Origin of the sequence: Limnobacter sp. SAORIC-690 (assembly GCF_002954425.1) — a bacterium.
Taxonomy (GTDB): Bacteria; Pseudomonadota; Gammaproteobacteria; order Burkholderiales; family Burkholderiaceae_B; genus Limnobacter; species Limnobacter profundi.
Map to the genome: position 1 here is coordinate 1654064 of NZ_MQVZ01000001.1, position 56686 is coordinate 1710749.

The window sequence follows — 56686 nt, forward strand, 5'->3', positions numbered from 1 at the left end:
AGCTCTCCAGTGCCGCGCTTCGCCATCTCCGAGCGACGCACGACTGTGTTCAAAGCCCTATCGACGCTGGCGAGTCTGCACCACTTCGTGGCTCACGTACGGATATGCAGCCCAATTGGCGGCGGTGTTTCGATCGCCTCGCCTTCAAGAAAACCTGCCCTTGCGTGCCGAGCAGGGCCGGTGTCGCCCAGAATGGAGCGACAGAGAACGAACCCGACCTGCTGTTTAGGAGGGTCGTTCTCAGGCATCGCAAGGCTCAGCAAGGGATCAACAGGTTTTCTGGCGAGAGATTGAAACCCAAGCCGAGTGGGCGGTTAAGAAGCGCCGAGAGATCGGAACTCAATCCGATCGGGCAGTTAACAGGCAGACAAGAGATCGGAACCCAAGCCGCGTGGGCTGATGAAGAATCTGATAAGCAAAGAAGTTTTTCTTCGTTCACAGCGCAAAGCCTGATCCCTAAGATGTGACCACATCAAGAACACTCTGAAGGATTACATCATGAATTTTGCCGCTCTGATCAAAAAAACCTTGGGGCTAACTGCGGCCCTGGCGATCTCCTCCACCGCATGGGCCAACGTTGAATTGCTTAACGTGTCCTATGACCCAACTCGCGAGTTGTACCAGGAGTTCAATCCGGCATTTGCCAAATACTGGAAAGAAAAAACTGGTGAAACCGTGACTATCAAGCAAAGTCACGGCGGTGCGGGTAAGCAGGCCCGCGCAGTGATTGATGGTTTGGAGGCGGATGTAGTCACGCTGGCCTTGGCCTACGACATTGATGCGATTGCTGAAAAAACAGGCAAGATTCCGGCGGACTGGCAAAAGAAGCTGTCCAACAACAGTTCGCCTTACACCTCAACCATTGTGTTCCTGGTTCGCAAAGGCAACCCAAAGAACATCAAGGATTGGGATGATTTGGTCAAGCCCGGCATTCAAGTGATTACGCCTAACCCGAAAACCTCGGGCGGTGCACGCTGGAACTACTTGGCTGCGTGGGGCTATGCCTTGAAAAAGCCGGGTGGTACTGAAGCCAAAGCCAAAGATTTCGTGACGACCCTGTACAAAAACGTGCCGGTGCTGGATTCCGGTGCGCGTGGGTCAACCAATACTTTCGTGCAAAGAAATATTGGTGATGTGTTTATTTCCTGGGAAAACGAAGCGTTCCTGGCCATCAATGAAGTGGGTAAGGAGAAGTTTGAAATCATTGTGCCCTCGGTCTCGATTTTGGCAGAGCCGCCTGTGGCCCTTGTAAAGGGAAATGCGGACAAGAAGGGAACTACCAAAGTGGCGCAGGCCTATTTGGATTACTTGTATTCCCCTGTTGGGCAACAAATAGCAGCTGCAAATTACTACCGCCCCAACAAGCCTGAACTGGTTAACAATAAGGCCGATTTGAATCGCTTCCCCAAAGTGAAACTATTCACCATCGACGAGGTGTTTGGTGATTGGCAGAAGGCCCAGAAAACCCACTTTGAAGACGGTGGGGTTTTCGATCAAATCTTCAAACGTTAATTCTCTACCTCGGATCGATCATAAGTTTTTCTTATATCGATCCAACTTTTTAATCGTTCAGTATCTAAAGCCACTCCAATAGACTGCTTGCTTCGCATTTAAATCGAACTTGTCAAGGTCTATTGTGGCTTCGTCTTCATCCACCAAACGCGTGCTGCCCGGGTTTCATCTCACCCTGGGCTATGCCATCGTCTATCTCTCTTTGCTCATCCTGATTCCGCTGTCCGCGGTGTTCATCAAAACATTCGAGATGAGCTTTGCCGATTTCTGGAGCACGGTGACTGATCCCCGAATCGTTGCAACTTACCGGGTTTCATTTGGAATCTCTTTATTGGCAGCCGGCATCAATGCGGTGTTTGGCCTGTTATTGGCCTGGATACTGGTTCGCTACACCTTCCCTGGTCGAAAAATCGTGGATGCTCTGGTTGACCTTCCATTTGCCCTCCCCACGGCGGTTGCTGGTATTGCACTGACTGCCTTGTATGCCGGCAACGGATGGGTGGGGCAATACCTGGAGCCATTGGGTATCAAAGTGGCTTTTGCACCCCCGGGTATTTTGGTGGCCCTGGTGTTTATTGGTTTGCCCTTTGTGGTGCGGACAGTTCAGCCCGTGCTGGAAGACATGGAAAGTGAATTGGAAGAGGCCGCAAGCAGCCTTGGGGCGAACCGCTGGCAAACATTCTTTCATGTCATTTTGCCCATCGTGTTTCCTGCCTTGCTCACCGGTTTCGCCTTGGCGTTTGCGAGGGCAGTGGGTGAATACGGTTCGGTTATTTTCATCGCCGGCAACATTCCGTATGTGTCTGAAATTACTCCGTTGATGATCATCACCAAGCTCGAGCAATACGACTACACCGGCGCGACTGCCATCGCATCGGTCATGTTGATCATTTCATTCATCTTGTTGCTGGCCATCAACGGCCTGCAAGCCTGGACTGCCAAACGCACAGGGAGAACTCAATAATGTCGGGCGCTGTTGCATTGCACATTCACACCTCGCGCGCCGAGAAACTTCAAAGCTCGTCAGCCACGCGGGAAACGCCATGGGTCAAGTGGGCCTTGATTGGCACGGGGGTAGCTTTCTTTGGTTTCTTTTTGTTGCTGCCGTTGTTCGCAGTATTCGTGGAAGCATTCCGCCAGGGCGTAGGCGTGTATTGGGAGTCTCTCAAAGAGCCTGATGCTGTATACGCCTTAAAGCTGACTTTGTTGGCCGCAGCGATTGCGGTGCCCTTGAACCTGGTGTTTGGTGTAGCCGCTGCCTGGGCCATTGCGAAGTTCGAGTTTCGAGGCAAGCAGGTGCTCATCACCTTGATTGATTTGCCTTTCTCGGTGAGCCCCGTGATTGCTGGCCTGGTATATGTGTTGTTGTTTGGCGCTCAGGGCTGGTTTGCACCCCTTTTGGCCGAGTACGAGATCCGCATTATCTTCGCGGTACCTGGCATTGTGCTGGCCACAGTGTTTGTCACCGTACCTTTTATCGCTCGCGAGCTGATTCCGCTGATGGAAGCACAGGGCAAAGAGGAAGAAGAAGCCGCCGTGGTGCTGGGTGCGCGGGGCTGGCAAACCTTCTGGCATGTCACCCTGCCCAACATCAAGTGGGGTTTGTTGTACGGCGTTATTTTGTGTAATGCCCGTGCCATGGGCGAGTTTGGTGCGGTGTCAGTCGTGTCGGGGCACATTCGCGGCGAAACCAACACGCTGCCCTTGCACGTCGAAATTCTCTACAACGAATACCAGTTTTCGGCTGCGTTCGCCGTGGCTTCGATTCTCGCGTTTCTAGCCTTGATCACCTTGGGTATTAAAACCTGGGTTGAGCATCAAGCCGCCAAACAGGGCGTGCACTAAGAAGGAATTATCATGAGCATTCAAGTTAAAAACATTCACAAGCAGTTTGGCGATTTCACCGCCCTGAACAATGTCAGCCTCGATTTCAACAGCGGCGAACTGGTTGCCCTGCTTGGGCCATCGGGCTGCGGTAAAACCACGTTGCTGCGCATCATTGCTGGCCTTGAACAGGCTGACAGTGGCACCGTGATTCTGGATGGAGAAGACACCTCCGACACGCATGTGCGAGACCGAAATGTAGGCTTTGTGTTCCAGCATTACGCGCTGTTCAAGCACATGACTGTGTTTGACAATGTGGCATTCGGCATGCGCATGAAGCCTCGCAGTGAAAGGCCCAGCAAGGCGGAAATCGCAGAAAAAGTGCACAGCCTTCTGAAATTGGTTCAACTGGATTGGCTGGCGGATCGGTTTCCTTCACAACTCAGTGGCGGGCAACGTCAGCGAATTGCATTGGCCCGCGCATTGGCCGTTGAGCCCAAGGTACTGCTGCTGGATGAACCGTTTGGCGCCCTTGATGCCAAGGTACGGAAAGAGCTGCGCCGCTGGTTGCGCCGCCTGCACGATGAATTGCACATCACCTCAATTTTTGTCACGCACGACCAGGAAGAAGCGTTGGAAGTGGCTGACCGGGTTGTATTGATGAACCAGGGCAATGTGGAGCAAATCGGTACACCTGAGGAAGTCTATCAACACCCGGCCACGCCTTTTGTGTACGGTTTTTTGGGCTCGGTCAATCTGTTCAAGGCACGTCACTTGGGCGATGGTATTCAGGTGGGCGAGTCGAACCTGGCACATTCCGGTACAGTGTTGAACAGATCGGGCGAAGCCGTACAGGGTGCCGATGTGCTGGCGTTTGCGCGTCCACATGAAATCGACATTCACACCGAGCCTGATTTTTCTTTGGGGGTACCTGCCAAAGTGATGCGTGTGTTGCGCTTTGGGTTGAACACCCGGGTTGAACTGGATTCCGTAGATTTGCAACCTGCACAGCATTTTGATGTAGAAATTAGCGCTGAGCGTGCACGAGAAATGAACTTGCAGGAAGGCCAATTGGTTAGACTTTCTGCAAAGGCTTTGAAAGTGTTTGATGTGGTGGGGGCCGCATGAATTTCCAGCAGTTGCGCATTATTCGCGAAACGGTTCGTCAGGGTTACAACCTGACTGAAGTGGCCAACAGTTTGTACACCTCGCAGCCCGGCGTCTCGAAACACATTCGTGACCTCGAAGAAGAGCTGGGTGTGGAATTGTTCATTCGCAAAGGCAAACGCCTGATGGGTTTGACAGACCCAGGCAAGGAGTTGCTGGTGCTGGTTGAACGCATGTTGCTGGATGCGAAAAACATCAAGAACCTGGCTGAGCAATACAGCAGTCGAGACGTGGGTCAGCTGACCGTGGTCACCACGCACACGCAGGCCCGTTATTCATTGCCCACGGTGGTCAATGAGTTCAAAAAGGTTTTCCCGAAAGTACACTTGCGCATGCACCAAGGCAGCCCCAAAGAAATTACTCAGATGTTGCTGGACGGTCAGGCCGATATTGGTATTGCCACTGAAGTGCTGGGCAATGTCGATGACCTTGTTTCGTTTCCTTATTACCAGTGGAAGCACCAGGTGGTGGTGCAGCAAGGCCACCCCTTGTTGAAACTGGCCAAGCCCACTTTGCAGGATGTGGCTGAATATCCGATCGTGACCTATCAAGAGGGTTTCACCGGACGAATCAAGATTGACGAAACTTTCCGCAAGCTGGGTTTGACACTGGATGTGGCCATTTCTGCACTGGATGCGGATGTGATTAAAACCTATGTGGAACTGGGCTTGGGGGTTGGCATTATTGCCAGCATGGCCTACAACCCGGTGAAGGACACAGGCCTGGCTGTGCTTGATATTGAATCGGATTTGCCGATGAACACCACCAGCATTGCGATTCGCAAAGGGCATTACCTGCGTTCATTTGCATACAAGTTCATCGAGCTGTGTAATGCTGATTTGACAGAGGCCAGGTTGCTGGCGGCGTTGAATGATTCATCGGTTTAGGGGACAAGGTAACTCGGCGTGGGTTACTTGTGTTGCACTGGACTAGTGGGCTTGGGAGCTAAACTTGAAGGGTCACCGTTGCGGTTTCTGGCCAACTTGGCATGGGTTACTTGTTCCGCACAGAAAACCGCTTGATCCCTTGTTGAATTGATTCTTGCTCACCGAGCTCGGCAAAAGTGCGGACCGAGTCTCGGTGTCGGCATGAAGCCGACCGCTGCGAATCAACTCAAACGGGGCGGTTTTCTTGAAGTGCGCCCCAAGCAATCCCACCGCCGAGTTGGCTCAAACCCGCAGAGTGCTCCCATCTGCAAGTTCAGCGCCCAGCTTCCCGTGCAGCGCTTAGCCATCACCGAGCGACTCACGGCGGTGTTCAATGGTCAATCGGCACTGGCGAATCTCCCTCACCACGCAACTCACGGCTGATTTCATCGCCCAATCGGCGGCGGTGTTTCGATCGCTTCGCCTTCAAGAAAACCTGCTTGCGTGCCGAGCAGGGCCGGTGTTGCCCAGCATGGGCGACAGAGAACGAACCCGACCCGCAGTTTAGGAGGGGCGTTCTCAGGCATCGCAAGGCTCAGCAAGGGATCAACAGGTTTTCTGGCGAGAGATCGAAACCCAAGCCGATCGGGCAGTTAACGCACCGCGAGAGATCGGAACCCACGCCGATCGGGCAGTTAACAGGCAGGCGAGAGATTGAAACCCTCGCCAATTCGGCAATGAATATTCACCGATCAGTTCCGGAAGTACTTCCTCGACCGATACACCAGTGCCTCACCTTCCCGGAAGTCGCAGCGCAACACCTCGCCCACCATGATGAAGTGATCTCCCTCATCGTAGCGACTGCGCACTTTGCACTCAAAATGCGCCAAAGCATGTGGAATCAAAGGCGCACCACCCAAACCCTCAATCACTTCGACACCCGCAAACCGATCGCCTTTGAAGGTCGAGAATGGTGTGACAAATCTTCCTGATCGGCCGACAACACACTCACGCCATAATGCGTGGCTGCTGCAAATGCATCGTGGCTGCTGGCTTTCTTCGACAAACTCCACAGCACCAAGGGGGGTGCAGTGAAACGGAGTTGAATGAATTGGCGGTCACCCCCACATATTTGCCCTCGGCATTCTTGGTGGTAATAATGGTGATGCCAGTGGCGAACTGGGCCAGCGCTTGCCGAAACATGTGCGCGTCCAGCTCGGCGTCACCTTCGCGTTTCTCGGCGCGAATGAATTCGGGTTTGGCGTGTTGTTGCATGGGGTACTTCTAATTTTGTGAATGGCTCCATTGTGCCAAACAAGTGCTTGAATTGCTGGAATGGCCACTCAAAACGTGGTTTTCAGGCCCATGTGCTTGAAATGATTTAAAATACGGCCAATTCTAAAAAGGCATTTTTCTTGAGCGCACTGTCCTTCAAACTCAAAACCACGTCAGGTCAGGCCCGTCGCGGTGAAATTACCACCGCACACGGCGTTATCCAAACCCCGATCTTCATGCCTGTGGGCACCTATGGCACCGTGAAGGGCATGACGCCGCGCGACCTCACCGAGATCCAGGCGCAAATTATTCTGGGCAACACCTTTCATTTGTGGATGCGCCCGGGCCTGGACATCATGGAAAAATTCGGTGGTCTACACCAGTTTATGGGCTGGAAAGGCCCAATTTTGACCGACTCAGGCGGCTTTCAGGTGTTCAGCCTGGGGGCCATGCGGAAAATCAAGGAAGAGGGTGTTCATTTTCGCAGCCCTGTGAATGGCGACAAGTTGTTCCTCACCCCGGAGGAAAGCATGCGCATTCAAACCGCGCTGAATTCTGACATCGTCATGATTTTCGACGAATGTACACCCTATCCGGCCACGCACACCGAGGCACGCCTGTCCATGGAAATGTCCATGCGTTGGGCGCGTCGTTCACGTGACTCCTTCGATGCGCTGGGTAACAACAATGGCTTGTTTGGCATTGTTCAGGGCGGCATGTATGAAGATCTGCGCGATATTTCACTACAGGGCCTGGAAGAAATCGGTTTTGACGGGTACGCCATTGGTGGCCTGTCAGTGGGTGAGCCCAAAGACGACATGCAGCGTATTTTGGCGCACACCGCGCCAAAGTTACCGCAACACAAGCCCCGCTATCTGATGGGTGTGGGTACTCCCGAAGACCTGGTGAATGCGGTGGGGCAGGGCATTGACATGTTTGACTGCGTGATGCCAACCCGCAATGCACGCAACGGCTGGCTGTTCACGCGCACGGGCGACATTCGCATTCGCAACGCGAAATTTCGTAACGATGAAAGCCCGCTTGATGCCACCTGCAGTTGCTACACCTGCAAAAATTTCTCACGCGCGTACCTACACCACCTGGACCGCAGCAAAGAAATTTTGGGTGCGCAGTTGAACACCATGCACAATCTGCATTACTACCTTGAATTGATGCGGGAAATGCGAGAAGCGATCGAGCAAGACCGCTTCGATGAATTCGTGAAAGAGTTCAATGCGCTGCGTGCTGAGAATGCCCTTGCGGGTCAACAACAGGTGCAGCAACAGCCTCAGTCGCAGTAGGTACAGCCAAACCAAACTGATCGAGAATCAACAGCACTTGCTGTTGCAAATCGATAACCTCCACCATGCGCTGGTGTTTGTCTTCTCCAATTTGGGCAAGCCTCTGCGTGGTTTTTAATCGGCCATGCAGCAGCTGCCTTTGTTCGCCCAATACGGGCACATGGGGTTCCCACTGGGCGTTTTCAATCGCTGTCAGCGAGGTTACTGCAAAGCCAATCGTGCTGCCATGCGCATTCACCACCAGAATGCTGGATTCATGACTCAGGCTTTGACGTTCGGCGCCCAACCATTGCGCCAAGTCAAACACTGGCATGGATTGGTTGCGGTGGGTCAGCATGCCCAGCATGGGATTACTGCGCTCAAAAATCTCAATGTCTGCACGGTAGGGAAGTACTTCCCGCACTTGTTCAATGGGCGTAGAAAATTCGGTGCCCAAACGGTAAACCATCAACCGATCCAGACCCAGCGCTGTTTTACCTTGCTGGTTCTCGAAATCCAGTTGCGCCGTCGCACTGGCCTTGGCCAAAATACTGGCCAGTTCAATCAATTCCTGGTCTTCGCTGATTCTGGGGCATGACAGCACAAAATATTGCGGGCCACGCTGCGAATGTGGGTCTTCTTTTGAAAACACATTGCAAGGCAAGGCACCTTCAAGTTGATTCGCTTTGGGTAGCCCAAAACAGGGCAGCGGAATGACTGAATTGTGCGGTACATGCACAATATCCAGCACCCGGTCGATCAGCAAGGCCAGCGGGTTGCCCTCGATTCGTATGACAAAGGCCTGTTGTGTGGCTCGTTGCAATTGCTTGTTGGTGCCCAGACCCAGGTAGCTTGCGAGGTCAATTGCCGGAATGGTTTGCTCTCTGTAATTCAGGTTGCCTTTGTAAAAACCACCGGCATACTCACCGGGCAACAGCACCGGGTTGACCACCGTGGTTTCAATGTCTTTTGGATTCACTGCAAACAGCGTGGACATGCTCTGCATCAACATCAGTGGTGTGCGAGTGTTCAGAGCTGTGTCTTCATTGGATGTTTGTAATTCAAGCGATTGGCGGTGTGGTTCCGGGTCTTCGGCTTTGGGCAGCCCGGGCAGGTCGAACAAAGCTTGCGTTGAAAGCACCTGAACCAGTTGGTTCAATTCGCTGTTCATGAGGCTGCCTGCAAAAATGCTGCCGATCGTGTCCTCTGAACTGACCGTGTGCATCGCTGCCGGGTTTGCAAAAAACAAAGCTTTGACCTGGTCGGCAATGAGCCCCAACAAGTGGTTCTCGTGGGCGATCAGTAAAATGCAGCCCGGGGTGTACTGGTGTCCGGGGCGGTTCAGCAAACATTCCAGGTCCAGTACCGGAATGGTCACGCCTCTCAGGTCCAGACCGCCTTTGATCCAGGGGTGTGGGCAGGGCAGTGCCATCAAGGGATGAAACGGCACCACTTCCCTGACCGATTTCATCGGCAGGGCCAGAGTCATTTCGCCAATTCGAAATGAACCAAAGCCCTGTTCGTATTGGCTCAGTTCACTCATGCGCTTTTACCGCCGAGGTGCTTTTCAAGGCCGCCTGTGAGCTCTTCAATCAGGCGGTTCACGGCAATGGCCAGGTCGCGCTGCTGTTCTGCCGAACTGGTAATTTGCTTCACGCTTTCACCTGTTTCAGTCACACTGCTCAAAATTCCTTCAAAGCTTTGGGCCGCGTTTTGGCTCACCTCAACACCTTCTTCAACCTGCGCAACCGATTCTTCAATCAGTGTCGCAATTTCGCGAGCTGCGCTTGAGCTGCTCTCGGCCAGCTTGCGCACTTCGGCCGCCACCACTGAAAACCCAACGCCGTGTTGCCCGGCACGTGCGGCTTCGATTGCCGCATTGAATGCCAGCAAGTTGGTCTGGTTGGCAATGTCGCCGATGACTCGCACAATTTCCGACACTTTGCTCGAGCTGTTCTGGATGGCATGAATTGCAGCGATGGATCGCTTTAGATCCCTGCTTCCCTGATGGGCAGCTTCCAGTCCTTTCTCGGCCAATTGCGTTGCAGTGGCTGAGTTGCCCGAAATGTCGGTGATACTTTCGACCAGCTTGGACACACGTTCCCGCATTTCGCCCGACTTCTTGTTGATACCCTGTTCCAGCATCACTTCTTTGGTTACATCGTAGGCATATTTCACCACTTTAACCACGTTGCCATTCAAGTCCAGAATGGGGTTGTAGGTGGCTTGAATCCATACATCGCGGTTGAACTTGCCCACGCGGTGAAAGCGGCCGCTCACAAATTTCCCTTCATTCAGTTTCAACCAGAAGTCGCGGTATTCTTCGCTTTGTGTGTATTCCAGCGTACAGAAAATGCTGTGGTGTTGCCCTTGAATTTCACGCGAGGTGTAACCCATGGCATTGAGGAAGTTGCGGTTGGCGTTCAACACATGGCCGTCCAGATCAAACTCAATCACGGCCTGCCCCAGGTTAATGGCTTCAACCTTGGCTTCAAACTCCGAATTTTTCAGCTTGCTTTGGGTCACGTCGCTGGCAAACTTCACGACCTTGACCAGGTTGCCGCGTGGATCATAAATGGGGTTGTAGGTGGCTTGAATCCACACTTCCCGCCCACCTTTGGCCACGCGTTTGTATTCACCCGATTCAAACTGACCACGGCCCAGGCTTTCCCAAAAGGCCTGGTATTGGGGTGTTGCTGCGTATGCGGCATCCACGAACATGCGGTGGTGGCGACCAATAATTTCTTCTGTTGAATACTCCATTAGTTTTAGAAAGTTGCCGTTGGCTGCAAGTACTTTGCCCTGCATGTCAAATTCAATTACTGCTTGCGAGCGGTCAATCGCGCCCAGTTTGCCTTCGGCATCCAGTCGGGAAAGTTTGGCGTCTGTAATGTCTTGCAGCATGAGTACTACTTTGGTCAATTGCCCCTCAAGGCCGATCACCGGGCTGCGTGTACCTGAAAGCCAAATTTCTTTGCCACCCACGCCCTTGTAGCGGAATTCACCTGCCAGGTTTTTGCCTTCACGCAAATCATTCCAGATCTTGAAGTGATTGCTGTCGTTGCGTTCTTCATCGAACATCAAAAAGCTTTCTGACTTGTCAGCCAGGTCCGCCTGGCTGTACCCCAGCGATTTTTGCATCAGTTCATTGCTGTTCAGAATTTTCCCTTCCGCATTGAACTCCAGAATGCAACTGGTGTTGGACACTGAATCCATGCGTGCCTGGGTTTCAATGGCGTGCAATTTGGACTGCGTGATATCGCTACAAAACTTGATGACCTTCACCGGGTTGCCTTCCAGGTCAAGAATCGGGTTGTAGCTGGCCTGTATCCAGATCCGCTTGCCATGGTTGCCCACGCGCAAGTATTCACCAGAGTCATACTCGCCTTGGCCCAGCTTTCGCCAGAAAGCCCGGTAAGCACCGCTGCTGGCCTCTTCCTTGTCCACAAACATGCTGTGGTGCTGACCCACAATGTCGCTTAATGAATAGCCTGTCAGGGAGAGGAAGTTCTCGTTGGCGTGCAAAATATGTCCACCCAGATCAAATTCGATAATGCCTTGCGAGCGGTTCATGGCGTTAACCTTGCCATCGTCTTCAATCGCCTTGGTTTTTGCAGCAGTAATGTCGCTGGCAAATTTAACCACTTTCACTGGCTTGCCATTTACACCCAAAATTGGCGTGTAAGTGGCCTGTAGCCACACGGGGCGGCCATGCCGGTTAAGGCGCATGAATTCGCCTGATTTGAACTCGCCAGCCGCAAGGTCTTTCCAGAAGTTGCTGTACTCCTCCGATTCCGCATAGTTTTTTTCACAAAACTGGCGGTGGTGTTGGCCCACAATTTCTTGCAGGCGATAGCCCATGGCGTTCAGGAAGTTGTCGTTGGCCGCCAAAATACGGCCGGCGGTGTCAAATTCAATCACGGCTTGGGTTTTGTCGATCGCAGCCACTTTGCCTTCATTTTCAAGTGACTTGCTTTTTGCCTCGGTGATGTTCGATGCAATCTTGATGACCGAGATCAAATTGCCGTCATCATCCCGAACCGGGTTGTAGCTCGCCTGGATATACACCTCTTGACCTTGCGAATCCAGTCGCAAAAACTCACCACTTTGAAACTCGCCTTCGCGCAATTTGCTCCAGAACAGCCGGTATTCGTCCGACTCCGCGGTACTTGCTGTGCAAAAAAGGCTGTGGTGCTTGCCCAGCACATCCTCCTCCGAGTAGCCGAAAACGTTCAAAAAGTTCTCGTTGGCATACAGCACATTGCCGTTCAAGTCGAATTCAATGCAGGCCTGGCTTTTCGCCAGCGCGTTGAACAAGTGGGTGCGGTGCTTGCCAGGTTGCTCGATATTGGGTGTCATGGGTCGCCTTGTTAATCAGAATGAGTTGGCTTGATTGGGGTAAATACCATTGTGTGTGGCCTTGTCCGGCTCAATCACTTGATAAAACAGGTAATCACCGGCCAGTTTGCGGTTTTTCCAGCTTTGGGAATCGCACGTTTGGGTAGGGGGGGTAATGCTGGGGGAGGGGTTTAATGGCCTATCTGACGGGCTTTCAGTTTGGCGTAAGTTTTCGCTTTGATACTCATCCGCAAGCCTAGGCTCGGGAGGGATGTGACCTCGTATTCCGTGTCTGCGGTTAACAACAACCTTAAAAAAGGAGACAAGCGATGAGCAACCCAAAGGGCGGTGAAGCCTACTGGAAAGCAACACTCGGCCTGTTGACCAAGATCATGATTGTGTGGTTTTTGGTTTCTTACGGCGCCGGTATTCTGTTTGTTGAGCAACTGAATCAATTCAGCATCGGTGGTTACCCACTGGGCTTCTGGTTTGCCCAACAAGGTTCTATTTACATGTTCATCATCCTCATTTTCTACTACGCGAAGAAAATGGGTCAGATCGACCGCGAACACGACGTCCACGAAAACTAAGGAGATTGCCAATGGATTTGCAAACAATCACCTACGTCATCGTGGGTTTGAGTTTTGCGCTGTACCTCGGTATTGCGTTTTGGGCTCGTGCTGGCAGCACGGGTGAATTTTATGTGGCTGGCGGTGGCGTTCACCCCGTGGCCAACGGCATGGCGACTGCGGCAGACTGGATGTCAGCCGCATCGTTTATTTCAATGGCGGGTCTGATTGCCAACATGGGCTACGGTGGTTCCGTATTCCTGATGGGTTGGACCGGTGGTTATGTGTTGCTGGCCATGTTGCTGGCTCCGTACCTGCGCAAGTTCGGCAAGTTCACGGTGCCCCAGTTTATCGGTGACCGTTACTACTCCAATACAGCACGTACAGTGGCTGTGATCTGTTTGCTGGTTGCTTCCATTACTTATGTAATCGGCCAGATGACAGGCGTGGGTGTGGCGTTCTCCCGATTCCTGGGCGTGTCTGCTGAAGTGGGTATTTATGTGGGTATGGGTATTGTGTTCATGTACGCGGTGTTTGGCGGCATGAAGGGCATTACCTACACGCAAATTGCACAGTACATCGTGTTGATTTTCGCTTACACCATCCCCGCAATCTTCATTTCCTTGAACCTGACAGGCAATCCTTTGCCGCAGTTGGGCTTGGGTTCCGACATGCTGGCCAATGGCCAACCCATGCTGGCCACCCTGGACAAGGTTGTGACTGACCTAGGCTTTAGCCAATACACCACAACACCTGCTGGTGGTAGCTACCTGAACACCTTCTTCTACACCGTTAGTTTGATGATTGGTACCGCGGGCCTGCCCCACGTTATTATTCGCTTCTTCACTGTACCCACAGTGGCTGATGCGCGTTCATCTGCCGGTTGGGCACTGGTGTTCATTGCAATTTTGTACACCACGGCACCTGCTGTTGGCGCAATGGCCCGTTACAACCTGCATGCCACGGTGAATTCCAATGTGGCCACTGGTGGCGACTTGTTCGCAGCTGACGCAGCTTTGGAAAACGACAAGAAGCCGGCCTGGATGGGTCGTTGGGAAACCACGGGCTTGTTGAAGTTTGAAGACAAGAACGGTGACGGTCGTGTTCAGTACTACAACGACAAGTCCAAAGACGAAGCATTCCTGGCCAAAGCAGAGGCTGCTGGCTGGAAAGGCAGTGAAATGACAGTAAACGCCGACATCATGGTGCTGGCCAATCCTGAAATTGCATTGTTGCCCAACTGGGTGATCGCCTTGGTGGCTGCCGGTGGTTTGGCTGCTGCGCTGTCGACTGCGGCTGGTTTGTTGCTGGCGATTTCGTCTGCGGTTTCGCATGACTTGATCAAGGGCGTGTTCAACCCAAGTATTTCTGAAAAGAACGAATTGCTGGCCGGTAAAATTTCCATGGCCTTCGCGATTGTTCTGGCCGGTTATCTGGGCTTGAACCCGCCAGGCTTCGCGGCGGGTACTGTGGCCTTGGCCTTCGGTATTGCAGCATCAAGCTTGTTCCCGGTAATCATGATGGGTATTTTCTCCAAGACCATGAACTCCACAGGCGCAATCGTGGGTATGTTGACAGGCTTGGCAGTAACCCTGTTCTACGTGTTTGCACACAAGGGTATTTTGTTTGTAAACGGTACGGAATACCTGCACTTGGTTGGCGGTGCCAACGGCTTCTTCGGCATCACGCCTGAAGCTTTCGGTACGGTAGGCGCGATTTGTAACTTCGTTGTGGCCTATCTGGTCAGCAAGGTAACAGCACCACCCCCAGAGCACATTCAGCACTTGGTTGAAGATGTACGTACCCCGCGTGGTGCTGGCATGGCAACTGGTCACTGATTGACTGTTCAACAATAACCACTGCCTTCACTGAAAGGCAGGGCTTGAGAAGCTTGAAAGCCCGGTGAGAAATCACCGGGCTTTTTGTTTTTCTAGAGTAAAACTGTTACTTCCACGCTCAAAAAAATGCTCCAATGCTTTGAAATTGGGTATGTATCCATGGGTGACTTGCCAAAGCAGCAATCAGCAACCCCACGAGCAAAACAATACCGAAAGGCTTGAGAGGGCTTGTTTTTGTGGGTGTAGCAGGCAATGCAGTGGGCGCTTTGACCGTGTTTTTTTGAACTTGCTGTGTGTTGTCTGTTGAGGTTGCTTGGCTGCCTGCCTGGTCCATGGGCAGACTGTTTTTGACCTTTTCCGGAACAACTTTGCCTAAAAACCACATGGCGGCGCTAATCACGACCAAATCGTCGGTAATGCCAAACAGCACGAGGAAGTCGGGGATCAGGTCGATGGGGCTAAACAGATAAACCACCACAGCCAACATGAAGCCCTTGATCCATTTGGGCGTGTCTGCATGCCGGAAAGCGTGCCACAGCATGCGACCATGAGTTTTCAGGGCTTTAAGTTTCGTAAGAATCGGAAAAAAACGTGTGATCATGCGCAGTACCCAACAACTAAAAGAGGACTCATTGTGACCCAAGCACCCTTGATGATCCAGCGTTCATGCCGAATCCCTGTGCCTCTGGCCGATTGCTTTGCCTTGTACACCCGTTTAAAGGCGGATGAATACATTCACAGTGACGCACTCATAGCGCCGATTACTCGTATAGAAATGATTCAGGGCAAATCGTTCAATGAAGTGGGCGATATTCAGCGAATTACATTCAAGGGCGGTGCTGTTATTGATGAAGAAGTGTTGGCCTTTGTGCCAAATCGCCAGTTTGTATACAAGGGTACGGGCTTTAGCCAACCCCTGTTGAATTGGCTTGATCATGCCAAAGGCTCATTTGAATTTGAGAAGGATGGCGACGGCACTTTGGTGACCTGGCGCTACCTGTTTTATTTAAAACCCGGCTTGGGCATTGGGCCCAAGCGACTCGTATTCAAGGCGGCGGTAGTTGATTTGATCTGGAACCGGATGATGACCAAAACTTTGGTTAATCTCACCCAAATCATCACCCTGCGCGCCTTGCAGGCAGGAAAAAGATGATGAATCCGTGTGTAAAAAACAGCCTGCGAATTGCGGCTGTTTTCAGTTTGATGATGTTGGTTTTTCTGGGTTTCCAGAGTACGGCGCGCGCTCAAACAGTGAGCGGAAAAGAGCCTGATATTTGTGTATTCGACTTGCTCGGTGCCAAAGGACCAATTTTTAATTTGGCTCAGGAATATGCCCTTGAAGGTCGAAAAAACGGCTACGGCTTTAAACCTGTGGTGTACACCAATGAATCGGTTGCTGCCAAAGACTTTGAAATTGGTGTGTGCGATGGCCTGGTGGCCACTGGCATTCGAACCCGAAAATACAACAGCTTTACCGGCAGCCTGGATGCGATTGGTGGCTTGCCCAACTACGATGCAGTGCTGCTGGCCCTGAAGTCGATGGGCAGCCCGCAATTGCAAAGTGTGATGCAGCAAAGTGACTTTGAGGTGGGTGGTGTATTGCCCTTCGGCACAGCTTATGTGTTTGTGCGCGATCGCGAAATCAATTCACTGGCCAAGGCTGCGGGCAAGCGGGTTGCGGCTTTGTCGCACGATGAATCGCAGCGCAGGCTGATTGAGCAGGTTGGCGCACAACCGATTGCTGCGGACGTATCCAATTACGGTTCCATGTTCAACAACGGCGCTGTGGATATTATCGTGGCCCCTTCGATTGCCTACTCACCTCTTGAGCTTTACAAGGGCCTGGGCAGGCGTGGTGCAATTATTCAGTTGCCTGTGGCCATGGTCACTTATCAAATCATTTTGCGAAAGTCGAAGTTTCAGCCGGGTTCAGGCCAGAAATTGCGGGCTTTTGTAGCGAAGGAAATGCCCAAGGCCTTGGAAGCAGTGAAAAAAATCGACCGACAAATTCCAGACAAAGCCTGGCTGAAAATGATGGATGCAGACAAGGTGGAATACACCACCATGATGCGTGAAGCCCGAATCAGCTTGAGTAAAGATGGCGTGTACGATGGTTGTGCCTTGCGTCTGCTGAAAAAGGTGCGTTGCTCAATCGATGGCAAAGCCTCTGAGTGCAGTTTGCCCGAGGGCTACACTGTGCCCAAGAGTTGCCCGATTCAGGCCATGTAAGCTGGCGCTTCTGGTTTAGCCAATCACCACCGGGGTGTTGGGAAGTTCATTCTTGCCGCCCCCACTGTGCGGAAAGTGCTCAATCAATTTTGTGCTGACCGCATCAATACTGTTCATCACCCCAGCCTCGAATTGTCCTTGGGCAAACGACTGCTCAATTTGGTGGCATAGCACTTCCCAGTAAGCGTTGCCAACCTTGGCGTGAATACCCCGGTCTGCCACAATTTCGATGGCATGGTCCGCCAGCAGCACATAAATGAGCACTCCGTTGTTGAGTTCGGTGTCCCACACATGCAATTCACTGAATACCTCAATGGCGCGTTGACGGGGAGTTTGCGCCTGCAACAGGGGGTGTAGTTCGAGCGCGCTTTCCACCGCGAATCGAATTTCACCGGAATGCTGGCTTTCGCTGGCGCTTATGGCCTGCGCGATGTGTTGCAGGTGTGCGGGCGAGAATGTTTTCCGCACATCGCGCTCGGTGGTTATCAGGTGTTTTACTACACGTTTGAAATTCATGGTTACCACCTACCGAAGCGCCACCGCCTCCAAAACCGCCGCCTCCACCACTGAAGCCGCCACCTCCGCCAAAACCGCCGCCACCGCGACCGAAGCCACCACGGCCGCCACCCATGCCACCCACCGAATTGCCAAACAGGGTGAGCAGCGCAGCCACCACAGCAGCAAGCACGGCAAAAACCACGGCGCCAGCGAACAACCAAGCCACCACGAACACCAAACCGCCAGTGGCCAATGCTGCGGGCAATTTGCCGATGGTTTTGCGCAGAAACCCGCCCACGAAAAGCGAGAGCATGAACAGCACAGGTGCAATGTCTTCAATCGTGCTTGAGTTGTTTACCGTTTGCTGCGCAACCGGCTCTGGCAGGGGTTCGCCTTCAATTACCTTGATCATTTGGTCCACACCGGCTGCCACCCCACCAGCAAAATCGCCCTGGCGAAACTGCGGCACAATAATCTCTTCAATAATTCGTTTGGAGGTAATGTCGGTAAGGGCACCTTCCAAGCCGTAGCCCACTTCAATGCGCAGTGTACGGTCCTGCAGGGCCACCACCAAAATTGCGCCATCGTCCACATTTTTGCGGCCAATTTTCCAATTCTCGGCCACACGCAATGCATATTGCTCAATGGTTTCTGGCTGGGTGCTTGGCACCAGCAACACTGCAATCTGGCTGCCTTTGGCCGCTTCAAATGTCTGTAATTTTTGAATCAGTGCAGCTTGCTGTTCCGGGCTTAGCGTGCCCGTAGTGTCGACCACTTGGGCATTCAAGGGGGGCACGGGTACTTCTTGAGCCGACAACACGCCAGGCACTGGAATCAGCAGCACCAGCGCCAGCAGCTTACTTAGCCAAAACCGGGCAATTGAATTGCACATGGTGTGCATCACTTGGTGCCAAAGTCCACGGTGGGTGGTTTGGAAATAGCGGCTTCGTTTTCAACCGTGAAGCTGGGCTTCACTTCGTAGCCCATCACCATCGCGGTCAGGTTGTTGGGAAATGAACGCACTGTCACGTTGTATTCCTGAACCGATTTAATGTAACGGTTGCGCGCCACGGTAATTCGGTTTTCTGTGCCCTCAAGCTGCGTTTGCAAATCACGAAAACCTTGATTGGCTTTCAGATTGGGGTAGTTCTCGGTAATCAACAACAGCCGCGACAAAGCACCACTCAGCTCACCTTGCGCCTGCTGAAATTTGTTGAAGGCTTCCGGGTCGTTGATCAGTTCCGGAGTGGCTTGAATCGACGTTGCTTTCGAACGCGCCTCAACCACCTGCGTCAGTGTCTCCTGCTCAAAATTGGCTTCGGCCTTCACCACATTTACCAAATTGGGCACCAGGTCGGCCCGCCGCTGGTACTGGTTTAACACCTCGGCCCATGCCGCTTTCACTTGTTCATCCGTGGTTTGAATGGTGTTATACCCGCAGCCGCTGAGAACCAGCGCAAACATCAGTGTGAGCAGGGAAAAAACGCGATTCATATGAATGCTCCTTGGTGGGGTGGTTGACTGACTGAGCAGCCATTGGAGTTTATCAGGCTAATTTTGATGTAATTCAATTACTTCTTTTGTTCTTTCATCGTTGTATAAAACACGTAAGCCAATATCTGGTTTTAAGGCATTTTTTCTCAAATCCAATAATCGTTGCACACGAGGGTCAGCGAGAACTATTTCCGGAATTTTTTCTTTTGTAGTGCTGGGTGCGATGTAAGCCCACCTGTCCCGCACTTCCTCTGAGCATTGGCTATCTAGTTCAATTCGAATGTTTTGATCGTTCACTATAGCTCTGTTGATCCAAAAGTAGGCATCACCACGCAGACAATTAATTTTCAAGGACTGACTCGATTGCCACTCAACGGTGGTGTCGACAATGCTGTTTGTTCTGAGAATTTCGCTTTTCTCATCGATTTGAGAAGTAGAGTTGTTCTGATGAATATGAAGTCGGTACACGAAATCGGTCGTAGCACCCGCACTGGTTTCGCTCCAACTGGCTGCAATATTACCGGCTGAGTTTGTTCTGCTGGAAAGTCGATCAAGTTCGAGAGGGGTTGGCTGGCAGGCGGTAAGCGCCATGCTGGTCAGGCACATTAAGTATTTCATGCTCAATATCCATTTCGTTTTGCGAAGTCGATTCCATTTCGAATTTGTATTTGGTCCTTTGGATCGTCACCATATGGCGCATCTTCGGTCCAATGACCAAAAGAATTGAGCGTGGTTCCCGCTCTACTTTGAGCCCAGCCAGCCGCTCTAAGCAGCACTTGCTCCGGTATTCCAATCGCATAGCCGACCGCACCGTAGTGGAAGTTCCCAAAATCGGCATAGGCTTGCCCTTTTTGTTTGAAATCCCAGGGGCCTTTGTTTCTGACCTGATTGTAAAACCACAACAAGTCGGAAGGAGAGAGAATCTCTCCAACACGATTTCTCGAGTGTTGGATATTCATTTCGATGAAAACGTTTGGAGGAGGGCAGGGGGTACCAACAGCAGCGTTGTTAGTCAGGCAGGTCAGATCATTGGACATTTGAGAGAATCCAAAATGCCAGATTTTATTGCGAGGTTCGGCAAGGTGACAATTTTCACCTCGCCTCACCTCAAAGCGATTTACTTCTTCATCATTTCGAAGAACTCTGCGTTGTTCTTGGTCTGGCGGATCTTGTCCATCAGGAATTCCATCGCAGCAATTTCGTCCATGTCGTGCAACAATCGGCGCAGCACCCAAATCTTTTGTAGCAAATCGGGCTTGATCAGCAGTTCTTCGCGACGTGTTGAAGAACGGTTGATGTTGATGGCAGGGTACACACGCTTTTCCGCCATGCGGCGTTCCATGTGAATTTCCATGTTGCCGGTGCCCTTGAATTCTTCGTAAATCACTTCATCCATGCGGCTGCCGGTGTCTACCAGTGCAGTTGCGATAATGGTGAGCGATCCACCTTCTTCAATGTTACGGGCGGCACCGAAGAATCGTTTGGGGCGATGCAGGGCATTGGCGTCTACACCACCGGTCAGCACTTTGCCAGAAGACGGCACAACCGTGTTGTACGCACGAGCCAAACGGGTAATGGAGTCGAGCAGAATGACCACGTCGCGTTTGTGCTCAACCAGGCGCTTGGCCTTTTCAATCACCATTTCTGCAACTTGCACGTGGCGGGTTGCGGGTTCATCGAATGTGGAGGCGATTACTTCGCCACGCACTGAGCGCATCATTTCCGTGACTTCTTCGGGGCGTTCATCGATCAGCAACACAATCAAGGTGATGTCGGGGTGATTGGCGGTAATCGCGTGTGCAATGTGTTGCAGCATCACGGTTTTACCCGATTTCGGTGGGGCCACCAGCAAACCACGCTGGCCTTTACCAATGGGTGCCACTAGGTCGATGATACGGCCAGTGTTGTTTTCTTCGCCGCGCATGTCGCGTTCCAGCTTCAAGGGCTGGTTAGGGTGCAGCGGTGTCAGGTTTTCAAACAGAATTTTGTGTTTGCTGGCTTCAGGCGCTTCGCCGTTCACCTTGTCTACTTTCACCAGCGCAAAATAACGTTCACCGTCTTTGGGGGTGCGTACTTCACCTTCGATGCTGTCACCTGTGTGCAGGTTAAAGCGGCGAATCTGGCTGGGAGAAATGTAAATGTCGTCCGGGCTGGCCAGGTACGAGGTTTCTGGTGAGCGCAGGAAGCCAAAGCCATCAGGCAGCACTTCGAGCACACCATCACCAAAAATTTGCTCACCGTTTTTGGCGCGTTTCTTCAGGATTGCGAACATCAATTCCTGTTTGCGCATGCGGTTGGCGTTTTCAATTTCAAGGCCACCAGCCACTTCAAGCAGGGCAGAGACGTGTTGCGTTTTTAGTTCAGATAGATACATGTTTGGCTATTTGTGTAGGTGGCGAACGCCGCGAGGTAAACAGGTTAACAAAGGGTGGGGGTTGTACTGCAGTGAGGGGGTTCGATGCCCGGCACGTGCCGGGCGACTCAATCAATATTGTATTACAGGTGGCTGTCGATAAAGGCGGCCAGCTGTGATTTGGACAACGCGCCCACTTTCGTGGCCACTACGGCACCGTTCTTGAACAACATCAAGGTTGGAATGCCGCGAATGCCATACTTGGCAGGCGTTTCAGAATTCTCGTCCACGTTCATCTTGGCGATTTGCAGCTTGCCGTTGTATTCAGAGGACAAGTCATCAAGAATCGGCGCAATCATTTTGCAAGGACCACACCATTCAGCCCAGTAGTCGACCAGCACAGGGCCGTCGGTTTTCAAAACATCGCTGTCGAAAGATGCGTCACTGACGTGTTTGATCAGGTCACTGCTCATTTAAATCCTCAAGTGGGTAATTGCTTTGGAGGGTATTCACAAAGCATGTCCGGGTGATTAAAGCACACGCGCAGACCATGAAAGTTCTTCATTTAAGAAAATGCTATTCTGAATGGTACAGCGAAATTGAACTGAAACACAAACCCGCGCACGTTTTAATCGACTTAACGACATACATTAGCCCATACACGTTTTGACCCAACACTCTGTTTCTGTCGATCCTTTTCTAGCCACCCCATTTGCGGCGGCATTTGACTGGCTAAGCCGATCGGGGCTGGATGCCCGCCAGGTGTTGTGGGTGATGCCCCGCATAGAAACCGTGGGTAGCTTTAAGCGGCATTGGGCGCAACACCACGCGGGCCTTGCCACGCTAGGGCCTTGGGTTCAAACAGCCGACCGTTTAAGCCAGCCAGCCGCAATGGGCCCCTGGTTGGCCCTGCAAGCCGATTTGGTGGGTGTATTGCGGCAATTGCCTTTGTTGGGCGGTGGTTCATCGCCCTCTCAATTGTGGGGTTTGGCCCAGGAATACCTGGAGTTGGCTTTGCGACAGGTTTTGGTGCAAAAACGCAACACAAGTGCGCTGGCCCAGTATTGTGAGAACAACACTTTTGCTGCTGAAGAGGCTCAAGTGGTGGCCACACTGGCCCAAACCTATGCGACCGAGCTCATGGACCTGTTGCCCAAGCCAGCCAAACCCGAGGGCAGTCCGCCCGTGCAGGTGGTGTGGTTTGATGATGGCGAAACTGTGCCAGGCCTTTGGCTGGATCTGTTCTACCCCGAGGTGCCAGTGCAGGTGTTCAGGCTTCCTGCCATTGAGGGGCCGCAACCCTGGCAACAATTGGGCGCGAAGCGTTTTAACACCCAGCCCGGCCCCGTAGTGTTGCAGGTGGCGCCCGACGAAACCACGCAGGCCCAGCAGGCCGCACACCAAATTCTGGAATGGTTGCGAGAAGACCCAGTCAGCGAAATTGCTGTGGCGGTACTTGATCGCTTGGCTGCGCGCCGTATGGTGGGGCTGCTGGCTGAAGTGGGTGTGTTGGTAGATGACCGCACCGGGTGGCGTTTGTCCACATCGAATGTGGCGGGCTGGTTTGACCATCTGTTGCAACAGTTTGTAGAGCAGGGCCAGCTTACTGCCATTGCTCAGCCCTTTACCGGCTTGCCGCTTGAACACCTAGAGCCTTGGGCTTTCGGTAAAACAGGGAACCGTTACACGCTGGCGCAGTGGGCAGGCGCTTTCATGGCCCTGTTTGAAAAATATGATCTGGACACGGCTTTGCAGCCTGACGAGGCGGGGCAGCAGTTGCTGACCGTGCTGGGTTTGATGCGGCAGGTGCCTGCGCAAACCGAATTTGATTCACACGAATTTTTGGCAGCCTGGCGCAGCTGGGCTGAGTCACAACGTTTTCGCCCTCTCGACATTGAAAGCCCCGTGCGAATGGTGCCCTTGTTGAGCACGCGCATGCGGCAATTCAAGCGTGTGTTGGTGTTGGGTTGTGCACAGTCCCATTTTCAGGAAAGCCCACCCGGTTTGTTGCCACCTGCCGTGGCGCAGGAATTGGGTTTCCCCGGCCCGCGTCTGGCTCGCATTCAAAAAATATCTGCGTTGTACGAGTTGCTGTTGCACAGCGACGAAGTAACCTTGGTGCACAGCGCACAGGTAGCGGGCAAACCCGACATGTTGTTGCCTGAATTGATGTGGCTGGACATTGTGTTGCGAGATTCCGAAAACCACACCCAACATTGGGCCAGCTTCTGGCACCGCACGCCTTCCAATCTTGAAATTGAAGTGCGTGAATCACCCGAGCAGGCCTTGCAACTGACCGCCTTGAGCGATTCGGGTTCAATGCCTGATTCTTTAAGAGTGACAGCGCTTGACGACTGGAAGGCCTGTCGCCTTCGCTTCGGCTTGAAACACGCTTTGCCCTGGCCACCTCAACGTGATGAGGGTGCCATGCGTTATGAGCAACTGCGCGGAGTGTTTGTGCACAAGGTGCTGGAAAAAACAGCACAGCACATGGCCTTGCCTGGCCAGCCCGTGAATCAGTTGCAAGCCTGGAAACAAACACTGCTGGACCAGGCCCAGCTTGTGTGGAACACGCTAGAGTTGGACGATCGCGCAACTGTTTACCCCTTCCTGAAGTTTTTTGATCAAATTGTGCCGCGGCTGGCCGGTAAATTAATGGAACGTCAAATTCAGGGTTGGCAGTTCAAGGGTGCAGAGCAGCAGGTTGAACACACACTTGTATTGCAACCCAGCGGTGCCTCGCTTGCATTGAAAGGCCGCGTGGACAGGTTGGATACCCGGGGTGGCGCACTGGCGATTTCAGACATTAAATTTACCAACCTGCCGTGTTGAAAAAAAGACTGGCCGATCCTTTGAGCCAACCTCAGCTGCCTGCTTACCAGGCCATGTTGAATAGTCCCAGTGCGCAACTTGATTTCCTGGGCTTGCACAAAGACAAAGTGGATTGGGTCAGTTTTCCTCCATTAAATGATGAGTACAGCGAACAGGGTTTCAAGTCGTGGGGCGAGGTGTTGCTCCGTGAACTGGCCACTGAACTGAATTCGTTTTTTGATGGCAAAGCCGTTTGGCAAGCCAACCCTGGCGATGCCTGTGAGTACTGCGCCGTACGTGGCGTTTGCAGGCCCGAAACGCACCCCGCATTCAATGAAGTCATCAATGGTGAGGAGGGTGAAGATGACTGATTTGCGTACCAACTTCACCTCGATTGCCTGCAACCCGGCCAACAGCGTTGTTGTGGAGGCTTGCGCAGGCAGTGGCAAAACCTGGTTGCTCACCGCACGCCTGTTTCGTTTGCTGTTAAGTGGGGCAAGGCCTGATCAAATTTTGGCGATTACCTTCACACGCAAAGCCGCGCAAGAAATGCAGGAACGCCTGTTTGGTTTGTTGCGTGAATGTGCCTTGTTGAGTGACGACAAGCTGAGCGCTTTGTTGACCGAACGCGGAGCCGTGGCCAATGAGACCAACCTGAGCAAGGCGCGTGCGCTTGCGGGCGAGGTGCTGACCAATTCACGTGGGGTGACCATCGACACGTTCCATGGCTGGTTCGCGTCTTTGTGCCAAATGGCACCCTTGGCCAGTGGCTTTTCAAGGCAAAGCGAACCCACCGATCAAACCGGGTTCTGGATGGACATGGCCATTGATGTGTTCACAGCCAATTTGCTGAACGATCAATCGGAATTGCTGCCAGCCTTTGACACGCTGGCCTCACAAATGGACCGTGCCGTGGTGCGCCAGGTGTTGCAGCATGCGTTGACCAATCGCGTGGCTTGCAGCCTGTGGTTGCACAACAGCGAAGCACCACCGTTGAACATGGTGTTTGGCATTGATGAAGGCGAACAATGGCCTGTCGAAGTGTTGAACAACAAGCATTATCTGGAGCAATGGCAACAAGCTGCACGCTGGCTGGCCTTGGGCACGGCGAAGCAACAGGGCCATGCTGTGGAAATTGAAAAGGCACTGACTGCATTGCGGGAAGGTGGCGATGTAGGGGATGTTTTTGAGCAGCTGAAAGCGGTTTGTTTGACCGCAAAAAATGAACCGAGCAAAAACTTTTTCAAGATCACTGCGGGCCAGAAAACAGCGGTGGATGAAACAGACTATGTTCAAACCTTGGAGGGCTTGGCCCTGCAAACAGCACAGGCCTTGCAACTTGAAAAAGACCAGCTCGACATGCAGGCCACAGCTGCTTTGGCGCAATTGATTGAGCCGCTGTTTGACACGTATAAATCAATCAAGCTTGAGCAGGGTTTGTGCGATTTCGATGACCTTGAAGCCACCGCATTGCGCATGTTGATGAATGATGAACAGCGCGCTTACATGCAGCAAAAACTGGACACGCGCGTGCGTCATTTGTTGGTGGATGAATTTCAAGACACCAACCCGGTGCAATGGAATATCTTGAAACTTTGGTTGCAAGACTACAGTGGTGATGACAAGCCCAGCGTATTTTTGGTGGGCGATCCGAAACAATCAATTTACCGTTTTCGACGGGCCGAGGCGCGCTTGTTCAACCACGCGCGCACCTGGCTTGTGGAAAACTTCGCAGCCAAAACTTTGGAATCGGATTCAACACGGCGTTGTGCGCAGTCTGTGGTTGATGTGGTCAACACCGTGTTCGAGCCGGGGCAAACGCGGGGGCAAACTGCCTTTCGCACACACACCAGTTTGGCTGGAAAAAGTGAATCAACGCTGAGCGGCTTGAATGTTTATCCCAAACTGCTCAAAGAAGAGGAAGGCCCCGATGAAGCGCAGCGTGTGGTGCACACCCTGCAACAGTGGCTGGCCAATGGCAGCATCCAGAATTTGAGTGAAGTGATGGTGCTGGTGCGCGCCCACAAAAGTGGTGTGCCCCTCATGGCTGCTCTGCGTGAAGCCGGTTTGGCTTACACCATCAAAGACAAAGGCGAGCGTTACACCTCGCAGGTATGGGGTGACACCATTGCACTACTGGGTTTTCTGAATGACCCACATGCCAATTTGCACCTGCTGCAATTGTTGCGTTGCCCCCTCATTGGGCTTTCTTCACCGCAATTTCAGGCGCTGATTCAAGCGGGTAAAACAACCCAGAACACCACTGGGGCCAACACCGTGTGGAGTACGCTGGAGGCCTTGGCCGGGCAACATGAGAGACCATGGGCGAACTTGCATGCGCAATTGTCGGAATGGCTGCGCATGGCGCGCGCCTTGCCGCTGTTTGAAACCCTGTCCAAAGTTGTTACCGATACCAAGGCCTCTGAAAAATATTTGAATTCAGCCTCGCCGCGTCAGCGGGTCATGATGGCTGAGCACTGGGATTGGTTAAAAGCTTGGGCACTGGGTTTGAACAAGGGTCGTTTTCCAAGCCTGCAGCACGCTTTGTATGAGGCTGTGAAACTGCAAACCTATGCCAGCTCCGACAGCGAAGGCGCAGCCAACAACCCGGATGTCTTGCGTATCATGACCGTGCATTCCGCCAAGGGCCTTGAGGCCAAACACGTGTGGCTGTTCGATGCAAACTCGTCGCCCAAACCCGGTGGCAGCAATGCGGGTTTGCTGATTGATTGGGCTTTGGGTGAATCGCACCCCAACTCAGTCACAGTGATGGGCAATTTGAGCAACCCCAGCCCAGGCCGCGCATCTGCTCAAACCATTGAGCAACAAGCTTATGCCGATGAGGAAGACCACTTGCTGTATGTGGCGCTAACCCGCGCCCGGTATTCCATTCACTTAAGTGGCAGTGAAAAGCGTGGGGCCAGCAAGGGTTGGTATGAACGCTTACTGCCTTTTGCCTCGCTAGTGCACAACACTTGGCCAACTTTTGAAAGTGTAATAAATGCATCCGATGAAGCCAGGCAAGGGCCCGCCCAAATTGAATTGGCTGGGCTGTTCGATCCCCCCGCCGTGTGGGTACGCCCGCAGTTTCCGGTACTGAAAGCATTGAATGCGCCTGTGGGCAAGGTGGTGCCTCGTATTACCACGCCCGAATTGCGAAAAGGTACAGCCTGGCATGCAGCGCTTGAATGGGTTGACGAGCTGTTTGATGTGCCTTTCGACACCTGGTGGGCGCGGGTGTTGGTGCGCTGCGAGGCGGTGTTTCGACCCCTGCGGGACGATGAATTGTTGCAGGTGGAGCAAGCCTGCCGTTTGTTGGTGGATAAGGCTGATTTGCAGCCGTGGTTGCAAGGTGCTGTGGTCAGCAACCACCGTGTGTTCAATGAACTGGAATGGGTGCTGGGCGATGGCCGATCGCTGCGGGCTGACCGGGTGCTTGAGTTGCCCGACCGTTTTCTGGTGCTGGACTACAAATGGGCAGTAAATTCAGGCAATTTGCAGGGCTATACTCAGCAAGTACTTGAATACGTGGGTTTAGTTGACCTTACCCTGAACAAGGGCAATAAACTGGCGCCCACACAAGCTGCACTGATTGACCGGCATGGCGAAGTTCACTGGCTGACTTCGGTGTAGAATTCAGTCTGGCGGGCCTCCCCGCATGGCGTAGCGGCCAACCTGGTCAGGTCCGGAAGGAAGCAGCCACAACCGTGAAGTCAGTGCCGGGGTTCTGGCTCGCCTCTTAATTTGTTGGACCCAGCGCGGAATCAACCGTGGACACAAACGTGGACCCAATCTGAATGAATCAAACTGTATCTCAGGCTTTGGCTCGAAAATGGCGACCGCGAGACTTTGATTCGCTGGTGGGTCAGGCCCATGTGGTCAAAGCCCTTTCCCACGCTCTCGACAATCAACGCCTGCACCACGCCTATTTGTTTACCGGCACCCGCGGTGTAGGCAAAACCACCATTGCCCGAATTCTGGCCCGCGCCGTGAACTGCGAGCAGGGAATTAGCCGCACGCCTTGTGGCAAGTGCCAGGCTTGTGTCGAAATCAGCCAGGGCCGGTTTGTCGATTTGCTGGAAGTGGATGCAGCCACCAACACGCGCGTGGATGAGATGCGTGCCCTGCTTGAAAACGCCATGTACGCGCCCACGGCAGGCCGCTACAAGGTGTATGTCATCGATGAAGTGCACATGCTGTCGACCAGCGCCTTCAATGCGATGCTGAAAACGCTGGAAGAACCACCGGGCCATGTGCTGTTTATTTTGGCTACCACCGATCCACAAAAAATTCCAGCCACGGTGTTGTCGCGTTGCCTGCAATTTGCCTTGCGCCAATTGCCGCCCGACCAGCTTGCAGATCACCTGGCTCACATTCTGACGGAAGAGAAAATTGCCTTCGAGCCCGGTGCACTGCGCCTGTTGGCCAAGGCTGCACGCGGCAGTGTGCGTGATGCACTTTCACTGACTGACCAGGCCATTGCCTACAGTGCAGGCCATGTGGGTGAAGAAACCGTACGAACCATGCTGGGCGCAGTCGACCAGCAGGTGGTGCACCAGTTGCTGCAAGCCCTGGCTGTTGGCGATGGCAAGGCTTTGCTTGAATTAAGCAATGCGCTGGCCACAGCCAGTGCGCCATTTGGCGCCATTCTCGACGAACTGGCCGCCATTGCTTACCGGCTTTCGGTTGCGCATTTTGCGGGCGGGCTTGATGCCGACGACCCCGACCAGGCGGCGCTACAAAACCTGCAAGGTGCTTTTGGTGCCGAAGACCTGCAACTGATTTATCAAATTGCCACCCATGCCCGTGCTGAATTGCATTTGGCCCCAGAGGAACACATTGGGTTCTCCATGGCGCTGGTGCGCATGTTGGCCTTCAAGCCGGGTGGGCAAGTTGCGGTAGGCCGTACCATGCCCTTGGCTCCAGCAGCCATCAAAGCGACCGTTCCCCTGTTGGCAGCCAAACCCGCTGCGGCTAAACCAGTGGTGGCTGCTGTGCCTGCAATGCCTGTTGAGGTTCCCGCTGAGGTCCCTGCTGCGCCTGTCATGGAGTCGACCACACCCAAGGGCCCATCGCCTGCGCTTGTGGAGGAATTCGATGAGTCGCCGCCGTGGGACACCGCCGATGATTTGCCTGTGGCGCAATCGAAGCCCGTTGTGCCTGCATCTGCACCAGCGTCGGAATTTAAACCGCAACCGGCTTATACCCAATCAGCCAATGGCCATTTGCCCAGTGCGGCCAACTGGCCGCAGGTGTCTCAAGAAGTGCCTGCCAAGGGATTGACCCGCCAGGCGCTTGTGCAGGCCGAACTGGTTGAGGCCAGTCGGGATGGCGAGGTGCTGCACATTGTTTTGCGCACAGCAATTAAAGCCTACACCGAACCCAGCATGGCGACCCGTCTTGAGAGCGCACTGGGCCAGTACTATGGAAGCACTGTCCGTTTGCAAATGCAGTTTGGTGAGGCACAGCAAACCGCGCATGCGGTGCAAAGTGAAACCCGCAGGCAAGCCCTTGAAGGCGCCAAGCAAGCCTTGCAGGAAGACCCGTTTTTAAAAGACATTCAGAACTTGATGGGCGCAACTGTGGTCTCAGGTTCAGAACGCACGCTGAGCAACACAGGCCCAGCTGATATTTGACAGGAGAGATTTCGACATGAACATGATGAAAGGCCAACTGGCCGGCTTGATGAAACAAGCCCAGCAAATGCAGGAAAAGATGGCCAAAATGCAGGCCGAAATTGGTGCGCTTGAAGTGGAAGGGCAATCGGGCGGCGGCATGGTGAAAGTGGTGATGACCTGCAAGCACGATTGCAAGCGCATTACGATTGACCCATCGCTGTTGGGCGAAGACAAGGATATGCTGGAAGACCTGGTGGCTGCTGCATTCAATGACGCTGTAAGAAAGGCCGAAGCCACTATGACTGAAAAAATGTCCTCAGTCACAGCCGGTTTCCCAATGCCACCCGGCTTCAAAATGCCATTCTAAGCAACACCCATGAGCCGTTCCGCGTTTGACGCCTTTGATGGCCTCGACCCCTTGGTTGATCTGGTGCAGGCGCTCAAGCGCTTGCCCGGCGTGGGGCCGAAGTCGGCGCAACGCCTGGCTTTTCATTTGCTGCAAAACGATCGCCAAGCAGCCACAGCACTTGGCGAATCGCTGCTGAAAGCTGTGGCAGAAATTCGCCATTGCAGCATGTGCAACAATTTTTGCCATGCCGATGTGTGTTCCATTTGCAGCGACACCCGCCGTAACCCAGGTTTGCTGTGTGTGGTTGAAACCCCAGCCGACTTGGCTGCGATTGAGGCCACTCAAACTTATCGAGGCTATTACTACGTGTTGATGGGCAGGGCATCGCCTTTGGATGGTGTGCGCCCCGAGTCGCTGGATTGGCCCAAATTAAGCCAGCGCCTGGATGACAGCGAAGTGAAGGAAGTCATTTTGGCCACCAACTTCACCAACGAGGGCGAGGCCACAGCCGTGTTTCTCACCGACCGAATTCGCCGTATGGCACTGAAGGTTAGTCGTCTCGCCCGTGGCGTGCCTATAGGTGGCGAGCTTGAATACACCGACCCCAGCACCGTGGCGCGGGCTTTGCTGGATCGTCGCCAGTTGGGCTCTGACCCGGAATAACTCTTTTATTTTTGCCAGCGGCTTTCCATGACCAATCCTTCTGAGCAACCTTCCACCACCAACCTTGGTCCTTTGGCGGGCATCCGTGTGCTTGAATTGGGTTCACTGATTGCCGGGCCGTTTGCCAGCCGAATGCTCGGCGAATTCGGTGCCGAAGTCATCAAGGTTGAAACCCCAGGCAGTGGCGATCCGATTCGTAAATGGCGTGTGCTGCACGAGGGCAATTCCCTGTGGTGGGCTGTGCAGGCCCGCAACAAAAAATCAATTACCCTGAATTTAAAAGCCGAAGAAGGGCTGGCTGTATTGCGCAAGCTGATCGAAAGCGCTGACATGCTGGTGGAAAATTTCCGCCCAGGCCAACTCGAAAAGTGGGGCTTAAGCCCAGAACAATTGCAGGCCATGAACCCGGGCCTGATTGTGGTTCGCCTGAGCGGCTATGGCCAAACTGGCCCCTACAAAGACCGCCCCGGTTTTGGTGCCATTGCGGAATCGATTGGTGGCATGCGGTTTTTAAGTGGCGACACCGACCGCCCGCCTGTGCGTGTGGGTATTTCGATTGGCGATTCACTGGCCGGTTTGCATGCAGTAATCGGTGCGCTGATGGCTTTGCAGCACCGCCATAAAACCGGCAAGGGGCAGGTTGTGGACGTGGCGCTGTATGAATCGGTGTTCAACATGATGGAAAGCCTGCTGCCCGAATATGACTTTGCTGGTGTGGTTCGCAAACGTTCCGGTGCAAGTTTGCCGGGCATTGTGCCATCGAACACTTACACCTGCGGTTGCGGCGGATTCATTGTGATTGGTGGCAATGGTGACGCCATTTTCAAGCGCCTGATGGTGGCAATTGGTCGAAGCGATTTCTCAGAAAACCCCGACATGGCCAGCAACGATGGCAGAGTTCGCCACACCGAGTTGATTGACAGCACCATTGCCCAGTGGTGCCAGGAACGCAGCATTGACGAGGCGCTTGAAGTGCTCGAAAAAGCCGATGTGCCTGTCAGCAAAATTTACAGCATTGAAGACATTGTGCGCGACCCGCAATTTGCTGCACGCGGCATGATTGAAGAACATGCCTTTGGCGACGACCGTACTTTGAAAGTGCCGGGTATTGTGCCCAAGTTAAGCGACACACCCGGCCAAACCCGCTGGCTTGGGCCCAAGCTGGGTGAGCACAATGCGCAAGTGTTGGCAGGGCTGGGTTATTCGGCTGAAGAGATTCAGCAGATGAAGGATGGTGGGGTGATTTGAATGGAAGTTTGTCATTCCTGATTTGCCGCAACCTTGCACCATTGCGCTCTGATCAAGCTGAATTCTGGATTTGCAGCGCATCGCTCATTCTGCCTTGATCCAAGTCGAATTCCCCGGTGTTGAATCTTGCTTGGGGCAAGCGAAACGCAAAAGCGTCTTCGCATCGGTCCTTGCAGGAACCGCCCCTCGCTTCGAATCAAACCGGGCGACTTGATCTGAAGTCGGCAGAACGATGCGATGCTGCTGCAAATCTGAATTCACGAAAGCCACGGTGACTGGCACGGATAAGAAACCGGATCGCGAAAAAAAGTCGACTCACAGCAAACCGTTATTTAGCTTGGTTCCTTACCGACAGTCGTGTTAGGTGAGCACAAGCGAACTTTGACCCGTTTGTTTTTAACAAACGTCGCCACAGCAGCCTCTTTCAATTTTGCTAAATCTATTTTTTTCGGAGGAAGTAGATTTAAGTTCACCCTTCTCGTATCTAGCCAGAATATTAGATTCAAAATTATCAAATTTTTTCATTTGGCCCACTCCCGCTCAAATAACCCCGAGTCGCTTTTATGCTTGGAATCACCGTCTTCAAGAAAATGTAGTCAGCAGATTGTGTACCTATTGTCACCTTGTATGCTTGAACTCTACCTCTTCGGAGTTACTTCATTCACCCCTCATTTTGCAAGCTCAACTGATCCATTGATACTCATTGTTTTGTATGCAAATGAGGTGACTTTTGACAAGGCCAATTGTAAATGGACGGGCACAAGTTGTTCTCGGGGATACCACCACTCATGGTGGGAAGGTTGTTTCAGGCAGCCCAACTACTGTTTGGGGACCTGCAAACAAACCCATAGCAAGGGTCGGCGACATGGTCACCTGTCCAAAATGTAAGCCGCATTTATTTCCTACCGTTGAGGGGGAAAGCTTTTTCACTGATAACCACATGGCTATTGCTCTTCATGGCCACAAAGTTGCATGCGGAGCTCTGTTAATTGCGCAGGCAAGGCCTAGTAATTTCAAGTTTGATCCAGCTGACGTAATTTACGATGATCGATACATTATTCGAGATGAAAATGGAGTCGGCATTCCGAATGTGTTTTACGGAGTCAGGTTCCCCAGCGGGTCAGTTTCTTTTTTCACTGCTGATGAGCAAGGAGAGACTGAATTTTTTGATACCGAGGATCAGATTAAAGATCTTGAGTTTTTTATCGCTGGGTAGGTGTTGAAAATGAATGATGAAACGATTAAAGCCCCCAGCGGTGAGATGCTCCGCAAAATTGCGCAGCGTAAAACCACTGTAAGTACTGATACTGTGCCGAAGGTTATAAACACGGATTCCACCACAATAGAAGTAGTCATTAGTGCTGGAAAAATTCTGTCAAAGACCTCCCAGTTCGGACACGCTGCAATCATTATTGACGGGATTGCCTATTCAATGGGACCAGAGGGCTACAGCGCAATTTTTTCTGGTGCGGAGTACATTTTGAAGCAGCAACGGTTCCGTGACTCTGCTGGTTTTACGCTGAGGCTCGGCAGAAAGGAAAAGTTAACCATTAAGCAGGAGTTGCAGCGGCGGGTGTCTGCAAATAAGCCTTACAACATGATTGACAACAGTTGTTCGTCAAATGTGGCTGAGGTTTTAGGGTATGGCAATATTGTTGCCTATGATCCAAGATACCTTCCAGGCTTGGTTACCCCAGGCGATCTGTTTATTGCCCTTGGTCGATCAAAAAGGCTCGCAAAAAAGACTGTTTATGAAAAGCTCAATTAGTGCCAATCTTTGTTCTGGAACCATATTTAAATCAGCGTTGTGTGTATTGTTTTTGCTGGCTTGTGGTGAAAAACCTGTCGAATGGACGCCTATTTTTTTGTTGAAGGAAGTAAAGGTGTTTTCCAGAATCGACGGCATTCAGCATCAAGTACTCTTCTCTGCTTTACCCGGTGAAATTTGTGAGCTTGGTGAAAATGTTGAGGGCAAGGTTTTTCTGAATACCCGCATTCGATGCAGTCGTGGCGAAGGTTGGGCCCAATTAAGTGGGGATGATTATCGGGTCAATGGCAGGTAAGCGCTTGAAATCAGATCTGCTTAATTGAGTTGTTCCATGCATGAGAAATTGGCTAACAGCCCCTGCACGATTCTGGCGAGGAGCGTTCAAAAGGTGTTTGAGTGGATCTTGTCGGGTAACTTAATGCAAATTACGCAAGGGATTCAATGTGAGTTGGCCATTTGCCGGAGCGGGTCAGGTTGAGCGAAGGGTTAGGATTCAGCCTCACTGTCGAGCTTCGCTGCAGCCAGCCACGACCTATGTTGTCTTGTTGCAGCTCGAAGTGAAAGACGCATAAGATGCGCTACAACAAAGGGTGACGCTCCCGCGGTGAATAGTCCCCGGCAACAATGGATGCCTTTACTTGAAAGCTGACCACTGCGGTTGGTTTGGTTGGGATGTCCAGGTTCAAGCTCCGCGAGTACACCGGATTTACGCAGTGTGAGAATCTCAGCGTTGGCTTGCTCAATCTCAGCACGTGCAACCGCAATTTGTCGTCGCAGCTTCCGCTCGAGGCTCGCTAGTTCTCCAAGGTAAGTTCGTTCGGCAGCTTCAAAGTTGAGTCCTCGAAACGAAATCGAGAGTACAAACTTTCGACTCATCTCAAAAGATAGTTTCTCGCGAAAATACCGCACTTTTTTCAAAGCCCCGTCTTCGTATTGAGATGCATCATCGATCATACGCAACAATGGGTATCTTCCCACATCGGCGGTCAAAGCATGCGTTTGGTGAGCGATGAGGTTTCGGTAGTCCACGAGATCTTTGAGTTCGTCTGACTCCTGCTGGGACAGTACGCTATCGTCAACCAAAATGCCCCAAGCCTTTTTGTAGAGGTTCTTCGTGCCGGGTGGAAGGCGACCGCAGTTTGGAAGGCCGCGAATCTGGTCGGTTGAGCGGATTGACTCAACGACGAAGTGTTTGAGGTCTTCGATGTAAAAGAGCACGAGTACCATCTCCAACGCGCGTCGCTTCAGTTCATTCTTTTCGAACGCGCCTAGACGATTACCGCGTGGAAAATGGTTTTTCATCGATTGACTCAGGACCGTTTGTTAGAACCCTCGCGAGGCTCAAAATCTTTCTTTCTCTAAGTTATACCGTATTTCGCACCAGCGTAAGCCAATAATCTGGTGTTTGGCGTAATCGGTTCCAGGCATTCGCGAAGTTCGCTTTGCCGTCATTCCGCCTTCAAGAAAGCCTGCCCGTTTGCTGAATTTACTGTCCGGTCGGCAAGGCCGAAAGCGCAGTCCGCCAGCTTTTTAGCGGGTGCGCTTAGGACAAGGAAATACAGCAAACAGGGGGCATTCAGGTTTTCTGGCGGAGGAGGGCATGCGACTTTGCGAGTGCCAGATAAAGAACGGGCCTAGAACTTCACGAATGTAATTTAACGAACCACCTCACGCTTTCAACAACCCATCCAGCGTTATCGAATCTTTCACAAACGCCCGAATGCCTTCCGCAAGTTTTTCAGTGCCCATGGCATCGGCATTCAATTCAAAGCGAAAAGCCGCTTCGCCGTCGGGGAATGTTTCACGTGGCTGCGCAAGTGCCCAATCAATGCCCAGGTCGACCTTCAGTGGCGCATCGTCCGCCCGCAGTTCAGCCAACAACTCAGGGCTGATGGTAAGCAGGTCGCAACCCGCGAGCGCCTTGATTTGCCCCGCATTGCGAAAGCTGGCCCCCATTACTTCCGTGCGAATTTCATTTTGTTTGTAGTAGGCGTAAATGCGGCGCACCGATTGCACGCCAGGGTCGTTCACGCCCGCATTGGCAGCTTCATCCCAATTGCTACCAGCCGATTTTTTGTACCAGTCATAAATTCGACCCACAAAAGGTGAAATCAATTGAACACCGGCTTTGGCGCAAGCATGCGCTTGAATGGGCGAGAACAGGAGTGTGAGGTTGCAATGAATGCCCTCTGCTTCAAGGGCTTTCGCTGCTTGAATGCCTTCCCAGGTGGAGGCGATTTTGATCAACAGGCGTTTTTCTGTCGCAATGCCTTCAGCCCGGTACAGGGACACAATTCGCTTTGCGCGGGCAATGGTGGCCTCTGTGTCAAAGCTAAGCCTCGCATCCACTTCGGTGGAAACACGACCAGGAATAATTTTCAGAATTTCAGTGCCAAAAGCCACCAACAGGCGATCGGTTTGCAGCTCAAGCGGCTCATGACCATATGCAACCTTGATTTGCTCCAGCAGGGGCAAATATTGTGGTTTTTGAACTGCTTTTAAAATCAGCGATGGGTTGGTGGTGGCGTCTTGGGGAAGAAAGGCGGCAATCGCCTGAAAGTCACCCGTGTCAGCCACCACAGTGGTGGCTTGTTTCAGTTGTTCTAATGCGTTGCTCATGGCTTGATGGTGGCGAAAATTCAACGAAGTACGCTTCAGTATAGGCTTTTAACGCATTTATTTGATGAATGAAATAGTATCCTTTGAACAGGAATTAAAAAAACACAACAAACAATGAGTACTCGCCATGTATTCTGAACAAGAATTGGAACAACAACCCTTGATTGATGATGATCAATGGGGACGCCTCGAGAGTGAATTGGGGCTTGAAATGCTGCAGGAATTCGCACAGGAGTTTTTCGAAGAAACGCGTGAAATCTGGTTTGTGCCCGGTTTTGATCCTTTCTCCATCGAGGAAAAAGCGTTTAAATCCATGGCGCACCGAAGCGCGGGTGCAGCGGGCACCATCGGTTTCAAAAAACTCAGGTTCGCTTTTTTGTGCATGGAGCACAATCCGCTTGGGGATGAAACCCGGCATTACCTGTCGGCCATGGCCACTATTTTTCAATCGACCCAGGACTGGGTACAAAGCAAGCAATAAATCATGCAATATTCTTCGGCACGGCCCTGGGCAAGCCTGGGCCTGGCAATTAGTCTTGGTGCGTTGGGTTTGGCACTGTTCTTTCAAATCAGCAAAGAATGGTTTCCGTGCCCGTTGTGCATTATTCAGCGTTATGCCTACCTTGCAACAGCCTTTGGCTTTTTGGGCATTGGTTTGACCAGTCGAAAAAGTATGTGGTCAGCGGTGTTTGTGTTGTTGGCACTGCTTGGCTTTGTGGCGGGTGCGGGCGTGGCTTTCTACCATGTGTGGGTGTTGTCGAACCCGGCTCAAACCTGCGGCGTTGACCCCCTGCAAAACACTTTGAATGCTTTACCCTGGGTTCAGTATTGGCCCGATATGTTCGTTGCCGACGGTTTGTGTACCGATGAATATCCACCTTTGTGGGGTTTGTCATTGCCCATGTGGAGCGGGCTTGGTTTTCTGGCGCAAGGCCTTGTGTTGTTGATTGCCGTTCGTACCCGGCAGTACGTCAAAGGCTCATGGTAATTGGGTTGGCAAGGGTCACCCAGTTCTGGGTGCTTTGGCTGGTCATTTGCTTTCTTTCCAGGGTTTCCATGTAGCCCAGCAAGGCACCCAGTGCGTCCATGGCATGCGGATTTTTGCTCTGCCTGACAGCGTGCAAAACCACGGCCAGTGCATCGTCAAGATTGGCGTCGCTGTCCTGCAAAGGAGCGGCCATTTGAAGCTCAACAGTTTCCGGGAAACGGAAGTCGTGTTTGGGTGTGGCGTGCAGTTGTATGGTTTGCATGATGGTGAACCTGGATCTGACTTGATCCAAGAATCTCATCTTTGCCGCTGTGCCCACTTTCTGAATAAACCACTTTTTTTGATCCAGTTCAGCAGATCCCCGAAACGGACCCCACCGATCGGGCGATCATTTTTTTGGCAGTCCGCTCGTTATGTATTAGACGAATAGGAGTCTGCCCATGTTGATCAATATTTCAGATGCCCAGGTCGTGCAACCTTTGTTGCAACGCAAATCCCTGTCGCCCGAGCATTTGTATCTTTATTCCGGCAAACATTACAACCCGGGTACGCGCGTGGCCGGGGAAAGCCTGGTGGCGCTGGAAACTGAACTGACCCAGTCCACTTTGCTGTACCTTCAGGCGCAGGATCTGTTTGAAGAACTGGATTGTTGTTACAAGGTGCTGTCCAAAGCATTGGTGGATGAAGAACCAGAGACTTTTGTGCTGGTGATGGACGAGCTTGCAGGGCGGTTCAAGCACATTGCCATTCATCACTTCGACCTTGCTTATGCCTACCTGGCCTGGCACACGGCAGACGATTACCCGGTGATGCACCACATGCTGGTGGCTTTGACCCTGTTTCGGGTGGGTTTGTGCAGCAATCGGTTTTCCGATGAAGAACTGACCTCGCATTTGAAAGCCGCATTGACCATGAACATCAGCATGTTGACCTTGCAGGCACGTTTGCGGGCTCAAACCGAACCGCTGTCGCGCGATCAGCGGGAAACAATTCGCAAGCACCCGGAGCAAAGCGCCAACAAGTTGAAGTTGCTGGGTGTGAAAGATGAAATCTGGATTGAATCGGTGCGCATGCACCACGAGTTGCCCGATGGTTCGGGGTATCCAAACCAGGTACCGAACAACAATGTAGGTTCTGTGCTGTTGAGTGTGTGCGATTCGTTCAATGCAAGAATGGCCCAGCGTGACTACCGCAGCAATTTCACGGCGGAGCAGGCTGTGAAAGACCTGTTTGCCCATGCCGATCACTTGTACAGCTGCTTCACGGCCATCATTCTTGAAGAGTTGGGAATTTACCCGGCTGGCAGTTTGGTGCAATTGACAGGCAGTCAAATTGGCTGCAGCCTGATTCGGGGTGAAACTGCAATCAGCCCTGTGGTGCTTGTGTTTCGCAATTTGCCCAGCCCGGGCCCGGGGGCAGCGTTGGTGGACACCTCAACCGATGGCCACAAAGTACGCAACGCCCTGCCCAGGCGAGACCTTGGCAAATTGCCAGGGCTGCTGGAGCTGCTGTCCAAGGTGGTTTAGAACGATCCGCGTTCAGGCAATTGAAGGCTGGCGACCGTTTGATTGCCCACGCGGTTTAATTTCAGGGTGATGTGGTGGCGAGAGGCAATGCGCTCGGCGGTGGCCAGGCCAATGCCTTCGCCTTCAAATTCGTCGTTGCCGTGCATGCGGTGAAACAGCTGAAATTTTTGGGCATCGTGAGTTTCCGAGAAGCCCACGCCATTGTCGATGATTTCCAGGTTGCTCGGGCTGCTCTGCCGAACAATGATTTTTGGAGATTCAACTGGTTTGGAGAATTTCACGGCATTGTCGAGCAACTCTTTGAATGCTTTCATCATCATTGGCTTGTCAAAACGCCATTTGCCCTGCACCTGAATTTCAATCGGTACGGGCGAAAAGTCGAAATGCTCGTTCACCACTTGCAGAAGTGTCTCGTTCAGGTCGTGCAGTTGAACATTCAATGGGCAAACACCCAGGCGCAGGTATTCAATCAGGGCGTCCAGCAACACACCCATGCGTTTGCCATTTCGGCGAATTTCTTCAAGTGATTTGCTGGCCTCGGGGGGCGCATTTTCGCCGAGGTCGTCGGCAAGGAAAAAGGAGTAGGCGTCAATGGCGCGAAGCGGTGCCCTGAAGTCGTGTGCAATGGTTCCGGACAACCAGTTCAACTGGCTGAGCAAATCATTGTTCTCTTTCATTTGTCGCTGCGTTTCTATGTCGACACTCAGATTGAGTTGACCCAAGGCCTCTTTCAGGCTGTCAATTTCAGACTGCTGGGCAAGCAGCATTTGTTCATGTGACTTTTGGATTTCTTTCAACTGCTCGCGCGCCAGGGCCTGTTGGCGTTTCATTTCGCCGCGCAATTTGCTGGACAGCGATTCCAGCGCAGCTTGCTTGCTGCGCAGGTCGTTGAGTTCAAGTTGTTGGCTGGCGGCCTGCTCGGGTGTCAGCAGCCGTTGGCCGGTGACAAAAGACAGCAGTTTAAGCAACAGGCGCAGCACGTGAAAAATTTAGTTGGTCTTGATGGTTGAAACTTGGGACACGGGCGCTTTCTGGTCTTTGGCACCAATCGAGTCGGTGTAAGCCCGGTAGGCTTTGCCTGCCGATTCAGCCCTGTAGGCTTCGACCTCACCCCGGTTAATGCCCTCGGCCTGCTCTTTCAGCCAGGTACGGGTGCTCAAGCCAGTTTCAGCATCGGTTGTGCCGGAAATGTGTGATGAGCCCTGATTTGTGTTGGCAGTGCTGTCTTGGGCGCTAGCCAGCAGGGGAGAGGCGCATAACAAAGCGGCCACTATCCACGGAGTGTTTGAGTTCATTGGGTATTTCCTTTGGCGTCAAAACGCCTTTTGATGGAATTGGCTTGCGACATCACCTGGTTGCGAGTGTTGTCAGACCACTGCAGGCGATCTGCGATGTCCATGGCCATGTTGAAATCGTCAAATACCAAGCCCCACAATGCGAGGTTGGCCATGATCTTCGAATCGCCACTGGCCAGCTGATTGGCTTTCATCAGGGTGTTGTAGGCGGGTTCTTTCTGACCTTCCAGCAAGTACACCAAACCCAGGTCGGAGTAGGCATTGATATTCAAGGGGTCTGCCTGAATGGATTTTTCCAGTCGGGTTGCCGCGGTTTTCAGATCACCGCGTTCGATGGCCACTTTGCCCAAGCCGTACCAAACGGGTCCGCTTTTTTGTTGGCCTTGTCCGCTAAGCAATGATTTGTAGACAAGCTCGGCCTGGTCCAACTGGCTGGTTTTTCGCAGCGAATCGGCGCGCAGTTGCTTGCTTTGCCGGTCCGATCCCCATTTCTGGTCATAAGCATCCAGGTGAGCCAGGGCCGCGTAAGCGTTGTCTTGTTCAATCATGGTTTGAACAAGTTTCAGGTGCAGGTTCTTCTCGCGTTCAGCGCGGGCTTTTCGGGTTTGTTCGTCTTCCCGGTCAAGTTCTTTGCGTTCGGCTTCGATCAGTGCGTCTTGGGTGGGGCTTGTGGCACTGATATTGGGCGCACTGGGCGTATTAGCAGGTTCGGGGGCTGGCGCAGGTGCATTGGGTGCCTGCTGCGGTGTTGCACACGCAGCAAGAACCAAGGGCAAGGCCAACATGGCCAGTTGCCGACTGAATTGTCCTGAAATTAGACGACTGCTCAACACGCTTAACCTCCAACCCGTTCAAATGCACGAATAATGGAGATGATACCGGGACCGCCGGTCATGATCAGCAAGGCCGGCAGCATGGTAATCACCATCACACCAGTCAGTTTAACAGTCAGTTTGCCCATTGTTTCTTTGGCGTTGGCTCTTTCTTTTTCGACGAGTCGATCCGAGAACTGTTTCAATGGTTCTTGAACAGCACCACCAAACTTCTCAATTTGCTCCAAAACCTGCACAAATGATTTGAATTCGTCGCTTGAATACATGTTGCTCATTCGTTTCAACATGACAATCCAGGGCACGCCAGACTTCACTTGAGCGCGAGATCGGCGCAACATGCGGCCCGTGATGGGTACAAGGTCGTACAGTTGCGAGGTCATGACTTCAATGGATTGATCAACGCTCAAGCCTACGCCTTGCAACAAACGCATCACGTCAACCACAGCCACGAGTTCCCGTTCAAACGCGGCCTCTCGGCCTTCTCCAACCGTTTTCAGGTACCACTTGGGTGCCATGAAACCGATCCCGGTCACTGCAATGACCTGAATCATGGGAATGGCACCAAAGCCTGCATCCCAGTTCAGGAAAAGCCCGATGGCCAAACCAAGAAGTCCAAGTGCAATACGGATGAGCACAAACCGGCTCAGGTCTTCTTCACGCCCAAAACCTGCCCGGCCCAACAGTTTTTTGTCTTCTTCTTCTACAAAATAGGTGAATGCCTTTGTTTTGCTGAATTGTTGGCCAAGCCGCTCAATGCGGCCTGTGAGCACGCTGGTTGGAACCTGATTTCGCATGTTCGCCGAGCTTTGCACCTTGCGACGAAGTTCAGTGTATTCATCAATACGCGCCAGCGCTTTTTCTTTGCGGCTGGTTTGGCTCAGAAGGCTCCACGCCAGACCGACAAAACCCAGACCCAGCAGGAAGATGCCGATTGCCAGTAATGTGTTCATGTCCATGATGGCGCCCTTAAATGCTCTTGACCATGCGATAGATGATCGCAGCGCCAGCAATTTGCAAGATACCTGCGACAAACAGCAGCATGCGGCCGGTGTCGTCATTCCACATGGTGCCCAGGTATGCCGGGTTCAGCGTCAAGATAATGCCGGCCAGCGCGGGTGTTAAGCAGCACATGAAAACGGCCGACATGCGGGCCTCTGATGACATTGCCAGCATTTCCTGATGGTGTTGCTCACGATCGCGCAGGTACTGTGCAAGGCGACCCAGCAAAATGTCGCTTTTACCACCGTAGTTCAGTGCCAGTGCCACAACGGATGCAATCAATTTGAATTCGCTCAGCCCATACACCCGCGCAAGGCGGTGCATGGCCTGGTCCAGTTCCAGGCCTGCATACTGCATTTGAACAGCCAGGCCAAGCGCTTCTTTCAAGGGTTGTTCGGCGTTTTCAAGCGCGGTATTGAATGACACGGTCAGGCTGTAGCCCACCGCGCTGACACGCACTACGCCGTCCAGAAAGTTGGGCAACTGCCCAAGCATTTGAAGCCTGCGTTTGCGTTGGCGATACAGCACATAAGCGGCAATGCCCAGAATGGCGAGAATGAGTGCGCCGGCAGCGCTGGCTGCACCTCGAAAAACGAAGGCTGCAAGTGAAGGTATCAAGGTAACCATTGCCACGCGAATGCCCAAGGTGCGGTCAATCGTGAGGCCCGCTGAAATCAGGCTGTCGGTGATCCATTGCGGAATGTATTTTTTGCGCAGGGGGTCTTTTTCCAGCGCCAGTGGATCTCGGGACTTGCTCAGGGCCACGTCCAGTCGGCTTTCCGCCAGTTTGCGGTTTTGTTCTTCAGCACCCCGGCCCAGCAACAGCAGGGCCAGAGAAATGAATACCAAGGCAGCGGCGATCAGTCCGAATGTCATGTCAGGCGAATGTGCGAGATTTTCGGGTTTTTGGGGTAGGGCACTACAGGCACCCAATTGTCGAGTTCCTGGCCATCAGGTCCGAGTCGGCTTTCATGGCGATACAGGTCTTGAAGCAAAATATTGTCGTCCACTATGCCCGCCACTTCCGTGATGCTGTAAATGCGGCGCTTGCCCGAGGGCAGGCGAACAATTTGAACAATCAGGTCGAGCGCCGAGGCAATTTGCCGTCGCAAACTCATTTCATTGCCGGTGAAGCCCGCAAAGCCTGACAACATTTCAAGGCGATGCAGGCAATCGCGAGGCGTCGAGGCGTGAATGGTTCCCATAGAACCATCGTGGCCTGTGCTCATGGCTTGCAGCATGTCGAGCACTTCAGCGCCGCGTACCTCACCCACCACCACGCGGTCAGGGCGCATACGCAAGCTGTTCTTGACCAGGTCGCGAATTGAAATCGCGCCGGCACCTTCGTGCCCACCCGGACGGCTTTCCAGGCGAACCACATGGTGGTGGTTCAGTTGTAATTCAGCAGTGTCTTCAATGGTAATCAAACGTTCACCAGCTGGAATAAATTCAGCCAGCACGTTGAGCATGGATGTTTTTCCGGTGGATGTTGCACCGCTCACCACCAGGTTGCAGCGTTTGCGAACGGCTTCCTGCATCAATTCATACACGCGGGCATCAAAGGTGCCCAGGCCCATGAGGTCTTCGGCGCGCAGTGGTGTGCTTCTGAATTTACGTATGGACACCACCACGCCATCGCGAGCCAGTGGGGAAATGATGACGTTGATCCGGCTGCCATCGGGCAGGCGGGCATCCACCATGGGACTTGATTCATCCAGCCGGCGGCCCAGCGGTGCCAGAATGCGTCGAACAATTCTCAAGAGGTGAGCGTTGTCGACAAAGCGGGCCTGCACACGTTCCATACGACCCATTTTGGACACATACACGTCCTTGTAGCCGTTGATCATCACGTCTTCAACATTGGGGTCAGCCAGCAGGTCTTCAAGGGGGCCAAAGCCCGCAATTTCCTTGTACAGCGAGTCGGCCACGAAGGCCACTTCAGAATCGTTCAGGGGAATTTGCTTGCCATAAATCAGGCTTTGCACTTCACCTTGAATGAATTTTTCAAGGGCGCTGTTGTCCATTTTGGCAAAGGTAGCGCCTTTCTTTTCGATAATGGCCAAAATATGTTCATGGGCCATTTCTTTCACGTCGGCCAGCACCGCAGAGTCCATGTCGCTGACTTTGGCAGTGGCAAACTGCAAGTCCTCTTCGGCGTTTGCGGCATTGGACACCGAGTTTGCAAGATGCTCGGGTTCTTTGGGTGTTGGGGGCGGCGCTTCCTGGCCGAAAATGATCTCACTCATTTGTTAAACCATTTTTTGAAGGTGCTGGCGAGGCTGCCCTGGCCGTCTTGGTGTTTGCGGTTGGCATTCACTTTGTCGAGCAACTGGGCAACTGCTTTGGCATACGGGTCTTTTGAATCGGCTGCAGACAACACCTGGCCGCCATTGACCGCGTTGATCAACGGTGCGCGTCGGTCGGGCAGCGTGTGTACTGTTTCAATGTTCAGTTTCTTGGCAATCGAGTCTGCGTCCAATGCCACATCTTTGTGATAGGGCGTCACCACCAAATCAAATGTCTGAGTAGCAATGCCTTTGTCATTCAGGCTTTTAATCAACTCGGCAGCAGTCACGATACCTGGCACCGATTGGGGTGTGAGTACCATTGTCGCGTCTGCGCTTCGCAGCAGGCTGGCCACAAATTCAATGTTCGAAAACCCGCACAAATCAATCACGATATTCTCGAAAAATGATTTGATCAGATTCAAAAATTTCAGAGCATCGGATGCGGAAATATCCCGAAGGTCTGCCAGGTTTCGTGGCAGTGAAAGTATCGCCACGCCAGTGGCATTGTTGCGGCGAAAGGCGGTTTTTGCCAAGGTGGCGTCAAAGCGTTTCAGATTGCGCACGCATTCTACAAAGTCCATGGCGCCTTGCTTGTCTTCGGCAGGAAGGTGCACCAGGCCATCGCCCAGGGGCAGGCCAAAGTCAAGCAGCAAGGTGCTGTCCTTGTTTTGTTTGGCCAGTTGTACAGCCAGGTTGACCGCCAGTGTGGTGGAGCCCACACCTTGCCGTCCACCCAGCACTACCAAGGCGTATCCCTTGCGTTCATTGCTTTGCTTGGGCGCTTTTTCAACCACGCCGGTGAGAATTTTTGTAACTTCGCCTGCGCTGGAATCAAGGCTTAAAAAGTCTTTTACACCGGAGCGCAAGGCATTGACCACGTCTTCCGTGGAGTCTTTCGAACCCATGGCAACCACGGGCAAGTCGGGTGCAAGTTCGCGCAATTCTTTGACGATCAGGCTGGCGTCCAGGCCCACTTGAGGCGAGTAATCCACCACCGCCATGCTGGGCGATACCAAGCCCACGCGTTTGGTAATTTCGCTGAATGTGCCAGATTCGCGCACCAGCATGAAACGGTCACCCACCGCGTCAGACAGCCATAGCCAGTTGGCGTCCGACCCACTGATAAACAATATTCGGGGCATGCTTTGTTGCATCGCTAATTCCCCTTAATTGGTGGTGAAGCCAGGAACAGGCTCTTTTGCGGAAGGCAGGAAGAGTTGGCCCCACACGCTGCGCGGGCGCATGCCCACGTTCTGACCGGGAAGGGCCAAAGCGGGTGCGTCTGCTGCACGGGGTTTTACAAATCGCGGTGTCACAATAATCAGCAATTCCTTGTCTTCCCGGCTGTAGGTGTTGCCCTTGAAGAAGGCACCCAGAATCGGGATTTCAGACAACCAGGGCACCCGGTTTGCGTTTGCAATAATGTTTCGGCTGATCAAGCCGCCGATGACAAAGCTTTGGTTTTCGCCCAGTTCAACCGTGGTGCTTGCGCGTCGGGTCAAAATGGCGGGAACCAGCACACCTTGAATGGAGGTGCCACGAGAGAAGTCGAGATCGCTGACTTCGGGCGACACTTTCAAGGCAATTGTTTTGTTCGACAATATGGTGGGTGTGAAACTTAAACCCACACCAAACTTCTTATACTGAATGCCAATGGTGCCGTTGCCGGAAGGCACGGGGATTGGAATTTCGCCACCCGCTAGAAACGATGCATCCTGGCCAGATTGGGCAATCAATGAAGGTTCGGCGAGAACTTTGGCATAGCCGTCGGCTTGGAGGATATTCAAATTCGCGGTGAGGTCTCCAGCTCGGTTACCTAAAGTGAGGCCAAAGGCATTTGCAACGGAATTACTCGCCGATGCGACCGGGTTTGAAATTGCGTAACTGAATCCGCCGTTGTTGAATTCGCCGGCAAGGTTAATGCCTAGCCGTTGCAATTCACTGCGTGTGAATTCAACGACTTTCACATCGACCTGCACGGTGCCTGATGTCTGGATTGTAGCCTGGTCAATCAGTTCAGCAGGCTTTCCATCACTGCCGGGTTTAATGAGACTTTCCCTCGCTTGCTGATAGGTGCTTACATTGGGCGTTGAGCCCGAAAGTTTCAACACCTGTCCTTCGGTTTCAAGGTTCAAGTCTTTCAAGGTTGAAATGGTTTCAGCGGCCTTGCCGGTAACTGCTACGGTGATCACCCGGGCCATGCTGGCACCGCGGTCCCAAATCAGCAGCGATGTCGAACCGGTTTTCAAACCGGTGACTAATACGCCAGCATTTTTGCCACCGCGGTCGGTGGGTTTAAGCACCGTCACAGAAGCAATCGTAGGGTCGCCAATCGATACCCGTGCCGGAATGCCAGGCAGGCTGATGACTTTCTGAAAGCCAGTGCTCAAAGTGAGTACAAAAGGTGCGGCGCTGCTGGGTGCAGCGGGCGTTTGCCCCACTGCAATTTGGGGGCTGATCAGCCTGCGCAGGCTACCAATGAAATTGCTGCGACCATGCTTTTCAATGTGATCTTGCTTTTATTCATCGCGCTGTTTCCCGGGTAGTTTCACCGCCGCGAATGACTTCCACCGTGGCTGGTTCGGCCGTGCGTTGTGTAGTTTGTGCGGGTTTTTTGTTGTCTTTGGTGTTGCCGCTGCCTGGCAATATGGCGTTGTCCAGCGAAATGCCCGCGAAAGCTTTGTCGCTCGCAGTCAACTCAACGGGGGGTTGGTTTTTCAGCACTTTCCCATCGGGGCCCTTCACCGGCGCAGGCTTCAATACAGGTTCTGCTTGAGGGTACTTGCTCATGTCCGGAAGTTCTTCTTCTTCGGGGCTGCGCAACACCACAAACAATTCGCCCTGGGTTTGTGCAATGGCCAGCGCGTTTACATCTTCGGTGGGCACTTCCACCATCATGGCTTTCAAGCGCACAGGGCGATTGTTCACGTCTTTTTCATTGGCGGCATTCGTTGTTTCAGGTGCATTCACCAGTTGTGAACCCACTGACAGAACACGCAGCTTGGGCATGATCAGCCTTGAAATTGTTTCTTCAATGTCGCGGCTGTTGGACTTGAAGATCGAGAACACATCAACATAGTCACCTGCCTTGATTTTGGCGGTGGCCACGTTGTTCTCATCCAGGCGCAAAGCAAAAGCGCGGTAACCTTCACGCACTTCAGCAGCCACTGCGCCCGATTCAAAATATTGATTGGTCACTGGCAAGCCTTTGCCAATATTGAACAATGGTTTTTTACCGATCACATCGCCGATGTCGGTAAATGCGCCACTGGGGGCGATGGCAAATTTTTCCACCTTCAGCATTTCGGGGGTTACAGGCTTGCCGAATTGAATTTCAACAGTGCTCACCACCACCGGAAATCGCTCAAGTTCGGTTTTGATGGCTGCCCCGCCTTTCTTCACGTTTTGGCCCGATAAAAAAGCCATGACCATGAAAATCAATCCGATTCCCAATAGCAGCAGTGCGAGTATTTTTGTTTTTCCTGACATGTCGCGAAGGGCTCCCGGAAGAAATTACAATGCGTCGGTGTTCTGGTACAGAACCACAGCGCTGGCGCTGAGTTGTTCTGGAAAAAAAGTGTCTGAAAAAGGAATGTTGGACATAAACGGATTCTCGGCAGTGTTAAAAACCCCCCGAAACTCCAGGCAACTCAGGGCCGGGTTGGTTCCCGCGCCCAAGGCATTGCCGCAATCTGCTGCACCGGCCAATTGGTCGGTTGAAAAACTAAAGCCCGCCGGGTAGATTGCGGTAGGTAGGGCACTTACCAAAAGCTGCCTTGCCGCAGCTTCCGGGTCGGCTGTGCTTCCTGCAACAGCCACGCTTCGCGCAGCCTGAGATACGGCTGAGCTCAGCGTGTGTTGCACCATGAACAACAGGCTGTATCCCACAATTGCAAAAATAACCGTCAGGATAATTGGTAGCATTAATGCCAATTCCACGAGTTGGGCACCACGTTGTCCAATGGATCTTGTGGGACCAACTCGAGGGGTCTTGTTCAAAGTACCCATGAAAGGCTTAGCCGCCGGATCCACCGCCAGATCCACCGCCAGATGAAGGAGGTGTAATCAAGGTATCCCTGATGCTTTCGAATGCGGTGGTCAAACCACCACCCAATGTCGTGAAACCAGCCACTGCAAGTGCTACTACCAAGGCCGCGATTACTGCGTACTCGATCAAGGAGGCACCTTCTTCCTTGCGTTTCAAAACCAACTGCTTATTTGCTGCTTTGCTCATGACATTCACTCCTTTGTGAAAACATCGAACTCTAGGTCGAATTCCCCCATATTAGGGGTACTCCAAATGCATCAAAACCACAATCAGACTGTGAATTGCACCGTCTATTCACAATTTTGATCCCAAGGACCACAGCAATCTTAGGGAATTACCCCCAAACTGATTACTCCTTGTGAGTTACGATAGTAAACCAAGTCTGTGACTTGTTGATTGGTACCATTAGAAACAATTTGCCTTTGATGAATTATTCATGCAAAAGACCAATTTACCCAGAGCCCTTATGGGGCCCCTTCATGCAGTAATCGGTCTGGTCACCGGCGGGGTGCCTGTTTCCAAAGAGCCAGGCAAGGCCAAACGTCCGTATGAGCGCTCGAAAGAGATTACGCAAAAAGCCTGCGCGAAGGCTGCGGCAGTGTCGGGCAGCCTTGCTTTGCCAGTCGGCCCTTTGGGAATGCTCACCGTGCTTCCCGACCTTGTTATTGTGTGGCGGATTCAGGCGCAAATGGTTGCCGACATTGCGGTGGCATTTGGCCACAAAAAACCTTTGACCGAGCAAGACCTGATGACTTGCCTTTTCAGCCATGTGGCGGGCACCGCCGTGCGCGAGTATGAAAGATCAATTCCCCTGGAGCACGACGAGAAAATGGGCACGTCGGTGCTTGACTTGATCGACCGATTCACACGAAGTGGCAGCCGGGACGTCGCAGTAAGGGTCACCAAACAGATTGGGCAGGTGGTGTTTGAGCGAGTGGCCAAGCGCACCGCATCCCGGATTGTGCCTTTGGCTGGGGCCGCAGTGGTGTCGGCCTATGCAGCGCTGGATACCAAAGAAGTGGCGCGCACCGCTGTTGAAATGTTTTCTGGTGAAAAATTACCGGCCCGCAAAAACAAGAAAAGTTATCCACGGCCCGAGGAAATGTTCAATGTGGACAATGTGAAAGACATTCAACCCGACCAAGGGGCTTGAACGCCCGCGGGCTCTGTGTAACACTCAAGCAGAGCCTCGTGTTGCTCACAAGGCAGTTACAAGGCACCTCGCACTCGCAGAAACGCATCCGTTTCGTGGAGGAAAGTGGTCATGAATGCCCCTCAGTATCCGCTGTACCGCGCAGTCACGCTCAGTGACAAATACACCCTCTCCCAAGGAAAAATTTACCTGACAGGCACGCAAGCGCTGGTTCGACTCATGTTGCTTCAGTCTGAGCTGGACCGCATGAATGGTTTGAACACCGGTGGATTTGTGTCGGGTTATCGCGGCTCGCCGCTGGGTGGCGTGGACCAGGCTTTTTGGGCAGCAAAACAGTTTCTGAAGCCTGCAAATGTTCACTTTCAGGCTGGCGTGAATGAAGACCTGGCCGCAACTGCAGTGTGGGGCAGCCAGCAACTCAACCTGTTTCAGGGCGCAACAGTCGACGGTGTGTTTGGCCTTTGGTATGGCAAAGGGCCGGGCGTTGATCGAAGCCTGGACGTGTTCAAGCATGCCAATGCAGCGGGCACATCAAAACACGGTGGCGTATTGCTGGTGGCCGGTGATGACCACGCCGCGAAAAGCTCTACCCTGCCGCACCAGTCTGACCATGTGCTGAAAGCGGCCATGATTCCGGTGCTGTTTCCAAGCAACGTGCAGGAAATTCTCGACTTCGGTGTACTTGGGTACGCGATGAGTCGCTACGCCGGTGTGTGGGTTGGCATGAAGGCGGTGGCCGATGTGGTGGAGTGTTCTGCCACTGTAGATATTGACCCCAACCGACATCAGTTTGTGTTGCCCACCGATTTTGATATGCCCGAAGGTGGTTTGAACATTCGATGGCCCGACACTGCATTGGCGCAGGAAGCCCGATTGCTGGATCACAAGTTGTATGCGGCGCTGGCTTTTTGCAGGGCCAATGGCATTAATAAAACAGTGATTGATTCGCCCAAGGCACGTTTTGGCATCGTGGCCACCGGCAAAGCATTCCAGGATACTTTGCAGGCCTTGAATGATTTGGGTTTGAACCCGCAACGTTGCGCAGAAATAGGTTTGCGGGTTTATAAAGTAGGTATGGTGTGGCCGCTGGATGCGGTGGGCATCCGGGAGTTCGCCGAGGGACTGCAGGAAATTCTCGTGATTGAAGAGAAACGCCAGTGGGTGGAGTACCAGATTAAAGAGGAACTCTACGCATGGCGCGAGGATGTACGCCCCAAGGTGTATGGCAAGTTTGACGAAAGGCTGTCGGAGGACGGTCGCGAAGGCGGGGAATGGTCTCTGCCACAAGGCAATTGGTTGTTGCCCAGTCACTACGAGCTAGACCCTGCATTAATTGCTCAGGCGATTGCCAAGCGCCTGCGACACATGCAGTTGCCTGCCGATATCAAAACCTTGATTGATCAACGGATTGCCACCATCGCGCGCAGTCATGAGGTGGGGCATTCAGCACACCCGCCTGTCGAGCGCAAACCGTATTTTTGCTCGGGGTGCCCGCACAACACTTCGACAAAAGTACCTGAGGGCAGCCGGGCCATGGCCGGAATTGGATGCCATTACATGGCTGTCTGGATGGACCGCAACACCCAAACCTATACACAGATGGGCGGTGAGGGCGTACCCTGGATAGGGCAGGCGCCTTTTACACAGACCCAGCATGTGTTTGCCAACCTGGGCGATGGCACTTATTTCCACTCGGGTATTCTGGCTATTCGGGCCAGCGTTTCCGCAGGCGTGAATATCACCTACAAGTTGCTGTACAACGACGCCGTGGCCATGACGGGCGGACAACACCTTGACGGCACGCTTACGGTACCGCAATTGACACGTCAGTTGGCCGCTGAGGGTGTGGCCAAAATCGTCATTGTCAGCGACAACCCCGCCTTGCATTTGCGCGACTTGCCAGATGATCCCAAAGCAGAGGGCATTGAAGTGTTCCACCGCCGCGATATGGACACCGTGCAAAGATTGCTGCGGGAAATCAAGGGCACCACAGTACTGGTGTACGAGCAAACCTGTGCCTCGGAAAAGCGACGCAGGCGCAAGCGCACCGACCCGGTCACAGGCCAATTGCAGTTTCCAAACCCGGCCAAGCGCGTGTTGATTAACCGCGAGTGTGCGAGGCTGTGGTGACTGCTCCAAACATTCCAATTGTTTGTCGATCGAGCCCGTATCAACGCCCTGGGGCGTCAAACGCACTATCAACCAATCCACCTGCAACAAAGACTACAGTTGCCTTGAAGGCATTTGCCCAAGCCTGGTGACGGTGGAAGGTGGTGAGTTGCGAAAGCCCGATACTTCAGCGCACCACAGCGCGCTGGCCACAGCACGCGCCAGTCTTGTTGAGCCTCAATTTCACATTCATCCTGATGAATTGACTCAACGCCATGCCGTGCTGATCAATGGCGTAGGTGGCACAGGCGTGGTCACCATTGGCGCATGGCTGGGCATGGCCGCGCATTTGCAGGGCATGGAGGCCTTGGCACTGGACATGGCCGGGTTGGCACAAAAGGGCGGTGCCGTGTTTTCGCATGTGCAGTTTGCCCCGGCGGGCAACGCTTTGGCATCTTCCAAAATTCCGGTGGGCGAGGCTGATTTGATGATCGGAGGCGACCTGATCGTATCTGCGCATGAAAAAACACTGGAACTACTGAACAGCACCGCATTTGTGGTGGTGAATACTGACACGCCACCCACAGCCGATTTTATCGCCCAGCGCGACTGGTGCGCGCCCGTTGAACAAATGCACACCGATATTGCACGAGCCTTGAATAACCCCGAGCAACATTACACGCCGATTCGGGCCCAGTGGCTGGCCGAAAGGCTGTTTGGCGACACCGTGTATGCCAATGCACTGCTGCTGGGCGCCGCTTGGCAACGCGGTTGTTTGCCCTTGCACCTGGCTGCCCTGCGCCAAGCCATTGAATTGAATGGCGTGAAGGTGAATGAAAACCTGCTTGCCTTTGATGCCGGCCGTGTGGCGGTGTCAAAGCCTGGTTTGCTCGAGCAGATGTTGGAAAAGAACTTTGTACCCACCAGTCAGTTTGAAAGCGATGACGAGAAGCTGATGCGTTATCAAGCTGAATTGACGCGGTATCAAAACAGTCAACTGGCAGAGCGCTTCAAAGCCAGGGTGTTGCCCTTGCGCACCGGCTTTGAGGAGCTTGGTTTGAAGCACCAGTGGACGCGCCTGTGCAGCACCTACTTCAAATTACTGGCCTTCAAAGACGAGTTTGAGGTGGCCCGCTTGCACACCAATCCCGAGTGGAAACGGCAAACCATGGCGCAATTTGAACCGGGTGCGAAGTTGTATTTTCACTTTGCCCCCACTTGGTTGGCTGGGCACGGCCACCGGCCGCGGAAAATAAAACTGGGCCCCTGGATTGACCCGCTACTTAGGGTTTTGGCGGGCATGCGTCACTTGCGAAACACGATATTTGATCCATTTAGAGGAAGTTTAGAGCGTAAAAACCAGACTTTACTGGTAGGTTGGTTTGAAACCTGGTTGGAACTGATGCACAATAATCCTTCAATGTTGCAGCACAGCAAACAGACCGATCACCTTCTTGACCTGTTTAATCAGGTGAAAGGATTCGGTCAGGTTCGTGCCCAATCATTTGAACAAGTGCGGTTCGAGATTCAAAAGTCCGTGGAAAACAAGCACAACCTGGATCAGCATGACCAAAGCAGACAATAAACCTGAAACCAAAGTCACCAAACGCAAGGAAACCAAGCGCTCTGAAAAAGTGTTACCCGATGCCTTGGTACCCGAGAGTCAGTGGGAAATTTTAGGCCAGGCCTGCATGGTTAACGGCAAGGCAGTTCGCTTGCGACAATGGCCAACGCGTTATGGCGACATGCCTTCCAAAGAAGACATGCACGAGCGAGTCGATCAATTGTCGGAGCGACTCAATCACCTGCTGACCTGTCTGTATGCACAAGGTGAACACAAACTGCTTGTCATTTTGCAGGGCATGGACACTGCAGGAAAAGACGGCGCAGCTCGTGCCATTATGCGCTCAGTGCACCCCATGGCTTTGCGCATGGTGTCGTTCAAAGAGCCCTCCGAGCAAGAAGCAGCGCATGATTTTTTGTGGCGGGTTCACCCCCATGTACCCGGCGCAGGCCAGTCGGTCATTTTCAACCGTTCACATTACGATGGCATCATCATGCCGATTATTCACGACAATGTATCGGCCACCTGGCTTGACGAACGCATCCATCAAGCCAACGACTTTGAACGTCTCTTGGCTGAAACTGGCACCACAGTCTTGAAAATATTTCTGAATATTTCCCGTGAAGAACAACACCAGCGCATGATTGAACGTTGGGAAACCCCCGACAAGCGCTGGAAGTTGACTGAAAAAGACCTTCACTGTGGTGAAAACTACAGCATGTATGCCAATGCCTATGAACAAGTGCTGGAGAAAACCTGCACCAAGCAGGCGCCCTGGTGGATTATCCCCGCCGATCACAAAGGATTCCGGAACATGTTGGTGGCTGAAATTTTGGTCGGTACGCTCGAGCGCATGGGCCTGGCTTGGCCCGAGCCCGACCCGGTTGTGGCCAAAAGCGAGTTCTGGAAAAAGCCGTCAACCGGCCAGGCCACATGACCGTTATCTGGGTTCCCAAATAACATTCGAAAGGGGACTTTTATCATGAATAAAAATACATTGAAACTTGCCGTGCTCAGCAGTGCCCTGATGTTCTCTGCCTCCGCCATGGCGGTAGGCCTGGGTGTGAACACCGGCGTCGGCGTGAAAGCTGAAGTGCCCGGTGTTTCCTTGAATGCAGACGCCAAAGCCAAGGCCAAAGCAGATGCGAACGCAAATGCAAACGCAAATGCCAATGCCGATTTGAAAGGTAAGTCCAGCGCGGCCGTGAAAGGCGCGAAGTCTCAAGGCGATGAAATGCGCAGTGAAGCTGGCGCTTTGCATTCTGAGGCCAAAGGCGAAGTGGGCAAGCGTACGGGTCAACTTGAATCCGCTGCCGATGTGAAAGCGAAAGCTGACGTGAAAGCCGATGTGAAGGCTGGCGGCAAGCTGAAAGCTGACAAGAAGTAATTCGCTGTTTCACTCGGTTTACAAAATGCTGAAAATGCCCCCTCGGGGGCATTTTTGCTGTCTAGGTTCTCTACACTGTTCCTTTCGATTCAAACAAAAGTAGTCATGAATTTTTCCAGCCTGCAAGATTGGCTTGTCAGCCTGGGTGTGCCCAGTGGTGTTTTCACTTACAACACTTGGGTATATCAGGTTTTCATGGTGGTATTTCTCACGCTCCTGGTCAGTTATACCGTGGGTTTGGTTTTCAATCGCTTGGGTCGGTTCGCTGAAATATCGAATAATCCCTGGGACGATGTGTTCCTCGAAAGTGCTCGCAAACCCCTGAAAATTCTGATCTGGTTGCTGGGTATTTCATGGGCCGCCAAAATTACACACACCGCAAGCAACGCTGAAGTTTTTGAGTTGATCGACCCTGTTCGCAGGGTGGGTGTGATTGTGTTGATTACCTGGTTCTTGTTTGGCTTGGCCAAGCGATTCGAGCTTGCACTTCAAAGCCCGGATAGAGTGAAAGAACCGCTGGACGCCACCACAGCCAGCGCCATCGGCAAGTTGCTTCGCGCCTCTATTGTGATCACTGCTGCTTTGGTGATTCTTCAAAACCTCGGGTTCAGTATTTCTGGTGTGCTGGCGTTTGGTGGTGTGGGTGGCATTGCAGTGGGTTTTGCTGCGAAAGATTTGCTGGCGAATTTTTTCGGTGGCCTCACCGTGTACATGGATCGCCCCTTTGTCGTGGGCGACTGGGTGCGGTCACCTGACAAGAACATCGAGGGCACCGTCGAACACATTGGCTGGCGACTCACGCGCATACGTACTTTTGACAAGCGCCCACTGTACGTGCCCAATGCCACTTTCAGCACCATTTCACTGGAGAATCCGTCGCGGATGACACACCGTCGAATTCAGGAAACAATCGGCGTACGTTATGAAGACTTGCGACAGGTGCGCAGCATTGCAGACGCGGTCAAGCGGATGTTGATTGAGCATGCCGAAATTGACGACAATCAAACCCTGATTGTGAATCTGAACCAGTTTGCAGACTCAAGCGTGAACCTGATGGTGTATACCTTTACGAAAACCACAATTTGGGTGAAGTACCACGAGGTGAAGCAGGATGTGTTGTTGAAAATCGCCGAGATTATTGAGCAGCACGGCGCTGAAATTGCGTTTCCCACCACCACATTGCACGTGGCCAGCCTGCCAGAACAGTTTGCACAGGCAGGCGTTGCGCCAGCCACCAAGCCTTAAAGTTTGCGTATTTTCTCGAGCGTGGCGGTGGTGCTGCGCTCGTGTTCAAAAGCGATTGACAGCGCTGTGCCGCCCCAACTTTGAACTTCTTTGGCTCCCACCATTTTTTCAACGGGCCAGTCGCCACCTTTCACCAGCACATCCGGGCGTGCCGCCAGAATAGCGTTCAAAGGCGTGTCTTCTTCGAAGTAAGTAACCAAGGCTACGCATTCCAGTGCGGCAAGCACATGCATGCGGTCAACTTGGGTGTTGATGGGGCGGTCTGGGCCTTTGCCCAAACGTTTGACCGATTCATCGGAATTTACAGCCACAATCAGGCTCTGGCCTTCTTGCGCGGCTTGGTCTAGGTAGGTGACGTGTCCACGGTGTAACAAATCAAAAACCCCGTTGGTAAACACCACGGGGCCTTTGAGTTGTTTTGCACGCTCAGCAAGCTCGCTGGGGTGGCACACTTTTTTTTTCAAAGCGAGCCGGTTTTCCGGTTGTTGTCATGGTGCAATCAAATCAGGCTGCGTTGCCAACGGGCGGTTCGATCGCACCCAAACGCGCCATCACTTCCTTGCGGTAGCGGTTCAGGTCTTGCACCGATTCAAAAGTGCGCTCAAACAGCAAGCTCATGTTGTGCAAAATACGGTCAACCACCTTCTTTTCCCAATCGGCATCAAAACGAATTTGACCATCCAGCCAGTTTTCCAACCAGTCGGGGTCTGGCAGGCGGCTTTGTACTGTGTCGTTGGGGAACAGGTCTTTGTTCACATGCAGGTTGGTTGGGTGCAAGGGTTTTTGGGTGCGGCGGGCCGAGGCCATAAGCACACCAATTTTGCTGAATGCCGCACGTGCACCATCACCCACTTCAACCAAGGCTTTTTTCATGTAACGCAGGTAAGCGCCGCCGTGGCGTGCTTCATCGTGGGAAATAATCTTGTAAATTT

At 52.8% G+C, this 56686-nt stretch carries 57 protein-coding genes, 1 other RNA gene and 1 pseudogene (1 of these 59 only partly in view); 31 read left to right on the forward strand and 28 right to left on the reverse strand.

Features of this window, described 5'->3' with window-relative positions; all coding sequences use genetic code 11:
- From BSZ31_RS17040 to BSZ31_RS07915, 6 genes are all read left to right on the forward strand, one after another.
- Positions 1 to 467 (forward strand): hypothetical protein (locus BSZ31_RS17040; protein WP_206018566.1); only part of this gene is annotated, 467 nt, incomplete at its 5' end.
- Positions 468 to 498: 31 nt separating this feature from the next.
- Positions 499 to 1512 (forward strand): sulfate ABC transporter substrate-binding protein, encoded by a 1014-nt coding sequence (locus BSZ31_RS07895; RefSeq protein ID WP_105028286.1) that lies wholly within the window; start codon positions 499 to 501, stop codon positions 1510 to 1512.
- A gap of 109 nt (positions 1513 to 1621) precedes the next feature.
- A complete protein-coding gene (gene cysT / locus BSZ31_RS07900; protein WP_206018567.1) occupies positions 1622 to 2476 on the forward strand; it encodes a sulfate ABC transporter permease subunit CysT in 855 nt (284 codons plus the stop codon).
- Positions 2476 to 3357, forward strand: coding sequence for a sulfate ABC transporter permease subunit CysW (cysW, locus tag BSZ31_RS07905; RefSeq protein WP_105028288.1), 882 nt, complete (start codon positions 2476 to 2478; stop codon positions 3355 to 3357). Before cysT ends, cysW begins: the two co-directional genes overlap by 1 nt.
- A gap of 12 nt (positions 3358 to 3369) precedes the next feature.
- A complete protein-coding gene (locus tag BSZ31_RS07910; protein WP_105028289.1) occupies positions 3370 to 4464 on the forward strand; it encodes a sulfate/molybdate ABC transporter ATP-binding protein in 1095 nt (364 codons plus the stop codon).
- Positions 4461 to 5390 carry a CysB family HTH-type transcriptional regulator gene (locus BSZ31_RS07915; protein WP_105028290.1) on the forward strand — a complete coding sequence of 310 codons (930 nt, stop codon included), beginning with the start codon at positions 4461 to 4463 and terminating at the stop codon, positions 5388 to 5390. Before BSZ31_RS07910 ends, BSZ31_RS07915 begins: the two co-directional genes overlap by 4 nt.
- Positions 5391 to 6121: 731 nt before the next feature.
- Here the strand turns inward: BSZ31_RS07915 and BSZ31_RS17795 are convergent.
- Together BSZ31_RS17795 and BSZ31_RS17800 are read right to left on the reverse strand one after the other, a co-directional pair.
- Positions 6122 to 6301, reverse strand: coding sequence for a flavin reductase family protein (locus BSZ31_RS17795; RefSeq protein WP_369907264.1), 180 nt, complete (start codon positions 6299 to 6301; stop codon positions 6122 to 6124).
- Positions 6298 to 6644: pseudogene (locus BSZ31_RS17800) on the reverse strand (flavin reductase family protein). Before BSZ31_RS17800 ends, BSZ31_RS17795 begins: the two are co-directional and overlap by 4 nt.
- Positions 6645 to 6784: 140 nt before the next feature.
- On the opposite strand from BSZ31_RS17800, the gene tgt reads away from it, so the two are divergent.
- Positions 6785 to 7945 (forward strand): tRNA guanosine(34) transglycosylase Tgt, encoded by a 1161-nt coding sequence (gene tgt, locus BSZ31_RS07925; RefSeq protein WP_105028291.1) that lies wholly within the window; start codon positions 6785 to 6787, stop codon positions 7943 to 7945.
- Here the strand turns inward: tgt and BSZ31_RS07930 are convergent.
- Both BSZ31_RS07930 and BSZ31_RS07935 read right to left on the reverse strand, forming a co-directional pair.
- On the reverse strand, positions 7875 to 9467 hold the full coding sequence (locus BSZ31_RS07930; RefSeq protein ID WP_105028292.1) for a chemotaxis protein CheW: 1593 nt from the start codon (positions 9465 to 9467) through the stop codon (positions 7875 to 7877). The genes tgt and BSZ31_RS07930 overlap by 71 nt on opposite strands.
- Positions 9464 to 12283, reverse strand: a complete 2820-nt coding sequence (locus BSZ31_RS07935) for a PAS domain-containing methyl-accepting chemotaxis protein (RefSeq protein ID WP_105028293.1) — start codon at positions 12281 to 12283, stop codon at positions 9464 to 9466. The genes BSZ31_RS07930 and BSZ31_RS07935 overlap by 4 nt, the downstream gene beginning before the upstream one ends.
- Before the next feature lie 308 nt (positions 12284 to 12591).
- On the opposite strand from BSZ31_RS07935, the gene BSZ31_RS07940 reads away from it, so the two are divergent.
- Both BSZ31_RS07940 and BSZ31_RS07945 read left to right on the forward strand, forming a co-directional pair.
- Positions 12592 to 12852 carry a DUF4212 domain-containing protein gene (locus BSZ31_RS07940; protein WP_105028294.1) on the forward strand — a complete coding sequence of 87 codons (261 nt, stop codon included), beginning with the start codon at positions 12592 to 12594 and terminating at the stop codon, positions 12850 to 12852.
- A gap of 11 nt (positions 12853 to 12863) precedes the next feature.
- Complete coding sequence (locus tag BSZ31_RS07945; protein WP_105028295.1) at positions 12864 to 14669, forward strand: sodium:solute symporter family protein; 1806 nt, start codon at positions 12864 to 12866, stop codon at positions 14667 to 14669.
- Positions 14670 to 14787: 118 nt separating this feature from the next.
- On the opposite strand, the gene BSZ31_RS07950 is transcribed toward BSZ31_RS07945, so the two are convergent.
- A complete protein-coding gene (locus tag BSZ31_RS07950; protein WP_105028296.1) occupies positions 14788 to 15270 on the reverse strand; it encodes a YkvA family protein in 483 nt (160 codons plus the stop codon).
- A gap of 33 nt (positions 15271 to 15303) precedes the next feature.
- Between BSZ31_RS07950 and BSZ31_RS07955 the strand changes: the two genes are divergently transcribed.
- Together BSZ31_RS07955 and BSZ31_RS07960 are read left to right on the forward strand one after the other, a co-directional pair.
- Positions 15304 to 15822 (forward strand): SRPBCC family protein, encoded by a 519-nt coding sequence (locus BSZ31_RS07955; protein WP_168426895.1) that lies wholly within the window; start codon positions 15304 to 15306, stop codon positions 15820 to 15822.
- On the forward strand, positions 15819 to 16898 hold the full coding sequence (locus BSZ31_RS07960) for a putative solute-binding protein (RefSeq protein ID WP_105028298.1): 1080 nt from the start codon (positions 15819 to 15821) through the stop codon (positions 16896 to 16898). Before BSZ31_RS07955 ends, BSZ31_RS07960 begins: the two co-directional genes overlap by 4 nt.
- A gap of 15 nt (positions 16899 to 16913) precedes the next feature.
- Here BSZ31_RS07960 and BSZ31_RS07965 read toward each other — a convergent pair whose 3' ends face one another.
- The 7 genes from BSZ31_RS07965 to trxA form a co-directional block, all read right to left on the reverse strand.
- The gene (locus tag BSZ31_RS07965; RefSeq protein ID WP_240605674.1) at positions 16914 to 17366 is read right to left on the reverse strand and encodes a TPM domain-containing protein; all 453 of its coding nucleotides are present in this window, start codon (positions 17364 to 17366) and stop codon (positions 16914 to 16916) included.
- On the reverse strand, positions 17287 to 18288 hold the full coding sequence (locus BSZ31_RS07970; protein WP_168426896.1) for a YgcG family protein: 1002 nt from the start codon (positions 18286 to 18288) through the stop codon (positions 17287 to 17289). Before BSZ31_RS07970 ends, BSZ31_RS07965 begins: the two co-directional genes overlap by 80 nt.
- Before the next feature lie 8 nt (positions 18289 to 18296).
- On the reverse strand, positions 18297 to 18890 hold the full coding sequence (locus BSZ31_RS07975; protein WP_105028300.1) for a LemA family protein: 594 nt from the start codon (positions 18888 to 18890) through the stop codon (positions 18297 to 18299).
- A 57-nt stretch (positions 18891 to 18947) separates the two neighbouring features.
- Positions 18948 to 19508 (reverse strand): hypothetical protein, encoded by a 561-nt coding sequence (locus tag BSZ31_RS07980; RefSeq protein WP_105028301.1) that lies wholly within the window; start codon positions 19506 to 19508, stop codon positions 18948 to 18950.
- Positions 19509 to 19510: 2 nt separating this feature from the next.
- Positions 19511 to 19927, reverse strand: a complete 417-nt coding sequence (locus BSZ31_RS07985) for a polymorphic toxin type 44 domain-containing protein (RefSeq protein ID WP_105028302.1) — start codon at positions 19925 to 19927, stop codon at positions 19511 to 19513.
- 80 nt (positions 19928 to 20007) lie between these two features.
- Positions 20008 to 21264, reverse strand: a complete 1257-nt coding sequence (gene rho / locus BSZ31_RS07990; RefSeq protein ID WP_008250210.1) for a transcription termination factor Rho — start codon at positions 21262 to 21264, stop codon at positions 20008 to 20010.
- A gap of 122 nt (positions 21265 to 21386) precedes the next feature.
- A complete protein-coding gene (trxA, locus tag BSZ31_RS07995) occupies positions 21387 to 21716 on the reverse strand; it encodes a thioredoxin TrxA (RefSeq protein ID WP_105028303.1) in 330 nt (109 codons plus the stop codon).
- Positions 21717 to 21909: 193 nt separating this feature from the next.
- Between trxA and BSZ31_RS17545 the strand changes: the two genes are divergently transcribed.
- The 11 genes from BSZ31_RS17545 (at position 21910) to BSZ31_RS08045 (ending at position 33995) form a co-directional block, all read left to right on the forward strand.
- On the forward strand, positions 21910 to 24075 hold the full coding sequence (locus BSZ31_RS17545) for a PD-(D/E)XK nuclease family protein (protein ID WP_105028304.1): 2166 nt from the start codon (positions 21910 to 21912) through the stop codon (positions 24073 to 24075).
- A gap of 20 nt (positions 24076 to 24095) precedes the next feature.
- Complete coding sequence (locus BSZ31_RS17550) at positions 24096 to 24425, forward strand: PD-(D/E)XK nuclease family protein (RefSeq protein WP_206018568.1); 330 nt, start codon at positions 24096 to 24098, stop codon at positions 24423 to 24425.
- On the forward strand, positions 24418 to 27687 hold the full coding sequence (locus BSZ31_RS08005; protein WP_206018569.1) for an exodeoxyribonuclease V subunit beta: 3270 nt from the start codon (positions 24418 to 24420) through the stop codon (positions 27685 to 27687). The genes BSZ31_RS17550 and BSZ31_RS08005 overlap by 8 nt, the downstream gene beginning before the upstream one ends.
- Before the next feature lie 10 nt (positions 27688 to 27697).
- Positions 27698 to 27794: signal recognition particle sRNA small type (gene ffs / locus BSZ31_RS08010), an RNA gene on the forward strand.
- Between the two features lie 57 nt (positions 27795 to 27851).
- Positions 27852 to 29690 carry a DNA polymerase III subunit gamma/tau gene (dnaX, locus tag BSZ31_RS08015; protein ID WP_105028306.1) on the forward strand — a complete coding sequence of 613 codons (1839 nt, stop codon included), beginning with the start codon at positions 27852 to 27854 and terminating at the stop codon, positions 29688 to 29690.
- A gap of 22 nt (positions 29691 to 29712) precedes the next feature.
- Positions 29713 to 30039 carry a YbaB/EbfC family nucleoid-associated protein gene (locus BSZ31_RS08020; protein ID WP_040512993.1) on the forward strand — a complete coding sequence of 109 codons (327 nt, stop codon included), beginning with the start codon at positions 29713 to 29715 and terminating at the stop codon, positions 30037 to 30039.
- Between the two features lie 9 nt (positions 30040 to 30048).
- Complete coding sequence (gene recR, locus BSZ31_RS08025; RefSeq protein ID WP_008250216.1) at positions 30049 to 30684, forward strand: recombination mediator RecR; 636 nt, start codon at positions 30049 to 30051, stop codon at positions 30682 to 30684.
- A 27-nt stretch (positions 30685 to 30711) separates the two neighbouring features.
- Positions 30712 to 31932, forward strand: a complete 1221-nt coding sequence (locus BSZ31_RS08030) for a CaiB/BaiF CoA-transferase family protein (protein WP_105028307.1) — start codon at positions 30712 to 30714, stop codon at positions 31930 to 31932.
- Positions 31933 to 32662: 730 nt separating this feature from the next.
- Positions 32663 to 33148 carry a PAAR domain-containing protein gene (locus BSZ31_RS08035; RefSeq protein ID WP_105028308.1) on the forward strand — a complete coding sequence of 162 codons (486 nt, stop codon included), beginning with the start codon at positions 32663 to 32665 and terminating at the stop codon, positions 33146 to 33148.
- Positions 33149 to 33157: 9 nt separating this feature from the next.
- On the forward strand, positions 33158 to 33700 hold the full coding sequence (locus BSZ31_RS08040) for a hypothetical protein (RefSeq protein ID WP_146106635.1): 543 nt from the start codon (positions 33158 to 33160) through the stop codon (positions 33698 to 33700).
- Positions 33684 to 33995, forward strand: a complete 312-nt coding sequence (locus BSZ31_RS08045; RefSeq protein ID WP_146106636.1) for a hypothetical protein — start codon at positions 33684 to 33686, stop codon at positions 33993 to 33995. Before BSZ31_RS08040 ends, BSZ31_RS08045 begins: the two co-directional genes overlap by 17 nt.
- A 191-nt stretch (positions 33996 to 34186) precedes the next feature.
- Here BSZ31_RS08045 and BSZ31_RS08050 read toward each other — a convergent pair whose 3' ends face one another.
- A complete protein-coding gene (locus BSZ31_RS08050) occupies positions 34187 to 35002 on the reverse strand; it encodes a hypothetical protein (protein ID WP_105028311.1) in 816 nt (271 codons plus the stop codon).
- A gap of 366 nt (positions 35003 to 35368) precedes the next feature.
- Entirely contained in the window at positions 35369 to 36319 is a 951-nt protein-coding gene (gene tal / locus BSZ31_RS08055) for a transaldolase (protein WP_105028312.1), read from the reverse strand.
- Positions 36320 to 36446: 127 nt separating this feature from the next.
- On the opposite strand from tal, the gene BSZ31_RS08060 reads away from it, so the two are divergent.
- Together BSZ31_RS08060 and BSZ31_RS08065 are read left to right on the forward strand one after the other, a co-directional pair.
- The gene (locus tag BSZ31_RS08060; RefSeq protein ID WP_105028313.1) at positions 36447 to 36800 is read left to right on the forward strand and encodes a hypothetical protein; all 354 of its coding nucleotides are present in this window, start codon (positions 36447 to 36449) and stop codon (positions 36798 to 36800) included.
- A gap of 3 nt (positions 36801 to 36803) precedes the next feature.
- Positions 36804 to 37307 carry a disulfide bond formation protein B gene (locus BSZ31_RS08065; RefSeq protein WP_105028314.1) on the forward strand — a complete coding sequence of 168 codons (504 nt, stop codon included), beginning with the start codon at positions 36804 to 36806 and terminating at the stop codon, positions 37305 to 37307.
- Here the strand turns inward: BSZ31_RS08065 and BSZ31_RS08070 are convergent.
- Entirely contained in the window at positions 37291 to 37569 is a 279-nt protein-coding gene (locus BSZ31_RS08070; protein WP_105028315.1) for a hypothetical protein, read from the reverse strand. The two genes, BSZ31_RS08065 and BSZ31_RS08070, sit on opposite strands and share 17 nt — an antisense overlap.
- Before the next feature lie 178 nt (positions 37570 to 37747).
- On the opposite strand from BSZ31_RS08070, the gene BSZ31_RS08075 reads away from it, so the two are divergent.
- The gene (locus BSZ31_RS08075) at positions 37748 to 38833 is read left to right on the forward strand and encodes an HD-GYP domain-containing protein (protein WP_105028316.1); all 1086 of its coding nucleotides are present in this window, start codon (positions 37748 to 37750) and stop codon (positions 38831 to 38833) included.
- Here the strand turns inward: BSZ31_RS08075 and BSZ31_RS08080 are convergent.
- From BSZ31_RS08080 to BSZ31_RS08130, 11 genes are all read right to left on the reverse strand, one after another.
- The gene (locus BSZ31_RS08080) at positions 38830 to 39801 is read right to left on the reverse strand and encodes an ATP-binding protein (protein ID WP_146106637.1); all 972 of its coding nucleotides are present in this window, start codon (positions 39799 to 39801) and stop codon (positions 38830 to 38832) included. The genes BSZ31_RS08075 and BSZ31_RS08080 overlap by 4 nt on opposite strands.
- A gap of 21 nt (positions 39802 to 39822) precedes the next feature.
- A complete protein-coding gene (locus BSZ31_RS08085) occupies positions 39823 to 40128 on the reverse strand; it encodes a hypothetical protein (protein WP_105028318.1) in 306 nt (101 codons plus the stop codon).
- On the reverse strand, positions 40125 to 40958 hold the full coding sequence (locus BSZ31_RS08090) for a lipopolysaccharide assembly protein LapB (protein ID WP_146106638.1): 834 nt from the start codon (positions 40956 to 40958) through the stop codon (positions 40125 to 40127). The genes BSZ31_RS08085 and BSZ31_RS08090 overlap by 4 nt, the downstream gene beginning before the upstream one ends.
- Before the next feature lie 5 nt (positions 40959 to 40963).
- A complete protein-coding gene (locus tag BSZ31_RS08095) occupies positions 40964 to 41917 on the reverse strand; it encodes a type II secretion system F family protein (protein WP_168426897.1) in 954 nt (317 codons plus the stop codon).
- 10 nt (positions 41918 to 41927) lie between these two features.
- A complete protein-coding gene (locus BSZ31_RS08100) occupies positions 41928 to 42836 on the reverse strand; it encodes a type II secretion system F family protein (RefSeq protein ID WP_105028321.1) in 909 nt (302 codons plus the stop codon).
- Positions 42833 to 44074 carry a CpaF family protein gene (locus BSZ31_RS08105; RefSeq protein WP_105029804.1) on the reverse strand — a complete coding sequence of 414 codons (1242 nt, stop codon included), beginning with the start codon at positions 44072 to 44074 and terminating at the stop codon, positions 42833 to 42835. The genes BSZ31_RS08100 and BSZ31_RS08105 overlap by 4 nt, the downstream gene beginning before the upstream one ends.
- A gap of 128 nt (positions 44075 to 44202) precedes the next feature.
- A complete protein-coding gene (locus tag BSZ31_RS08110) occupies positions 44203 to 45390 on the reverse strand; it encodes a hypothetical protein (RefSeq protein ID WP_146106639.1) in 1188 nt (395 codons plus the stop codon).
- Positions 45391 to 45414: 24 nt separating this feature from the next.
- Positions 45415 to 46689, reverse strand: coding sequence for a type II and III secretion system protein family protein (locus tag BSZ31_RS17320; RefSeq protein WP_105028323.1), 1275 nt, complete (start codon positions 46687 to 46689; stop codon positions 45415 to 45417).
- Between the two features lie 82 nt (positions 46690 to 46771).
- Complete coding sequence (gene cpaB / locus BSZ31_RS08120) at positions 46772 to 47737, reverse strand: Flp pilus assembly protein CpaB (protein WP_105028324.1); 966 nt, start codon at positions 47735 to 47737, stop codon at positions 46772 to 46774.
- Positions 47738 to 47761: 24 nt separating this feature from the next.
- Positions 47762 to 48256, reverse strand: a complete 495-nt coding sequence (locus BSZ31_RS08125; RefSeq protein WP_146106640.1) for a TadE/TadG family type IV pilus assembly protein — start codon at positions 48254 to 48256, stop codon at positions 47762 to 47764.
- 7 nt (positions 48257 to 48263) lie between these two features.
- Entirely contained in the window at positions 48264 to 48482 is a 219-nt protein-coding gene (locus BSZ31_RS08130) for a Flp family type IVb pilin (RefSeq protein ID WP_105028326.1), read from the reverse strand.
- Positions 48483 to 48762: 280 nt separating this feature from the next.
- Between BSZ31_RS08130 and BSZ31_RS08135 the strand changes: the two genes are divergently transcribed.
- The 6 genes from BSZ31_RS08135 (at position 48763) to BSZ31_RS08155 (ending at position 55754) form a co-directional block, all read left to right on the forward strand.
- On the forward strand, positions 48763 to 49449 hold the full coding sequence (locus tag BSZ31_RS08135) for an EcsC family protein (protein ID WP_168426899.1): 687 nt from the start codon (positions 48763 to 48765) through the stop codon (positions 49447 to 49449).
- A 111-nt stretch (positions 49450 to 49560) separates the two neighbouring features.
- Positions 49561 to 51579 carry an indolepyruvate ferredoxin oxidoreductase family protein gene (locus tag BSZ31_RS17050; protein ID WP_206018570.1) on the forward strand — a complete coding sequence of 673 codons (2019 nt, stop codon included), beginning with the start codon at positions 49561 to 49563 and terminating at the stop codon, positions 51577 to 51579.
- A 22-nt stretch (positions 51580 to 51601) separates the two neighbouring features.
- Positions 51602 to 53143: a DUF6537 domain-containing protein gene (locus BSZ31_RS17055; protein WP_206018571.1), complete on the forward strand. Its 1542-nt coding sequence runs from the start codon at positions 51602 to 51604 to the stop codon at positions 53141 to 53143.
- Positions 53124 to 54059, forward strand: a complete 936-nt coding sequence (locus BSZ31_RS08145) for a PPK2 family polyphosphate kinase (RefSeq protein WP_105028328.1) — start codon at positions 53124 to 53126, stop codon at positions 54057 to 54059. The genes BSZ31_RS17055 and BSZ31_RS08145 overlap by 20 nt, the downstream gene beginning before the upstream one ends.
- Before the next feature lie 45 nt (positions 54060 to 54104).
- Positions 54105 to 54509 (forward strand): hypothetical protein, encoded by a 405-nt coding sequence (locus BSZ31_RS17060; RefSeq protein WP_206018572.1) that lies wholly within the window; start codon positions 54105 to 54107, stop codon positions 54507 to 54509.
- A gap of 105 nt (positions 54510 to 54614) precedes the next feature.
- Positions 54615 to 55754 (forward strand): mechanosensitive ion channel family protein, encoded by a 1140-nt coding sequence (locus BSZ31_RS08155; RefSeq protein ID WP_105028329.1) that lies wholly within the window; start codon positions 54615 to 54617, stop codon positions 55752 to 55754.
- Here BSZ31_RS08155 and rfaE2 read toward each other — a convergent pair.
- Positions 55751 to 56218, reverse strand: coding sequence for a D-glycero-beta-D-manno-heptose 1-phosphate adenylyltransferase (rfaE2, locus tag BSZ31_RS08160; protein WP_105028330.1), 468 nt, complete (start codon positions 56216 to 56218; stop codon positions 55751 to 55753). The two genes, BSZ31_RS08155 and rfaE2, sit on opposite strands and share 4 nt — an antisense overlap.
- 40 nt (positions 56219 to 56258) lie before the next feature.
- Positions 56259 to 56686 carry the end of a ferritin gene (locus tag BSZ31_RS08165; protein WP_105028331.1) on the reverse strand. The gene runs 436 nt beyond the window's last position, so 428 of the gene's 864 nt are visible here — the last part of the coding sequence; its start codon lies off the right edge, out of view — the gene reads right to left on this strand; it ends in the stop codon at positions 56259 to 56261.

Bases quoted from the DNA above. Each gene is read 5' to 3' on its own strand.
- BSZ31_RS07895 (WP_105028286.1), top strand. From the start codon at position 499: ATGAATTTTGCCGCTCTGATCAAAAAAACCTTGGGGCTAACTGCGGCC.
- cysW (WP_105028288.1), top strand. From the start codon at position 2,476: ATGTCGGGCGCTGTTGCATTGCACATTCACACCTCGCGCGCCGAGAAA.
- BSZ31_RS07910 (WP_105028289.1), top strand. From the start codon at position 3,370: ATGAGCATTCAAGTTAAAAACATTCACAAGCAGTTTGGCGATTTCACC.
- BSZ31_RS07915 (WP_105028290.1), top strand. From the start codon at position 4,461: ATGAATTTCCAGCAGTTGCGCATTATTCGCGAAACGGTTCGTCAGGGT.
- BSZ31_RS07930 (WP_105028292.1), bottom strand. From the start codon at position 9,467: ATGAGTGAACTGAGCCAATACGAACAGGGCTTTGGTTCATTTCGAATT.
- BSZ31_RS07935 (WP_105028293.1), bottom strand. From the start codon at position 12,283: ATGACACCCAATATCGAGCAACCTGGCAAGCACCGCACCCACTTGTTC.
- BSZ31_RS07940 (WP_105028294.1), top strand. From the start codon at position 12,592: ATGAGCAACCCAAAGGGCGGTGAAGCCTACTGGAAAGCAACACTCGGC.
- BSZ31_RS07945 (WP_105028295.1), top strand. From the start codon at position 12,864: ATGGATTTGCAAACAATCACCTACGTCATCGTGGGTTTGAGTTTTGCG.
- BSZ31_RS07950 (WP_105028296.1), bottom strand. From the start codon at position 15,270: ATGATCACACGTTTTTTTCCGATTCTTACGAAACTTAAAGCCCTGAAA.
- BSZ31_RS07960 (WP_105028298.1), top strand. From the start codon at position 15,819: ATGATGAATCCGTGTGTAAAAAACAGCCTGCGAATTGCGGCTGTTTTC.
- BSZ31_RS07970 (WP_168426896.1), bottom strand. From the start codon at position 18,288: ATGTGCAATTCAATTGCCCGGTTTTGGCTAAGTAAGCTGCTGGCGCTG.
- BSZ31_RS07975 (WP_105028300.1), bottom strand. From the start codon at position 18,890: ATGAATCGCGTTTTTTCCCTGCTCACACTGATGTTTGCGCTGGTTCTC.
- BSZ31_RS07980 (WP_105028301.1), bottom strand. From the start codon at position 19,508: ATGAAATACTTAATGTGCCTGACCAGCATGGCGCTTACCGCCTGCCAG.
- BSZ31_RS07985 (WP_105028302.1), bottom strand. From the start codon at position 19,927: ATGTCCAATGATCTGACCTGCCTGACTAACAACGCTGCTGTTGGTACC.
- rho (WP_008250210.1), bottom strand. From the start codon at position 21,264: ATGTATCTATCTGAACTAAAAACGCAACACGTCTCTGCCCTGCTTGAA.
- trxA (WP_105028303.1), bottom strand. From the start codon at position 21,716: ATGAGCAGTGACCTGATCAAACACGTCAGTGACGCATCTTTCGACAGC.
- BSZ31_RS08005 (WP_206018569.1), top strand. From the start codon at position 24,418: ATGACTGATTTGCGTACCAACTTCACCTCGATTGCCTGCAACCCGGCC.
- dnaX (WP_105028306.1), top strand. From the start codon at position 27,852: ATGAATCAAACTGTATCTCAGGCTTTGGCTCGAAAATGGCGACCGCGA.
- BSZ31_RS08020 (WP_040512993.1), top strand. From the start codon at position 29,713: ATGATGAAAGGCCAACTGGCCGGCTTGATGAAACAAGCCCAGCAAATG.
- recR (WP_008250216.1), top strand. From the start codon at position 30,049: ATGAGCCGTTCCGCGTTTGACGCCTTTGATGGCCTCGACCCCTTGGTT.
- BSZ31_RS08030 (WP_105028307.1), top strand. From the start codon at position 30,712: ATGACCAATCCTTCTGAGCAACCTTCCACCACCAACCTTGGTCCTTTG.
- BSZ31_RS08040 (WP_146106635.1), top strand. From the start codon at position 33,158: ATGAATGATGAAACGATTAAAGCCCCCAGCGGTGAGATGCTCCGCAAA.
- BSZ31_RS08045 (WP_146106636.1), top strand. From the start codon at position 33,684: ATGAAAAGCTCAATTAGTGCCAATCTTTGTTCTGGAACCATATTTAAA.
- BSZ31_RS08050 (WP_105028311.1), bottom strand. From the start codon at position 35,002: ATGAAAAACCATTTTCCACGCGGTAATCGTCTAGGCGCGTTCGAAAAG.
- tal (WP_105028312.1), bottom strand. From the start codon at position 36,319: ATGAGCAACGCATTAGAACAACTGAAACAAGCCACCACTGTGGTGGCT.
- BSZ31_RS08060 (WP_105028313.1), top strand. From the start codon at position 36,447: ATGTATTCTGAACAAGAATTGGAACAACAACCCTTGATTGATGATGAT.
- BSZ31_RS08065 (WP_105028314.1), top strand. From the start codon at position 36,804: ATGCAATATTCTTCGGCACGGCCCTGGGCAAGCCTGGGCCTGGCAATT.
- BSZ31_RS08070 (WP_105028315.1), bottom strand. From the start codon at position 37,569: ATGCAAACCATACAACTGCACGCCACACCCAAACACGACTTCCGTTTC.
- BSZ31_RS08075 (WP_105028316.1), top strand. From the start codon at position 37,748: ATGTTGATCAATATTTCAGATGCCCAGGTCGTGCAACCTTTGTTGCAA.
- BSZ31_RS08085 (WP_105028318.1), bottom strand. From the start codon at position 40,128: ATGAACTCAAACACTCCGTGGATAGTGGCCGCTTTGTTATGCGCCTCT.
- BSZ31_RS08095 (WP_168426897.1), bottom strand. From the start codon at position 41,917: ATGGACATGAACACATTACTGGCAATCGGCATCTTCCTGCTGGGTCTG.
- BSZ31_RS08100 (WP_105028321.1), bottom strand. From the start codon at position 42,836: ATGACATTCGGACTGATCGCCGCTGCCTTGGTATTCATTTCTCTGGCC.
- BSZ31_RS08105 (WP_105029804.1), bottom strand. From the start codon at position 44,074: ATGGACTCTGCGGTGCTGGCCGACGTGAAAGAAATGGCCCATGAACAT.
- BSZ31_RS08110 (WP_146106639.1), bottom strand. From the start codon at position 45,390: ATGCCCCGAATATTGTTTATCAGTGGGTCGGACGCCAACTGGCTATGG.
- cpaB (WP_105028324.1), bottom strand. From the start codon at position 47,737: ATGTCAGGAAAAACAAAAATACTCGCACTGCTGCTATTGGGAATCGGA.
- BSZ31_RS08125 (WP_146106640.1), bottom strand. From the start codon at position 48,256: ATGGGTACTTTGAACAAGACCCCTCGAGTTGGTCCCACAAGATCCATT.
- BSZ31_RS08130 (WP_105028326.1), bottom strand. From the start codon at position 48,482: ATGAGCAAAGCAGCAAATAAGCAGTTGGTTTTGAAACGCAAGGAAGAA.
- BSZ31_RS08135 (WP_168426899.1), top strand. From the start codon at position 48,763: ATGGGGCCCCTTCATGCAGTAATCGGTCTGGTCACCGGCGGGGTGCCT.
- BSZ31_RS17050 (WP_206018570.1), top strand. From the start codon at position 49,561: ATGAATGCCCCTCAGTATCCGCTGTACCGCGCAGTCACGCTCAGTGAC.
- BSZ31_RS08145 (WP_105028328.1), top strand. From the start codon at position 53,124: ATGACCAAAGCAGACAATAAACCTGAAACCAAAGTCACCAAACGCAAG.
- BSZ31_RS17060 (WP_206018572.1), top strand. From the start codon at position 54,105: ATGAATAAAAATACATTGAAACTTGCCGTGCTCAGCAGTGCCCTGATG.
- BSZ31_RS08155 (WP_105028329.1), top strand. From the start codon at position 54,615: ATGAATTTTTCCAGCCTGCAAGATTGGCTTGTCAGCCTGGGTGTGCCC.